The sequence below is a fragment of the Streptococcus pseudopneumoniae IS7493 genome (assembly GCF_000221985.1).
GTDB classification, from domain to species: Bacteria; Bacillota; Bacilli; order Lactobacillales; family Streptococcaceae; genus Streptococcus; species Streptococcus pseudopneumoniae.
Map to the genome: position 1 here is coordinate 857272 of NC_015875.1, position 57472 is coordinate 914743.

General features: G+C 38.8%; 57 protein-coding genes, 1 tRNA gene and 7 pseudogenes (2 of these 65 running past the window's edge). 46 read left to right on the forward strand and 19 right to left on the reverse strand.

From position 1 onward, the window contains the following. Nucleotides 1-1390, forward strand: partial view of a DNA translocase FtsK gene (locus tag SPPN_RS04410; RefSeq protein WP_080564663.1) — the 3' portion only. It extends 914 nt beyond the left edge of the window; the window shows 1390 of its 2304 coding nt (coding positions 915-2304); the start codon falls outside the window, past its left edge; it ends in the stop codon at nt 1388-1390. 43 nt (nt 1391-1433) lie between these two features. On the opposite strand, the gene SPPN_RS04415 is transcribed toward SPPN_RS04410, so the two are convergent. Further along, the gene (locus SPPN_RS04415) at nt 1434-1865 is read right to left on the reverse strand and encodes a DUF6556 family protein (RefSeq protein WP_000073942.1); all 432 of its coding nucleotides are present in this window, start codon (nt 1863-1865) and stop codon (nt 1434-1436) included. Nucleotides 1866-2003: 138 nt separating this feature from the next. Between SPPN_RS04415 and SPPN_RS04420 the strand changes: the two genes are divergently transcribed. The 11 genes and pseudogenes from SPPN_RS04420 to SPPN_RS04470 all read left to right on the forward strand — a co-directional run bounded on the left by SPPN_RS04420 (nt 2004) and on the right by SPPN_RS04470 (nt 14935). Then, a complete protein-coding gene (locus tag SPPN_RS04420) occupies nt 2004-3146 on the forward strand; it encodes a cysteine desulfurase family protein (RefSeq protein WP_000638900.1) in 1143 nt (380 codons plus the stop codon). A gap of 8 nt (nt 3147-3154) precedes the next feature. Continuing rightward, nucleotides 3155-4369, forward strand: a complete 1215-nt coding sequence (gene thiI, locus SPPN_RS04425; protein ID WP_001200060.1) for a tRNA uracil 4-sulfurtransferase ThiI — start codon at nt 3155-3157, stop codon at nt 4367-4369. 135 nt (nt 4370-4504) lie between these two features. Next, nucleotides 4505-5329, forward strand: coding sequence for an alpha/beta hydrolase (locus tag SPPN_RS04430; protein ID WP_001076726.1), 825 nt, complete (start codon nt 4505-4507; stop codon nt 5327-5329). Between the two features lie 18 nt (nt 5330-5347). Beyond that, a complete protein-coding gene (locus SPPN_RS04435; RefSeq protein ID WP_000546814.1) occupies nt 5348-6088 on the forward strand; it encodes an esterase family protein in 741 nt (246 codons plus the stop codon). A gap of 12 nt (nt 6089-6100) precedes the next feature. Continuing rightward, entirely contained in the window at nt 6101-7267 is a 1167-nt protein-coding gene (locus SPPN_RS04440; RefSeq protein ID WP_001108597.1) for an ATP-grasp domain-containing protein, read from the forward strand. A 354-nt stretch (nt 7268-7621) separates the two neighbouring features. Continuing rightward, nucleotides 7622-9115, forward strand: a complete 1494-nt coding sequence (locus SPPN_RS04445; protein WP_000627741.1) for a type I restriction-modification system subunit M — start codon at nt 7622-7624, stop codon at nt 9113-9115. 12 nt (nt 9116-9127) lie between these two features. Then, nucleotides 9128-9637, forward strand: a pseudogene (locus SPPN_RS04450) (restriction endonuclease subunit S); the annotation flags it as partial. 128 nt (nt 9638-9765) lie between these two features. Continuing rightward, nucleotides 9766-10002, forward strand: a complete 237-nt coding sequence (locus SPPN_RS04455; RefSeq protein WP_000260605.1) for an AbrB/MazE/SpoVT family DNA-binding domain-containing protein — start codon at nt 9766-9768, stop codon at nt 10000-10002. Beyond that, a complete protein-coding gene (locus SPPN_RS04460) occupies nt 9999-10412 on the forward strand; it encodes a type II toxin-antitoxin system death-on-curing family toxin (protein WP_000158360.1) in 414 nt (137 codons plus the stop codon). The genes SPPN_RS04455 and SPPN_RS04460 overlap by 4 nt, the downstream gene beginning before the upstream one ends. Nucleotides 10413-10529: 117 nt before the next feature. Next, nucleotides 10530-11495 (forward strand): site-specific tyrosine recombinase/integron integrase, encoded by a 966-nt coding sequence (xerA, locus tag SPPN_RS04465; RefSeq protein ID WP_000444460.1) that lies wholly within the window; start codon nt 10530-10532, stop codon nt 11493-11495. A gap of 89 nt (nt 11496-11584) precedes the next feature. Continuing rightward, nucleotides 11585-14935, forward strand: coding sequence for a DEAD/DEAH box helicase family protein (locus SPPN_RS04470; RefSeq protein ID WP_000526330.1), 3351 nt, complete (start codon nt 11585-11587; stop codon nt 14933-14935). 533 nt (nt 14936-15468) lie between these two features. Here SPPN_RS04470 and SPPN_RS04475 read toward each other — a convergent pair. Further along, the gene (locus tag SPPN_RS04475; RefSeq protein ID WP_001043010.1) at nt 15469-15939 is read right to left on the reverse strand and encodes an arginine repressor; all 471 of its coding nucleotides are present in this window, start codon (nt 15937-15939) and stop codon (nt 15469-15471) included. Nucleotides 15940-15955: 16 nt separating this feature from the next. Continuing rightward, nucleotides 15956-18229: a Xaa-Pro dipeptidyl-peptidase gene (locus tag SPPN_RS04480; RefSeq protein WP_001212060.1), complete on the reverse strand. Its 2274-nt coding sequence runs from the start codon at nt 18227-18229 to the stop codon at nt 15956-15958. Nucleotides 18230-18574: 345 nt separating this feature from the next. Here SPPN_RS04480 and SPPN_RS04485 point away from each other — a divergent pair, with 345 nt between their 5' ends. The 3 genes from SPPN_RS04485 to pyk all read left to right on the forward strand — a co-directional run bounded on the left by SPPN_RS04485 (nt 18575) and on the right by pyk (nt 24330). Beyond that, nucleotides 18575-21676, forward strand: a complete 3102-nt coding sequence (locus SPPN_RS04485) for a DNA polymerase III subunit alpha (protein WP_000561497.1) — start codon at nt 18575-18577, stop codon at nt 21674-21676. Between the two features lie 82 nt (nt 21677-21758). Further along, the gene (gene pfkA / locus SPPN_RS04490; RefSeq protein WP_000820864.1) at nt 21759-22766 is read left to right on the forward strand and encodes a 6-phosphofructokinase; all 1008 of its coding nucleotides are present in this window, start codon (nt 21759-21761) and stop codon (nt 22764-22766) included. Between the two features lie 58 nt (nt 22767-22824). Beyond that, nucleotides 22825-24330, forward strand: coding sequence for a pyruvate kinase (gene pyk, locus SPPN_RS04495; RefSeq protein WP_001042822.1), 1506 nt, complete (start codon nt 22825-22827; stop codon nt 24328-24330). A 90-nt stretch (nt 24331-24420) separates the two neighbouring features. Here pyk and SPPN_RS13585 read toward each other — a convergent pair. From SPPN_RS13585 to SPPN_RS04520, 4 genes and pseudogenes are all read right to left on the reverse strand, one after another. Continuing rightward, a pseudogene (locus tag SPPN_RS13585) lies at nt 24421-25687 on the reverse strand (transposase). A gap of 49 nt (nt 25688-25736) precedes the next feature. Next, nucleotides 25737-25994 carry a hypothetical protein gene (locus tag SPPN_RS13865; RefSeq protein ID WP_080564666.1) on the reverse strand — a complete coding sequence of 86 codons (258 nt, stop codon included), beginning with the start codon at nt 25992-25994 and terminating at the stop codon, nt 25737-25739. A gap of 76 nt (nt 25995-26070) precedes the next feature. Continuing rightward, on the reverse strand, nt 26071-26337 hold the full coding sequence (locus SPPN_RS11955) for a tyrosine-type recombinase/integrase (RefSeq protein ID WP_080564667.1): 267 nt from the start codon (nt 26335-26337) through the stop codon (nt 26071-26073). Between the two features lie 282 nt (nt 26338-26619). Continuing rightward, nucleotides 26620-26814, reverse strand: a complete 195-nt coding sequence (locus SPPN_RS04520; protein ID WP_001150162.1) for a S24 family peptidase — start codon at nt 26812-26814, stop codon at nt 26620-26622. A gap of 672 nt (nt 26815-27486) precedes the next feature. Here SPPN_RS04520 and SPPN_RS04525 point away from each other — a divergent pair. From SPPN_RS04525 to SPPN_RS04540, 4 genes are all read left to right on the forward strand, one after another. Continuing rightward, nucleotides 27487-28359: a DUF4300 family protein gene (locus SPPN_RS04525; protein ID WP_000749590.1), complete on the forward strand. Its 873-nt coding sequence runs from the start codon at nt 27487-27489 to the stop codon at nt 28357-28359. Nucleotides 28360-28371: 12 nt separating this feature from the next. Next, the gene (locus tag SPPN_RS04530) at nt 28372-28551 is read left to right on the forward strand and encodes a hypothetical protein (RefSeq protein ID WP_000216060.1); all 180 of its coding nucleotides are present in this window, start codon (nt 28372-28374) and stop codon (nt 28549-28551) included. A 112-nt stretch (nt 28552-28663) separates the two neighbouring features. Then, entirely contained in the window at nt 28664-28975 is a 312-nt protein-coding gene (locus SPPN_RS04535; RefSeq protein WP_000420552.1) for an HAD family hydrolase, read from the forward strand. A gap of 3 nt (nt 28976-28978) precedes the next feature. Continuing rightward, nucleotides 28979-29695 carry an alpha/beta hydrolase gene (locus tag SPPN_RS04540; protein ID WP_000759788.1) on the forward strand — a complete coding sequence of 239 codons (717 nt, stop codon included), beginning with the start codon at nt 28979-28981 and terminating at the stop codon, nt 29693-29695. A 129-nt stretch (nt 29696-29824) separates the two neighbouring features. On the opposite strand, the gene SPPN_RS04545 is transcribed toward SPPN_RS04540, so the two are convergent. From SPPN_RS04545 to SPPN_RS14200, 3 genes are read right to left on the reverse strand one after another with little or no spacing between them, the layout of a single operon-like run. After that, entirely contained in the window at nt 29825-30640 is an 816-nt protein-coding gene (locus SPPN_RS04545; protein ID WP_000617844.1) for a TIGR03943 family putative permease subunit, read from the reverse strand. Next, a complete protein-coding gene (locus SPPN_RS04550; RefSeq protein WP_000123618.1) occupies nt 30637-31542 on the reverse strand; it encodes a permease in 906 nt (301 codons plus the stop codon). The genes SPPN_RS04545 and SPPN_RS04550 overlap by 4 nt, the downstream gene beginning before the upstream one ends. After that, nucleotides 31543-31674, reverse strand: a complete 132-nt coding sequence (locus tag SPPN_RS14200) for an SPJ_0845 family protein (RefSeq protein WP_000268686.1) — start codon at nt 31672-31674, stop codon at nt 31543-31545. Between the two features lie 162 nt (nt 31675-31836). On the opposite strand from SPPN_RS14200, the gene SPPN_RS04560 reads away from it, so the two are divergent. The 6 genes from SPPN_RS04560 (at nt 31837) to tatA (ending at nt 36945) form a co-directional block, all read left to right on the forward strand. Then, the gene (locus tag SPPN_RS04560; RefSeq protein ID WP_007284914.1) at nt 31837-32196 is read left to right on the forward strand and encodes a PBECR3 domain-containing polyvalent protein; all 360 of its coding nucleotides are present in this window, start codon (nt 31837-31839) and stop codon (nt 32194-32196) included. 107 nt (nt 32197-32303) lie between these two features. Then, nucleotides 32304-33176, forward strand: coding sequence for an iron uptake system protein EfeO (efeO, locus tag SPPN_RS04565; RefSeq protein ID WP_000732983.1), 873 nt, complete (start codon nt 32304-32306; stop codon nt 33174-33176). A gap of 5 nt (nt 33177-33181) precedes the next feature. Further along, nucleotides 33182-34396 (forward strand): iron uptake transporter deferrochelatase/peroxidase subunit, encoded by a 1215-nt coding sequence (gene efeB / locus SPPN_RS04570; RefSeq protein ID WP_000136412.1) that lies wholly within the window; start codon nt 33182-33184, stop codon nt 34394-34396. Continuing rightward, nucleotides 34371-36059, forward strand: coding sequence for an FTR1 family iron permease (locus SPPN_RS04575; RefSeq protein ID WP_000252106.1), 1689 nt, complete (start codon nt 34371-34373; stop codon nt 36057-36059). Before efeB ends, SPPN_RS04575 begins: the two co-directional genes overlap by 26 nt. Further along, nucleotides 36060-36791 (forward strand): twin-arginine translocase subunit TatC, encoded by a 732-nt coding sequence (gene tatC, locus SPPN_RS04580; RefSeq protein WP_000375158.1) that lies wholly within the window; start codon nt 36060-36062, stop codon nt 36789-36791. It begins immediately after the preceding gene. Next, entirely contained in the window at nt 36775-36945 is a 171-nt protein-coding gene (gene tatA, locus SPPN_RS04585) for a twin-arginine translocase TatA/TatE family subunit (protein WP_000512112.1), read from the forward strand. The genes tatC and tatA overlap by 17 nt, the downstream gene beginning before the upstream one ends. Nucleotides 36946-37080: 135 nt before the next feature. Here tatA and SPPN_RS04590 read toward each other — a convergent pair whose 3' ends face one another. From SPPN_RS04590 to SPPN_RS04605, 4 genes are all read right to left on the reverse strand, one after another. Further along, the gene (locus SPPN_RS04590; protein ID WP_000221462.1) at nt 37081-37440 is read right to left on the reverse strand and encodes a type II toxin-antitoxin system RelE/ParE family toxin; all 360 of its coding nucleotides are present in this window, start codon (nt 37438-37440) and stop codon (nt 37081-37083) included. Beyond that, the gene (gene relB, locus SPPN_RS04595) at nt 37430-37714 is read right to left on the reverse strand and encodes a type II toxin-antitoxin system RelB/ParD family antitoxin (protein WP_000213592.1); all 285 of its coding nucleotides are present in this window, start codon (nt 37712-37714) and stop codon (nt 37430-37432) included. The genes SPPN_RS04590 and relB overlap by 11 nt, the downstream gene beginning before the upstream one ends. A 177-nt stretch (nt 37715-37891) precedes the next feature. After that, a complete protein-coding gene (locus SPPN_RS04600; protein ID WP_000710773.1) occupies nt 37892-38134 on the reverse strand; it encodes a type B 50S ribosomal protein L31 in 243 nt (80 codons plus the stop codon). A gap of 95 nt (nt 38135-38229) precedes the next feature. After that, a complete protein-coding gene (locus SPPN_RS04605; RefSeq protein ID WP_000401749.1) occupies nt 38230-39165 on the reverse strand; it encodes a DHH family phosphoesterase in 936 nt (311 codons plus the stop codon). Between the two features lie 103 nt (nt 39166-39268). Here SPPN_RS04605 and SPPN_RS04610 point away from each other — a divergent pair, with 103 nt between their 5' ends. The 12 genes and pseudogenes from SPPN_RS04610 to SPPN_RS14300 form a co-directional block, all read left to right on the forward strand. Continuing rightward, a complete protein-coding gene (locus tag SPPN_RS04610; RefSeq protein WP_000241951.1) occupies nt 39269-39712 on the forward strand; it encodes a flavodoxin in 444 nt (147 codons plus the stop codon). Nucleotides 39713-39827: 115 nt separating this feature from the next. Continuing rightward, a complete protein-coding gene (locus tag SPPN_RS04615) occupies nt 39828-40094 on the forward strand; it encodes a chorismate mutase (RefSeq protein WP_000362492.1) in 267 nt (88 codons plus the stop codon). After that, on the forward strand, nt 40091-40465 hold the full coding sequence (crcB, locus tag SPPN_RS04620; protein ID WP_000712082.1) for a fluoride efflux transporter CrcB: 375 nt from the start codon (nt 40091-40093) through the stop codon (nt 40463-40465). The genes SPPN_RS04615 and crcB (SPPN_RS04620) overlap by 4 nt, the downstream gene beginning before the upstream one ends. Beyond that, on the forward strand, nt 40459-40788 hold the full coding sequence (gene crcB, locus SPPN_RS04625; protein ID WP_000237406.1) for a fluoride efflux transporter CrcB: 330 nt from the start codon (nt 40459-40461) through the stop codon (nt 40786-40788). The genes crcB (SPPN_RS04620) and crcB (SPPN_RS04625) overlap by 7 nt, the downstream gene beginning before the upstream one ends. A gap of 118 nt (nt 40789-40906) precedes the next feature. Next, entirely contained in the window at nt 40907-41254 is a 348-nt protein-coding gene (gene rplS / locus SPPN_RS04630; protein WP_001068669.1) for a 50S ribosomal protein L19, read from the forward strand. A gap of 40 nt (nt 41255-41294) precedes the next feature. After that, a tRNA-Arg gene (locus SPPN_RS04635) sits at nt 41295-41366 on the forward strand. Nucleotides 41367-41638: 272 nt separating this feature from the next. After that, complete coding sequence (locus tag SPPN_RS04640; protein WP_001131503.1) at nt 41639-41827, forward strand: type II toxin-antitoxin system HicA family toxin; 189 nt, start codon at nt 41639-41641, stop codon at nt 41825-41827. Nucleotides 41828-41884: 57 nt separating this feature from the next. Continuing rightward, nucleotides 41885-42262: a type II toxin-antitoxin system HicB family antitoxin gene (locus SPPN_RS04645; protein WP_000921490.1), complete on the forward strand. Its 378-nt coding sequence runs from the start codon at nt 41885-41887 to the stop codon at nt 42260-42262. Nucleotides 42263-42351: 89 nt separating this feature from the next. Beyond that, the gene (locus SPPN_RS04650; RefSeq protein ID WP_000077979.1) at nt 42352-42513 is read left to right on the forward strand and encodes a type II toxin-antitoxin system RelB/DinJ family antitoxin; all 162 of its coding nucleotides are present in this window, start codon (nt 42352-42354) and stop codon (nt 42511-42513) included. Between the two features lie 45 nt (nt 42514-42558). Then, nucleotides 42559-42873: a nucleotidyltransferase family protein gene (locus SPPN_RS04655; protein ID WP_000263130.1), complete on the forward strand. Its 315-nt coding sequence runs from the start codon at nt 42559-42561 to the stop codon at nt 42871-42873. Beyond that, nucleotides 42854-43228, forward strand: coding sequence for a HepT-like ribonuclease domain-containing protein (locus SPPN_RS04660; RefSeq protein WP_001257560.1), 375 nt, complete (start codon nt 42854-42856; stop codon nt 43226-43228). The genes SPPN_RS04655 and SPPN_RS04660 overlap by 20 nt, the downstream gene beginning before the upstream one ends. Before the next feature lies 1 nt (nt 43229). Further along, a pseudogene (locus tag SPPN_RS14300) lies at nt 43230-43564 on the forward strand (site-specific integrase); the annotation flags it as partial. A gap of 14 nt (nt 43565-43578) precedes the next feature. Here SPPN_RS14300 and SPPN_RS12770 read toward each other — a convergent pair. From SPPN_RS12770 to SPPN_RS04685, 4 genes and pseudogenes are all read right to left on the reverse strand, one after another. Further along, nucleotides 43579-43683 (reverse strand): annotated as a pseudogene (locus SPPN_RS12770) (IS5/IS1182 family transposase); the annotation flags it as partial. Between the two features lie 105 nt (nt 43684-43788). Further along, nucleotides 43789-44487, reverse strand: a pseudogene (locus SPPN_RS11965) (transposase); the annotation flags it as partial. Nucleotides 44488-44836: 349 nt separating this feature from the next. Next, the gene (gene yidA, locus SPPN_RS04680; RefSeq protein ID WP_000023513.1) at nt 44837-45643 is read right to left on the reverse strand and encodes a sugar-phosphatase; all 807 of its coding nucleotides are present in this window, start codon (nt 45641-45643) and stop codon (nt 44837-44839) included. A 12-nt stretch (nt 45644-45655) separates the two neighbouring features. Next, nucleotides 45656-46960 carry an HD domain-containing protein gene (locus SPPN_RS04685; RefSeq protein WP_001003511.1) on the reverse strand — a complete coding sequence of 435 codons (1305 nt, stop codon included), beginning with the start codon at nt 46958-46960 and terminating at the stop codon, nt 45656-45658. 71 nt (nt 46961-47031) lie between these two features. Here SPPN_RS04685 and SPPN_RS04690 point away from each other — a divergent pair, with 71 nt between their 5' ends. The 9 genes and pseudogenes from SPPN_RS04690 to SPPN_RS04725 all read left to right on the forward strand — a co-directional run. Continuing rightward, nucleotides 47032-47409 (forward strand): YwiB family protein, encoded by a 378-nt coding sequence (locus SPPN_RS04690; protein WP_014017237.1) that lies wholly within the window; start codon nt 47032-47034, stop codon nt 47407-47409. Nucleotides 47410-47499: 90 nt separating this feature from the next. Further along, a complete protein-coding gene (locus SPPN_RS04695) occupies nt 47500-47832 on the forward strand; it encodes a putative DNA-binding protein (protein WP_000402066.1) in 333 nt (110 codons plus the stop codon). A gap of 11 nt (nt 47833-47843) precedes the next feature. Continuing rightward, nucleotides 47844-49415, forward strand: a complete 1572-nt coding sequence (ffh, locus tag SPPN_RS04700; protein ID WP_000863643.1) for a signal recognition particle protein — start codon at nt 47844-47846, stop codon at nt 49413-49415. A 635-nt stretch (nt 49416-50050) separates the two neighbouring features. Then, complete coding sequence (locus SPPN_RS04705) at nt 50051-51739, forward strand: site-specific DNA-methyltransferase (RefSeq protein WP_000349003.1); 1689 nt, start codon at nt 50051-50053, stop codon at nt 51737-51739. Between the two features lie 3 nt (nt 51740-51742). Beyond that, nucleotides 51743-52228 carry a hypothetical protein gene (locus SPPN_RS04710; RefSeq protein WP_000499891.1) on the forward strand — a complete coding sequence of 162 codons (486 nt, stop codon included), beginning with the start codon at nt 51743-51745 and terminating at the stop codon, nt 52226-52228. A 63-nt stretch (nt 52229-52291) separates the two neighbouring features. After that, nucleotides 52292-55369, forward strand: a complete 3078-nt coding sequence (locus SPPN_RS04715) for a type III restriction-modification system endonuclease (RefSeq protein ID WP_000775735.1) — start codon at nt 52292-52294, stop codon at nt 55367-55369. A 13-nt stretch (nt 55370-55382) separates the two neighbouring features. Then, nucleotides 55383-55835 carry a CFI-box-CTERM domain-containing protein gene (locus SPPN_RS04720; RefSeq protein WP_000394498.1) on the forward strand — a complete coding sequence of 151 codons (453 nt, stop codon included), beginning with the start codon at nt 55383-55385 and terminating at the stop codon, nt 55833-55835. A gap of 296 nt (nt 55836-56131) precedes the next feature. Beyond that, nucleotides 56132-56278, forward strand: a complete 147-nt coding sequence (locus tag SPPN_RS13390) for a hypothetical protein (protein WP_000770988.1) — start codon at nt 56132-56134, stop codon at nt 56276-56278. 32 nt (nt 56279-56310) lie between these two features. Further along, nucleotides 56311-56685 (forward strand): annotated as a pseudogene (locus SPPN_RS04725) (helix-turn-helix domain-containing protein); the annotation flags it as partial. Here SPPN_RS04725 and SPPN_RS11975 read toward each other — a convergent pair. Beyond that, a pseudogene (locus SPPN_RS11975) lies at nt 56686-57472 on the reverse strand (IS630 family transposase); its annotated part runs 111 nt beyond the window's last position; the annotation flags it as partial.

Below are 57472 nucleotides of genomic sequence, written 5' to 3' on the forward strand. Positions count from 1 at the left end.
CTTTGCACCAGATAAACCCAAAGACCAGTCTAAAGAGAAGAAAATCGTTCGGGAAAATATCAAAATTCTAGAAGAAACCTTTGCTAGCTTTGGTATCAAGGTAACGGTTGAACGGGCTGAAATTGGGCCATCAGTGACCAAGTATGAAGTCAAGCCAGCAGTGGGAGTACGGGTCAACCGAATTTCCAATCTAGCAGATGATCTCGCTCTAGCCTTGGCAGCCAAGGATGTCCGAATCGAAGCACCAATTCCTGGGAAATCTTTAGTGGGAATTGAGGTACCAAACTCTGAGATTGCGACAGTTTCTTTCCGAGAACTATGGGAACAATCGCAAACGAAAGCAGAAAATCTCTTGGAAATTCCTCTAGGAAAGGCGGTTAATGGCACTGCAAGAGCTTTTGACCTTTCCAAAATGCCCCACTTGCTAGTTGCAGGTTCAACGGGTTCTGGGAAGTCAGTAGCTGTTAACGGCATTATCGCTAGCATCCTCATGAAGGCGAGACCTGACCAAGTTAAATTTATGATGGTCGATCCCAAGATGGTTGAATTGTCTGTTTACAATGATATTCCCCACCTCTTGATTCCAGTCGTGACCAATCCACGTAAGGCCAGCAAGGCTTTGAAAAAGGTCGTGGATGAGATGGAAAATCGTTATGAACTCTTTGCCAAGGTGGGAGTTCGGAATATTGCAGGCTTTAATGCCAAGGTAGAAGAGTTCAATGCCCAGTCTGAGTACAAGCAGGTTCCGCTACCGCTCATTGTCGTGATTGTGGATGAGTTGGCTGACCTCATGATGGTTGCCAGCAAGGAAGTGGAAGACGCTATCATTCGTCTCGGACAGAAGGCACGTGCTGCCGGTATCCACATGATTCTTGCAACCCAGCGTCCATCCGTTGATGTCATATCTGGTTTGATCAAGGCCAATGTCCCATCTCGTGTCGCATTTGCGGTTTCATCAGGGACAGACTCCCGTACTATCTTGGATGAGAATGGAGCAGAAAAACTGCTTGGTCGAGGAGACATGCTCTTTAAACCGATTGATGAAAATCATCCAGTTCGTCTTCAAGGCTCCTTTATCTCGGATGACGATGTCGAACGTATCGTAAACTTTATCAAGGCTCAGGCAGATGCGGACTACGATGAGAGTTTTGATCCAGGTGAAGTTTCTGAAAATGAAGGTGAATTTTCAGATGGTGAATCTGGTGGAGATCCGCTTTTTGAAGAAGCCAAAGCTTTAGTCATCGAGACGCAGAAAGCCAGCGCATCTATGATTCAGCGTCGTTTATCAGTTGGATTTAACCGTGCGACCCGCCTCATGGAAGAACTTGAGATGGCAGGTGTCATCGGTCCAGCTGAAGGTACCAAACCAAGAAAAGTATTGCAGCAATAAAAAATAGCTTCTTTCCAAATTTGGAAGGAAGCTATTTTAGTGATTATTGATTAGTTTTATTTTCCGAAGTTGGTGTATTATTGGACTGTTTTTCATTTTCAGTGGCAGGTTTACTTGGAGTAGAAGTAGAAGAATCCTGAGTTGCTGCTTTCTGCTCTTCTTTTTTCTCTTCCTTGACGCTGGATTTTGGCGTTTCTTCTTGTTGTGTTTTTTCTTGAGAAGTCTTATTTTCCTTATTGGGACTAGTATTTTCCTGAGGGGATTCCTTTTGAATTTCTTTGACAATTGTTGTCGTCTGGCTTGTTGTAGGTTCCTTTTTAGTATTTTTGTTATTATCCAAGGCGTTCATAATCGTGATACTTGCGGTAATCAAGCCAAGGATACTAGCGATTGTAGCAACGGTTTTTTGAAAGACTGTAAAGCCTTTTTTGATGTGTTCTGTTTTTGGTTTTGAAGTTCTACGATAATTAGACATACATTCTCTCCTTTGATTAAAATTTATTATACCGCATTTCTTTAAAAAAATCTTAAAAAAAGAGGAATTGCCCTTTCTTGTCGCAGGCTCCGTTTCATGATACAATAGAAGGAGTGATTTTAGAAAGCGTGAGAAAACATGATTTACTTTGATAATTCGGCGACGACCAAGCCCTATCCTGAAGCCCTTGAAACCTATATACAGGTGGCTTCAAAAATTTTAGGAAATCCATCTAGTCTCCATCGTTTGGGAGACCAAGCAACACGAATTTTAGATGCTTCCCGTCAGCAAATTGCAGATTTGATTGGCAAGAAAAGTGATGAAATCTTCTTTACTTCTGGTGGGACAGAAGGTGATAACTGGGTTATCAAGGGTGTGGCCTTTGAAAAAGCCCAGTTTGGCAAGCACATCATCGTATCATCCATTGAACATCCGGCAGTCAAAGAGTCAGCCCTCTGGTTGAAAAGTCAAGGTTTTGAAGTGGATTTTGCTCCAGTTGATAACAAAGGATTTGTGGATGTTGAAGCGTTAGCAGATTTGATACGACCGGATACGACCCTTGTTTCCATCATGGCAGTTAACAATGAAATTGGCTCTATTCAGCCTATTGAGGCTATTTCAAAACTATTGGCAGACAAGCCGACTATTTCCTTCCACGTTGATGCGGTTCAGGCGCTTGCCAAGATTCCGACTGAAAAGTATCTGACAGAACGAGTGGATTTCGCGACTTTCTCTGGTCACAAGTTCCACGGAGTTCGTGGTGTTGGTTTTGTCTATATCAAGTCTGGTAAGAAAATTACGCCTCTGTTGACAGGTGGTGGTCAGGAACGTGATTACCGTTCGACAACTGAAAATGTGGCAGGGATTGCTGCGACAGCCAAGGCTCTCCGTTTGTCTATGGAAAAGCTAGATATCTTCACTAGCAAGACTGGCCAGATGAAGGCAGTGATTCGTCAAGCACTTCTGGACTATTCGGATATATTTGTCTTTTCAGATGAGGAAGACTTTGCCCCTCATATCCTGACTTTTGGAATCAAGGGTGTTCGTGGAGAAGTCATTGTTCACGCCTTTGAAGACTATGATATTTTTATCTCAACGACCTCGGCTTGTTCGTCCAAGGCAGGAAAACCTGCAGGCACCTTGATTGCCATGGGAGTGGATAAAGATAAGGCCCATTCAGCTGTGCGTCTTAGTCTAGACCTTGAAAATGATATGAGTCAGGTCGAGCAGTTTTTGACCAAGTTAAAATTGATTTACAATCAAACTAGAAAAGTAAGATAGGAGCATTCATGCAATATTCAGAAATTATGATTCGCTACGGTGAGCTGTCAACCAAGGGCAAAAACCGTATGCGTTTCATCAATAAACTTCGTAATAATATTTCAGACGTTTTGTCTATCTATCCCCAAGTTAAGGTAACAGCAGATCGCGACCGTGCCCATGCATACCTCAATGGAGCAGATTACACAGCAGTAGCAGAATCGCTCAAACAAGTTTTTGGAATTCAAAACTTTTCCCCTGTTTATAAGGTTGAAAAATCTGTAGAAGTTCTGAAGTCTGCTGTCCAAGAGATTATGCAGGACATCTACAAGGATGGTATGACCTTTAAAATTTCTAGCAAGCGTAGCGACCACAACTTTGAGTTGGATAGTCGTCAACTCAATCAAACACTTGGAGGAGCTGTTTTCGAAGCCATTCCAAATGTGCAAGCTCGAATGAAAAGTCCTGACATCAATCTTCAGGTGGAAATCCGTGAAGAAGCAGCCTATCTTTCTTATGAAACTATTCGTGGGGCTGGTGGTTTGCCAGTTGGAACTTCAGGTAAAGGCATGCTCATGCTGTCAGGAGGGATCGACTCACCTGTAGCAGGTTATCTAGCGCTTAAGCGTGGGGTAGATATTGAAGCAGTTCACTTTGCCAGTCCACCTTACACCAGTCCTGGAGCCCTTAAAAAAGCCCAAGATTTGACTCGTAAATTGACCAAGTTTGGGGGAAATATCCAGTTTATCGAGGTGCCTTTCACAGAGATTCAAGAGGAAATCAAGGCCAAGGCGCCAGAAGCCTATCTCATGACCTTGACTCGTCGCTTTATGATGCGGATTACCGACCGTATTCGTGAGGTACGAAATGGTTTGGTTATTATCAATGGGGAAAGTCTTGGTCAAGTAGCTAGCCAGACCTTGGAAAGCATGCAGGCTATTAACGCTGTGACCAACACTCCCATCATTCGTCCTGTGGTTACCATGGACAAGTTGGAAATCATTGACATCGCCCAGGAAATCGATACCTTTGACATTTCTATCCAGCCTTTTGAGGACTGCTGTACGATTTTTGCGCCAGATCGTCCAAAGACTAATCCTAAGATTAAGAATGCAGAGCAGTATGAAGCACGTATGGATGTTGAAGGTTTAGTTGAGCGAGCAGTGGCTGGAATTATGATTACTGAGATCACACCGCAGGCTGAAAAAGATGAAGTCGATGACTTGATTGACAATCTGCTCTAATCAGAAAATCCAAAAGAATTTAGAAAATTAAATGAAAAAGTTAGTTTTTAATCCAAAAATGGAAGAAAAACTGACTTTTTTTCTTAAACTGTGATATAATAAGAATAAATTTTGAATATAGAGAGTTTTCTGACAATGAATCAATCCTACTTTTATCTAAAAATGAAAGAACACAAACTCAAGGTTCCTTATACAGGTAAGGAGCGCCGTGTGCGTGTTCTTCTGCCTAAAGATTATGAGAAAGACACGAATCGTTCCTATCCTGTTGTTTACTTTCATGACGGGCAAAATGTTTTTTATAGCAAGGAGTCTTTCATTGGTCATTCATGGAAGATTATCCCAGCTATTAAGCGTAATCCTGATATCAGTCGCATGATTGTCGTTGCTATTGACAATGATGGTATGGGGCGGATGAATGAGTATGCGGCTTGGAAGTTCCAAGAATCTCCTATCCCAGGGCAGCAGTTTGGCGGTAAGGGTGTGGAGTATGCCGAGTTTGTCATGGAGGTAGTCAAACCTTTTATCGATGAGACCTACCGTACCAAAGCTGATCGCCAACATACGGCTATGATTGGTTCCTCACTAGGAGGAAATATTACCCAATTTATCGGTTTGGAATACCAAGACCAAATTGGTTGTCTAGGAGTCTTTTCATCTGCTAACTGGCTCCACCAAGAAGCCTTTAACCGCTATATCGAGCGCCAGAAACTGTCGCCTGACCAGCGTATCTTCATCTATGTAGGAACGGAAGAAGCGGATGATACAGACAAGACCTTGATGGCTGGCAATATCAAACAAGCCTATATCGACTCATCGCTTCGTTATTACCATGATTTGATAGCAGGGGGAGTACACTTGGGCAATCTTGTTTTGAAAGTTCAGTCTGGTGCCATCCATAGTGAAATCCCTTGGTCGGAGAATTTACCAGACTGTCTGAGATTTTTTGCAGAAAACTGGTAAAGTAAGAAAGGAGAAAATATGCATATTGAAAACCTTAGCCACTGGAGTGGCAATCTTAACCGTGAAATGTACCTTAATCGTTATGGTCATGCTGGGATTCCAGTTGTGGTCTTTGCTTCATCAGGTGGTAGTCACAATGAATACTATGATTTTGGCATGATTGATGCCTGTGCTTCCTTTATCGAGGAAGGTCGTGTTCAGTTCTTTACCCTATCCAGTGTAGACAGTGAGAGCTGGTTGGCCACTTGGAAAAACGGTCACGACCAAGCGGAAATGCACCGTGCCTACGAACGTTATGTGATTGAGGAGGCCATTCCTTTTATCAAGCACAAGACAGGTTGGTTTGATGGCATGATGACGACAGGTTGCTCTATGGGAGCCTACCATGCACTCAATTTCTTCCTTCAGCATCCAGATGTCTTTACCAAAGTGATCGCTCTTAGTGGTGTTTACGACGCACGTTTCTTTGTCGGCGATTACTACAATGACGATGCTATTTACCAAAACTCGCCAGTAGATTATATCTGGAACCAGAACGACGGCTGGTTTATTGATCGTTATCGTCAGGCAGAGATTGTGTTGTGTACGGGTCTCGGTGCCTGGGAACAAGATGGCTTGCCATCCTTCTACAAGCTTAAAGAAGCCTTTGACCAGAAACAAATTCCAGTCTGGTTTGCTGAATGGGGACACGATGTCGCCCACGACTGGGAATGGTGGCGCAAACAAATGCCTTATTTCCTCGGCAATCTCTATTTATAAAAGGAGTGACCTATGAATTACCTTGTTATTTCTCCCTACTATCCACAAAACTTTCAACAGTTTACGATTGAACTAGCTAACAAAGGAATCAACGTCTTGGGGATTGGCCAAGAACCTTATGAGCAATTGGATGAGCCCTTGCGCAATAGCCTGACCGAATATTTCCGTGTTGATAATCTTGAAAATATAGATGAAGTCAAACGTGCAGTTGCTTTCCTTTTCTATAAACATGGCCCGATTGACCGCATCGAATCCCATAATGAATACTGGCTTGAGTTAGATGCAAGTCTTCGTGAGCAATTCAATGTTTTTGGTGCCAAACCAGAGGATCTCAAAAAGACGAAATTTAAGTCTGAAATGAAGAAGCTTTTCAAAAAAGCAGGTGTTCCTGTAGTACCTGGAGCTGTTATCAAAACGGAAGCAGATGTTGATCAAGCAGTGAAAGAAATTGGTCTTCCAATGATTGCCAAACCTGATAATGGAGTGGGAGCAGCCGCAACCTTTAAACTTGAGACAGAAGACGATATCAATCACTTCAAGCAAGAATGGGACCATTCGACCGTTTATTTCTTTGAAAAATTTGTCTCTTCCAGCGAAATTTGCACCTTTGATGGTCTTGTGGACAAGGATGGTAAAATTGTCTTCTCAACAACCTTTGATTACGCCTATACACCGCTTGATCTCATGATTTACAAGATGGACAATTCTTATTACGTTCTCAAGGATATGGATCCTAAATTACGTAAATATGGTGAGGCAATTGTCAAGGAATTTGGCATGAAAGAACGTTTCTTCCATATCGAATTCTTCCGCGAAGGAGACGATTATATCGCCATTGAGTACAATAACCGTCCTGCAGGTGGTTTCACCATTGATGTTTATAACTTTGCTCACTCTTTGGATCTCTATCGTGGATATGCTGCTATTGTAGCAGGAGAAGAGTTCCCAGCGTCAGACTTTGAAGCTCAGTATTGTTTGGCTACTTCTCGCCGTGCAAATGCTCACTATGTCTATTCTGAGGAGGACTTGCTTGCCAAATATAGCCAGCAGTTCAAGGTTAAAAAAATCATGCCAGCTGCCTTTGCGGAACTTCAAGGAGATTACCTTTATATGCTGACAACCCCGAGTCGACAAGAAATGGATCAGATGATTGCAGATTTCGGACAACGTCAGGCTTAAGGGACTATAGGGTTAAGGAAAATGACTTTCTTAATCCTTTTGTTTTGTCTGATAAAAAATAAGAGCATCCTAACAAGGTAGCTATCATAAAACTTGTTCGATAACTATTTGAAGCAGGATTAGGTGGTCAGAAATTGAATTTTAATATTTCAATTGAGTCATAGTATTATGTTTTTGTATCCTTAAATCAGCTAAAAGGATCCATGACGACACCTATATGATATAGTTTTCAAGATACCAAACAAGTCTATTAAAATATTCAGGTGACGCATAGATATAGTTAATTGAAGCTTTGTTTGAAATCTGATAAAATAATGATATTACTAAGTTTTAAAACTAAAGAAAAGGGAAGTTATGATTACAGGCGAATTAAAAAATAAAATCGATCAGTTGTGGGAAATTCTTTGGACAGAAGGAAACGCAAATCCTTTAACAAATATTGAACAGTTGACTTATCTCTTATTTATGAAAGATTTGGATAGTGTCGAGCTTGGACGTGAAAGTGATGCTGAATTTCTAGGGATTCCTTATGAGGGAGTTTTTCCAAAAGATAAACCTGAATACCGTTGGTCAACTTTTAAAAATATAGGAGATGCTCAGGAAGTTTATCGTTTAATGACTCAGGAGATTTTTCCTTTTATTAAAAATCTCAAGGGAGACACAGATGATACAGCCTTTTCACGCTATATGCGAGAGGCTATTTTCCAAATAAATAAACCAGCTACGCTTCAAAAGGCAATCTCTATCTTAGATGCTTTTCCCACTAGGGGATTAGATGTAGAGTTTGATAACGATAAACAAAGTATTACTGATATCGGAGACATCTATGAATATCTGTTATCAAAATTGTCAACCGCAGGTAAAAATGGACAGTTCCGTACGCCTCGTCACATCATCGATATGATGGTTGAGTTGATGCAACCGACTATCAAAGATATTATCTCAGATCCCGCTATGGGGTCTGCGGGCTTCTTAGTATCTGCTAGCCGTTACCTAAAACGTAAGAAAGATGAATGGGAAACCAATACAGATAATATCAATCATTTTCATAATCAGATGTTTCATGGAAATGATACGGATACGACTATGCTGAGACTTGGGGCGATGAACATGATGCTACATGGAGTAGAAAATCCACAAATCAGTTACCTTGACTCGCTGTCTCAAGATAATGAAGAAGCCGATAAATATACTTTGGTTTTAGCAAATCCTCCTTTTAAGGGCTCACTTGACTACAATTCAACCTCTAATGACCTTCTTGCAACCGTAAAAACCAAAAAAACAGAATTACTCTTTCTTTCTCTTTTCTTGCGAACTTTAAAACCAGGTGGACGAGCAGCAGTTATCGTACCTGATGGTGTCCTTTTTGGTTCGTCTAAAGCTCATAAAGGAATTCGTCAGGAAATTGTAGAGAATCATAAGCTTGATGCTGTAATCTCAATGCCTAGTGGTGTGTTCAAGCCTTATGCTGGAGTTTCAACTGCCATTCTCATCTTTACAAAAACTGGTAATGGTGGTACTGACAAAGTCTGGTTTTACGATATGAAAGCGGATGGTTTAAGTTTGGATGATAAGCGACAACCGATTAGCGACAATGATATTCCAGATATTATCGAACGCTTTCATCATCTTGAAAAAGAAGCAGAACGTCAGAGAACGGATCAATCTTTCTTTGTTCCAGTTGATGAGATAAAGGAAAATGATTATGATTTGTCTATCAATAAATATAAAGAGATTGAGTATGAAAAAGTTGAGTATGAACCAACAGAGGTCATCTTAAAGAAAATCAATGATTTAGAAAAAGAAATTCAAGCTGGCTTGGCTGAATTAGAAAAATTACTCAAGTAGGGAGGTGGCTGTATGAAAAAAGTGAAGTTGGGGGAAGTCTTATCTCTAAAAAAAGGCAAGAAAGCCACTGTACTTGCTGAACAAACAACTCTAAGCCAACGTTATATTCAAATAGATGATTTAAGAAATAATAATAATTTAAAATTCACTGAAAGTTTAAATATGACTGAAGCACTCCCAGATGATATTCTGATAGCATGGGATGGTGCTAATGCAGGAACAATTGGTTGTGGGTTATCGGGAGCTGTTGGTAGTACAATTACGGTCTTAAAAAAGAATGAGCGATACAAAGAAAAAATTATATCAGATTACTTGGGAGTCTTTTTGGAAAGTAAATCGCAGTATTTACGAGATCATTCAACAGGGGCAACAATTCCTCATTTAAACAAGAATATATTACTTGATTTACAATTAGAATTGCTAGGTATCGAGGAACAAGAGAACATTATCTGTATTCTTAATACGATTAAAAGGCTTATTACTAAAAGAAAATTGCAGTTAGATGAACTAAACTTGCTCGTGGCAATCCAAAAATCTCTGGAAGAACTTGAAATTTTGAAGAAATCTCTGATGCAGGAGTATTTTGGCTGATATTCTGCCATTGTAATTACGGTAATGATTTGTTATAATACAACAAAGGAGGAAATCAGATGGTAGTAAAAACAAGAAAACAAGGAAATTCAATCACCATTACGATTCCAAGTGAATTTAATATTCCAAGTGGTGTAAAATACGAAGCGAAATTGTTACCAAGTGGTGAGATTATCTTTACTCCTGAAGAATTGGGGCAGCAGGTTTCTTATGTATCTGATGATGCCTTTGACTTAAATTTAGATAAAATATTTGACGAATACGACGATGTTTTCAAAGCTTTGGTGGAAAAATGACAATCTATCTGACAGAAAAGCAAATTGAAAAAATAAATGCTTTAGCAATTCAACGGTATTCTCCAAATGAGAAAATTCAAACAGTTAGTCCTTCTGCCTTAAATATGATTGTGAACTTACCAGAACAATTTGTCTTTGGGAAGCCTCTTTATCCAACAATTTTTGATAAAGCAACGATACTATTTGTCCAATTGATAAAGAAGCATGTTTTTGCCAATGCTAATAAACGAACTGCTTTCTTCGTTTTGGTCAAATTTTTACAATTAAATGGCTATCGTTTTTCTGTAACGGTTGAAGAAGCGGTAAATATGTGTGTAACTATCGCAGTAGAATCCTTAACAGATGAAAAAATGATAAGCTACTCCAAATGGGTTTCTGAACATTCTGTTAGAGAAAAGGTCAAAAAGTAACCTAGTATGCTGGATTTGAATGAGCACAAGAAAATAAATGAACAGACAATATTAGAATTCTGTAATGCAGAAACTGATATTGTCTCTTTTTATTGATGAATAAGAAAGTGAGAAATTATGGAATCAAAAGTTACAATTATCATGCAAGAAATGTTACCTCTTTTAAATAATGAACAATTACTAGTGTTGAGAGAGAGTTTAGAACATCATCTAGTAGACGGAAAAAAGCAGCAGAAGTATTCGAATAATAACCTGTTGCAACTCTTTATCACTGCCAAACAGGTAGAGGGCTGTAGCTCAAAAACAATTCGTTATTACCAGAGGACGATTGAAAACTTGTTTAATGCTATTAAAGAGTCTGTGACACAACTCACAACAGATGATTTAAGGAGTTATTTAGCAAATTACCAGTCTGAAAAGGATTGTAGTAAGGCGAATTTAGACAATATTAGGCGTATATTGTCTTCTTTTTTTGCTTGGCTTGAGCAAGAGGAATATATCATTAAAAATCCCATTCGACGGATAAAGAAAATTAAGACTGAGCAAAATGTGAAGGAAACTTATACTGATGAACATTTGGAAATTATGCGCGATAACTGTGAAAATTTGAGAGATTTGGCAATAATAGACCTACTAGCATCGACAGGTATGCGTGTAGGGGAGCTTGTACAGTTGAATCGTTCAGATATTGATTTTGAAAACAGAGAGTGTGTTGTCTTTGGTAAAGGAAAGAAGGAGAGACCAGTATATTTTGACGCTCGGACGAAAATTCATTTAAGAAACTATCTTAACGACAGAAAAGATAGTCACCCTGCTCTTTTTGTAACGTTAGTTGGAAAAGTCCAGAGGCTTGGAATTGCTGGTGTAGAGATTCGCTTAAGAAAGTTAGGAGACAAACTCGGTATACAAAAGGTTCACCCACATAAGTTCAGAAGAACTTTAGCGACTAAGGCAATTGATAAAGGTATGCCTATCGAGCAAGTCCAAAAACTGCTAGGTCATAGCAAGATTGACACAACCCTGGCCTATGCCATGGTCAATCAAAATAATGTCAAGCATTCACACCAAAAATTCATCTCTTAAAAGGCTTGTGAGATAGCTATAAAAGTGTGGAGAAATAGCTTGAAATTTAGTATAATATAGCTAAACTATTTGTTTAAAGTGAGAAAAAAATGGGAAATTTTAGCTTTCTTTTAAAAAATGACGAATATGAATCTTTTTCAAAACCTTGCATTGAAGCTGAGAATATGATTGCTACATCAACTGTGGCTACTGCCTTTATGGCGCGTCGTGCTTTAGAGCAGGCTGTCCATTGGATATATAGTCACGATTCATATTTAGAAGCTCCCTATCGTGCTACTCTATCTTCTTTAGTATGGGATGATGATTTTAGGGATATCGTAGATTCTGAACTCCACAAGCAGATAGTTCTGTTGATTCGGTGGGGAAACCATGCTGCTCATGGTGGTGAAATTAAGGAACGAGAAGCGATTTTAGCTTTGCATCATTTGTATCAGTTTGTTAATTTTATCGATTATTGTTACAGCAATGAGTTTGTGGAGCGTTATTTTGATGAGAAGTGCTTACCACTTTCAGCAAACATCAAATACCGAGAAACTCCACAATCTATGATAAAGTTACAAGACAGTTTACCAGAACTGCCTGATTTTCATGAACAGATGGCTGCTCAGTCCGTAGAAGTTCAAGAGACTTATACTGAAAAACGTGAGACTGCAGCGCAACGGCAAGATGTACCTTTCCATATTGATCAATTATCTGAGGCAGAGACAAGAAAACTCTTTATTGATATCGATCTCCGTCTAGCAGGATGGATATTTGAAGAAAACTGTCGTGTTGAGATAGCTGTTGATGGTCTGAAGCACGGTTCAGGAATTGGTTACTGTGACTATGTACTTTATGGTAAAAATGGGAAAATTTTAGCGATTGTAGAGGCTAAAAAAGCCTCTGTCAATCCAGAAGTAGGGGAAGTACAGGTCAAAGAATATGCTGAAGCTCTGGAGAAACATATCGGCTATCAGCCAATTTGCTTTATTACAAATGGGTTGAAGCACTATATACTTGATGGTCCGAACCGACGCCAGATTGCAGGCTTTTACTCTCAAGAAGAATTGCAATTAGTGATGGATAGACGTCATCTTCAAAAACCACTTGAGGATATTTCTAGTAAAATTAGAGACGATATTTCCGGGCGTCACTACCAAAAACATGCGATTGCAAGCGTTTGTGAAGCTTTCTCTAATCATCGTAGACAGGCACTTTTGGTTATGGCAACTGGGGCTGGGAAAACTCGTACAGCAGTTTCTCTAGTTGATACCTTATCACGTCATAACTGGGTAAAAAACGTTCTCTTCTTAGCCGATAGAACTTCCTTGGTTAAGCAAGCCTATGATTCGTTTAGAAAATTACTCCCAGATCTTTCCGTTTGTAACTTCTTAGAAGATAAAGAAGGAGCTCAATCAAGTCGTATGGTCTTTTCAACTTATCCGACTATGATTGGAGCGATTAGTGGTCAAGAAGAAGTAAATCAACGCCCTTTCACTGTTGGGCATTTTGACCTTATCATAATTGACGAATCTCACCGTTCTATTTATCAGAAATACAAGTCCATTTTTGATTATTTTGATGCAAGGATTGTAGGCTTAACCGCTACTCCGCGTCAAGATTTAGATAAAAACACCTATGGATTCTTTAATTTGGAGAATGGGGTTCCAACATATGCATATGATTTGGAAGAAGCTGTTAAAGACGGATATTTAGTAGCCTATCATTCTATCGAAACCAAACTGAAACTACCTACGGATGGTCTACATTATGATGATTTGTCCGAAGAAGAAAAGGAACATTTTGATAGCAAATTTGAAGACGATAGCTGTGAAAAAGATATTGATGGGAGTGTGTTTAATTCTTTTATTTTCAATAAAAGTACAGTAGAAATTGTTTTAAATGAACTCATGACAAGAGGAATTCAGACAGCCTCGGGTGATGAAATTGGTAAAACTATTATTTTTGCTAAAAATCATGACCATGCGGAATATATCAGAGGTATTTTTAACAACCGCTATCCTGAAAAAGGGAGCGACTATGCTCAGGTGATTGATTATAGTATTAAGCATTATCAGACCTTGATTGATGATTTTAAAATTAAGGAGAAGTATCCTCAAATTGCGATTTCTGTCGATATGTTAGATACAGGTATTGATGTACCAGAAGTTGTTAATTTAGTCTTCTTCAAGAAAGTACGCTCTAAAACTAAGTTTTGGCAGATGATTGGTCGAGGAACCCGTCTATGTAAAGATTTATTTGGACCTGAGCAGGATAAGGAAAACTTCTTGGTATTTGATTATGGGGACAATTTTGATTATTTTCGTGCAGATCCAAGAGATGGAGAGGGTCGTCACATTGTTTCGTTGACTCAGCGTTTATTTAATATCAAAGTGGACTTGATTCGAGAACTTCAGGGACTCCAATACCAAGAAGATCAGTTTGCGAGAGCATACCGTCAGGAGCTTGTCTCAGAACTTCAAGGTCGTATAGAGAGCTTAAATGAGTTGGACTTCAGGGTTCGTATGGTTTTAGATACAGTTTATAGCTATAGGAAATTGGAAAGTTGGCAGAATCTAACTGCTGTTACAAGTGAAACCATTCAAAACAATCTCTCTCCGCTTCTATTTGATGAAGATAAAGAAGATGAGATGGCGAGGAGATTTGATTTGTGGTTGCTTCATATTCAGTTGGGGCAACTGACAGCTAAATCTTCCACTGTCCATATTTCCCAAGTGATGAAGACGGCTCGAGCTCTTTCTGCCATTGGCAATATCCCGCAGGTTTTTGAGCAGGCTGAAATTATCAGGAAAGTACAGGAGCCTGAATTTTGGAAAGAAGTTAGCTTGTCTGATTTGGAAAAAATTCGTCTTGCTATTCGAGATTTATTACAGTTTTTGGATAAAACAGACCGTAAACCCTACTATGTTAACTTTGAAGACCGTATACTCTCCACTGTTCACGAGACCACAGCATTTTTACAGGTCAACGATCTTCGGTCTTACAATGAAAAAGTTGAGCATTACTTGAAAACTCATCTGGATGAAGAGTCCATTTCTAAGCTATACCATAATGAAAAGTTGACATCTGATGATGTGCTTGCACTTGAAAAATTGCTCTGGGAAAAATTAGGTAGCAAATCAGACTACCAACATCATTATGAAAATAAGGCAATTCCGAGATTGGTGCGTGAGATTATTGGCTTAGATAGAGAGTCTGCCAATCGTATTTTTTCTAAATTTTTGTCGGATGAGAATCTTAATGCTAGGCAGATTTCATTTGTGAAATTGATTGTAGACTACATTGTAGAAAATGGTTGCTTAGAGATGAAAGTGTTAACGCAAGAGCCGTTTAAATCTCATGGATCTGTTCAGCTACTCTTTCAACACCAACTACCAGTACTTCGTAATATTGTTCAAACCATTGAACTTATCAATAATCGAGCTGGAGAAGTGGCTTAAATTCTAAAGTGATTGCCATGCTGAGACTCATTTAAAATTAAAAATAGTAGAAATTTATGTTATATATGAGAAGTTTTATTAGGAAGAATGTCATCGTTTTCCTAGAATACAGTATCAGTTGTTAAGTGGCTGATAAATTTCAAAGTAGATACTTGTACCACGATGTTTGTTGATCGAGTTATTAACAAAAGAGCTACTTTGATTTTAAAGAAATAGAAAACAAAAAGCCGAGCAAGAATTCAATTGCAGGAGAAAATGAAGTAATACTCAGTGAAAATCAAAGAGCAAACTAGCCGCAGGCTGCTCAAAACACTGTTTTGAGGTTGTAGATGAAACTGACGAAGTCAGTAACCATACCTACGGCAAGGCGATGTTAATGCGGATTGAAGAGATTTTTGAAGAGTATAAATCTTCCTAGGATAAAGCAAAACGCATAATATCAAGGGTTTTAAACACTTGATATTATGCGTTTTCTGATGTTAAAGACTTTCTACCAGGTTTTTTGAAGCATAATTGTTAGTTGTAGTCATTTATTATTCTTCAAAGAAAAATGGTGGGGCGAATTTTTTCAGTTCTTCAAAGCACTTTTGAGCAGCTTCTGCATCTTCGCAGATGATGAGACAGACATCATCGCCACAAAGGGTTGCGATAATATATTGGAAATCAAGAGCATCAATAATTGTAGCGAACGATTGTGCTAGACCAGGAAGAGTTTTGAGTAGGACTTGGTGCTGAATAGGTCGCAACATGATGAGGGCATCTTCCATATAGTTTTCCAAACGTTTTTCCCATTTTGAGATGGAACCATTATTAAGAACATAATAAGCGTTATCTTCTTCGCGGACTTTTGATAGGTTCATATTTTTGATGTCGCGTGAGAGGGTTGCCTGGGTCACTTGAATGTCGTTCTCAGCAAGAAGGGACTGCAATTCAGCCTGTGTATGAATCTTGTTTTTTGCGACAAGAGCGCGTATGAGTTGGTGGCGGTGTTCTGATTTATTCATAATAATGTAACTCCTTTTAGCAAGGTATGGTAAGCGTGGACTGAGAGAGGTCGACAGTCAGGTGGTAGTCGGTATTGTCACGGATGGTGATTTCAAAGTCAGTCGTATAGAGGACTAAACGAAGAGTATCTCCTTCTTTTAGCTTATAAATAGTAGGTTGCAGTTCAAATTGCACATCCATCCATTCATCTGCAGTAACATCCTCTACTAACAGTAAATCATTTCTATTTTGTAAATTAAGGTAACCTTTTGTCATGACTCGTTGTGCATTTGGTCTAAATGGTAATTCACAGAGATTTTCCAACATGTGGTAGCGTCCATTATCAATGGTTTTAGCACTGATAATAGCTGGATAAGGTTGTAGGTATTTCTTCTGTCCAAATTCTAGCAGTTGGGCAGATAAGAGCCCCTTATTTGTACTGGATTTGATACGAAGATTAAGTTGGGCACGACCGTTCAAGTGAAGATCCTTAGTCACAGGAAGGTCAATAGTAATTTGATTTGTTTTCCCTTGATAGAGTTCCGTATTGAAGGTCTGGTAGGTCTTACCATAACGTTCAAAATCCTTATCTGAGTACTGGTTTTGAATGACCTGTTCTTCTTGACCGAGTGAGAAGGTTTCAAAGTTTTCTTGCTCACCAAAGTTATCAAGAGATAACCAAGTCTGAGGAGCAGTATTGTCCTGCCAGATAACGGTCGGAAGTTGAAAATCTGTATCTTGTCCCAATAATTTCTTGGTTAATAAGGCATTCATGGATTCACGGAAGTCAATGGACTGCCAGTTGTTCATGTACACATGGGCGCCATTGTGGAAAAAGAGATGCTTGTTTATGTGAGCAGGAAGGGCATGGAACATCTGGTAAACATGAAGTGGTTTGACATTCCAATCCTGTGAACCGTGGGTAAAGACAACCTCTGATTTTACCTTATGGGCATTGAGCAGGTAGTTGCGATCATGCCAAAACTGGTTATAGTCGCCGGTCTTGCGATCCAGTTGCTCTTTTACTTTTTCTAAGTCAGCTTGGTGAGCTTCATTGCCACGGATATAGTCGCCAGCCAAGAGATTACGAGAGTAGGTTAGTTCAGCAAGGGAGTCAAAGTCCTCACCTGGATAACCACCTGGGCTAGTCACCAGACCGTTTTCTCGGTAGTAGTTGTACCATGAAGAAATTCCAGCCTCGGCAATGATGACTTCTAAACCATCGACACCTGTAGTCGCCAGACCATTGGACATGGTACCTAGATAAGAAATTCCAGTTGTGGCTACTTTTCCATTTGACCAGTCAGCCTTGACTTGACGCTGGCGCGTATGGTCGGTAAAGGCACGGCAACGACCATTGAGCCAGTCGATGACATTTTTATAAGCCTCAATTTGCTGGTAGTCTCCATTAGTCATGAAACCAGTAGAGTCTTTGGTACCAACACCTGAAACATAGAGATTGGCAAAACCTCGTGGGAGGAAGTAGTCGTTGAGTGTATAGCTAGAGTTGATGTGACTTAGCTTTTCCTCAGCTTCTGACACAAGTTCAGCTTGGCCTTGAGATTGGACGAGATTGAGTTGAGGTTCCTCTAGTTCAATCTTATGAGCAGGTTTAACCTCAAGCTCGGCCTCCATCTTGTAGAGAGCCTTATCGCTTGCCTTGTCATTTGTTCCCTGATGATAAGGGCTGGCTGTCATGATGGCAGGGATTTTTCCATCAAAACGAGGACGAATAATGCTGACCTTGACTAAGTCTGGTAGACCTTTTTGGTCAGTATCGACACGAGACTCAACGTAAACGACTTCACGAATGACATCATGGCTAGAAAAAGTAGCCAAACTCTTGCCGTTAAAGTAGTGGTAGTCATTATCCTCTGGAATAAGACCATCACTGACAAGTTGGTCGATAAGAGTATTTCCTTTTTTGGTGCGAGTATTGAGTAACTGATAGAGATTTTCAATCAAGTCACCGTATACAATAGGAAATCCAGTCTCTTTACGAAACGCTTCACTGTCTTCGAAGTCAATCAAATAAGAAAAGCCTAAAAGTTGAAAGGCAACAGTATAAAAAATATCTGCTGTCAAGTCTTTGTCAGATTTGAAAAAAGTTAATATGTTAGTTTCTTTATCTATAGCTAAGCAGGAGAGTGGATAGTCGGTGTTCTCATAAGTGAAAAAAAAGCGACGTAAAAAAGTTTCCAGTAATTCCTTGGGATTGGCTGTGTTTTGTAAATCAAAGCCATATTTTTTTAGTTCAGATAAGATATTTTCTTTTGGGAAAGTGATATAACTATATTGATTAAAACGCATAGAACCTCCATATAGAATGATAGTTAAGGTTATTATATCAAAAAAAAAGCAGAAAGGGAATTGTTAACTGTAAAAGGAAATAATCCAATAAAAATGAATAAAGTGCTAAACTTAATATAGAGAACAGTGTAATAATAGACATAATAGGTATAATATAAAAATTCTAGGAGATTTATATTGTATGTTTTCTATTTTATATATAATATAGTATAAATATAAAAAATAATGACAAAAACACAAATGAATAAAAAATAAATTAGTAAGCTGATGAAATTTTTCTCAAGAGAAGCCTTTTATATGTGAAAATGGTATAATATAGTGAGAAGGATAGAGGAGAAGTGTAAATTGATCGCACAACTAGATACAAAAACAGTCTATAGTTTTATGGAGAGCGTCATTTCGATTGACAAGTATGTGAGAGCAGCTAAAGAATACGGCTACACTCATTTGGCTATGATGGATGTTGACAATCTTTATGGTGCTTTTGACTTTCTAGAGGTTACAAAAAAATATGGCATTCATCCTTTGTTAGGGCTTGAAATGAATGTGCTTGTAGATGACAAAGATGTGAATTTGCGCTTTTTAGCTCTATCTAGTGTAGGCTATCAGCAGTTGATGAAGCTTTCAACAGCCAAGATGCAGGGGGAGAAAAGTTGGTCAGTCCTGTCTCAGTACCTGGAGGATATTGCAGTCATTGTGCCTTATTTTGAAGAGCTTGAATCACTAAATCTAGGCTGTGATTATTATATCGGAGTTTATCCAGAAACACTGACAAGCGAATTTCATCATCCAATCTTGCCCCTTTATCGGGTCGATGCCTTTGAAAGCAGGGATAGAGAAGTTCTGCAAGTCTTAACAGCGATTAAAGAAAATCTACCGCTTAGAGAAGTTCCCTTGCGGTCACGACAAGATGTCCTTATATCAGCAAGTTCTTTAGAGAAATTGTTCCAAGAACGTTTTCCTCAAGCCTTGGAAAACTTAGAAAAGCTTATTTCAGGTATTTCTTACGATTTGGATACTAGTTTGAAACTGCCTCGTTTTAACCCAGCTAGACCAGCAGTAGAAGAGTTGAGAGAACGCGCTGAGCTTGGGCTTGCCCAGAAGGGATTGTCTAGTAAAGAATATCAAGATCGACTAGACCAAGAATTGGCTGTTATTCATGATATGGGCTTTGATGATTATTTCTTGGTTGTCTGGGATTTGCTGCGTTTTGGACGTTCGAATGGTTATTATATGGGGATGGGACGGGGTTCTGCAGTAGGTAGCTTGGTTTCCTATGCCTTGGATATTACAGGGATTGACCCGGTAGAGAAAAATCTGATTTTTGAACGCTTTCTCAATCGTGAACGCTATACCATGCCTGATATTGATATTGATATTCCTGATATTTATCGTCCAGATTTTATCAGATATGTTGGTAATAAATATGGTAGTAAACATGCGGCTCAAATCGTTACTTTTTCAACCTTTGGAGCCAAGCAAGCTCTGCGTGATGTCTTGAAACGCTTTGGTGTACCCGAGTATGAATTATCCGCAATTACTAAAAAAATCAGTTTTCGTGATAATCTTAAGTCAGCTTATGAGGGTAATCTCCAGTTTCGTCAGCAAATCAATAGTAAGTTAGAATACCAAAAAGCCTTTGACATTGCTTGCAAGATAGAGGGCTATCCAAGACAAACCTCCGTCCATGCGGCTGGTGTTGTGATTAGTGACCAAGATTTGACCAACTACATCCCTCTGAAACATGGTGATGAAATTCCACTGACTCAGTATGATGCTCATGGTGTTGAGGCTAGCGGACTTTTGAAGATGGACTTTCTGGGACTGCGAAATTTGACCTTTGTCCAGAAAATGCAAGAATTGCTTGCTGAAACAGAAGATATTCACCTTAAAATTGAAGAAATAGATTTGGAAGACAAAGAGACGTTAGCTTTATTTGCCTCTGGCAATACAAAAGGTATCTTTCAATTTGAGCAACCTGGTGCCATTCGCCTGCTAAAACGTGTACAACCAGTTTGTTTTGAAGATGTTGTAGCAACTACTTCCCTAAATCGACCAGGTGCTAGTGACTATATCAATAATTTTGTGGCAAGAAAGCATGGGCAGGAAGAAGTGACTGTTCTGGATCCAGTACTGGAGGATATTTTGGCTCCAACCTACGGCATAATGCTCTATCAGGAGCAGGTTATGCAGGTAGCTCAGCGGTTTGCTGGATTTAGTCTTGGGAAGGCCGATATTTTGCGTCGAGCTATGGGGAAAAAGGATGCTTCTGCCATGCATGAGATGAGAGCTTCCTTTATTCAAGGCTCCTTAGAAGCTGGTCATACTGTGGAAAAAGCAGAGCAGGTCTTTGATGTCATGGAGAAGTTTGCAGGTTATGGTTTTAACAGGTCACATGCCTATGCTTACTCAGCTTTGGCCTTCCAGTTGGCTTATTTCAAAACGCATTATCCAGCCATTTTTTATCAGGTCATGTTGAATTCTGCCAACAGTGATTACTTAATAGATGCACTTGAAGCAGGCTTTGAAGTGGCTCCTCTGTCCATCAACACCATTCCCTATCACGATAAAATTGCCAACAAGTCCATCTATCTAGGATTGAAATCGATTAAGGGAGTCAGTAATGATTTAGCTCTCTGGATTATTGAAAATAGACCCTATTCTAACATTGAAGATTTTATAGCTAAATTACCTGAGAATTATCTGAAACTACCTCTGCTAGAACCTTTGGTAAAAGTTGGTCTTTTTGATTTATTTGAAAAAAATCGTCAAAAAGTATTTAATAACTTAGCCAATCTATTTGAATTTGTGAAAGAGTTGGGAAGTTTATTTGGAGATACTATTTATAGTTGGCAGGAATCGGAGGATTGGACGGAACAAGAAAAATTCTATATGGAACAAGAGCTTTTAGGGATAGGTGTCAGCAAACATCCACTACAAACTATCGCAAGTAAAGCTATTTACCCAATTACCCCAATCGGAAATTTGTCAGAAAATAGCTATGCTATTATTTTGGTTGAAGTTCAGAAAATAAAAGTGATTCGTACCAAAAAGGGTGAAAATATGGCCTTCTTACAGGTAGATGATAGTAAGAAAAAATTGGACGTCACTCTCTTTTCAGACTTATATCGTCAGGTTGGACAGGAAATAAAAGAGGGAGCCTTCTACTATATAAAAGGAAAAATACAATCACGTGATGGCCGTCTGCAAATGATTGCACAAGAAATAAGAGAAGCAGTTGCTGAACGCTTTTGGATACAGGTGAAAAATCATGAATCGGATCAAGAAATTTCACGTATTTTAGAACAATTTAAAGGCTCAATCCCAGTCATCATCCGGTATGAGGAGGAACAGAAAACCATCGTTTCTCCCCATTATTTTGTAGTTAAATCTGATGAATTAGAGGAGAAATTGAATGAAATCGTTATGAAAACGATTTATCGCTAAAAATACGGAAAATAGAAGAATTTTAAAATCAAATGTGGTATAATCAAGAAGACTGTTAAAAGAAAAAGGAGCATAAACCAATATGAAACGTATTGCTGTTTTGACTAGTGGTGGAGACGCCCCTGGTATGAACGCTGCTATCCGTGCAGTTGTTCGTCAAGCAATTTCAGAAGGAATGGAAGTGTTTGGTATCTATGACGGATATGCTGGTATGGTTGCCGGTGAAATTCATCCCCTAGATGCAGCTTCAGTAGGAGACATCATTTCTCGTGGTGGTACTTTCCTTCACTCAGCTCGTTACCCAGAGTTCGCTCAACTTGAAGGGCAACTAAAAGGGATTGAGCAATTGAAAAAACACGGCATTGAAGGTGTAGTTGTTATCGGTGGAGACGGTTCTTACCACGGCGCTATGCGTTTGACTGAGCATGGTTTCCCTGCTATCGGTCTTCCAGGTACAATCGATAACGATATCGTTGGTACTGACTTTACAATCGGTTTTGACACAGCGGTTACAACTGCTATGGATGCTATTGATAAGATTCGTGATACATCATCAAGTCACCGTCGTACTTTTGTTATTGAAGTTATGGGACGTAACGCTGGTGATATCGCTCTTTGGGCTGGTATTGCAACTGGTGCAGATGAAATCATCATTCCTGAGGAAGGATTCAAGATTGAAGACATCGTAGAAAGCATTAAATGTGGTTATGAGTGTGGTAAAAAACACAATATCATCGTCTTAGCTGAAGGTGTGATGTCAGCAGCTGAATTTGGTCAAAAACTTAAAGAAGCTGGAGATACAAGCGACCTTCGTGTGACAGAACTTGGACATATTCAACGTGGTGGTTCTCCAACTGCGCGTGACCGTGTATTGGCGTCACGTATGGGTGCCCATGCTGTTAAACTTCTTAAAGAAGGTATTGGTGGTGTTGCGGTTGGTATCCGTAACGAGAAAATGGTTGAAAACCCAATTCTTGGAACGGCAGAAGAAGGAGCATTGTTTAGCCTTACTGCAGAAGGTAAGATTGTAGTTAACAACCCACACAAAGCCGATATTGAGCTATCTAGCTTGAATAAGAGCTTGTCATAATTTACAATTTAGTTAATAAGACCAAAAAGGTCATATCTATAAAGGAGTCACAAAAATCATGAACAAACGTGTAAAAATCGTTGCAACTTTGGGTCCTGCGGTAGAAATCCGTGGTGGTAAAAAATTCGGTGAGGACGGATACTGGGGTGAAAAACTTGATGTTGAAGCTTCAGCTAAAAACATTGCTCAATTGATTGAAGCTGGTGCTAACACATTCCGTTTCAACTTCTCACACGGTGACCACCAAGAACAAGGTGAGCGTATGGCAACTGTTAAACTTGCTGAAAAACTTGCAGGTAAAAAAGTTGGTTTCCTTCTTGATACAAAAGGACCAGAAATCCGTACAGAATTGTTCGAAGGTGAAGCTAAAGAGTATTCATACAAAACTGGTGAGAAAATCCGTGTTGCAACTAAACAAGGAATCAAATCAACTCGTGAAGTGATTGCATTGAACGTTGCTGGTGCTCTGGATATCTATGATGATGTTGAAGTTGGTCGTCAAGTGTTGGTTGACGACGGTAAACTTGGTCTTCGTGTGGTTGCTAAAGATGACGCAACTCGTGAATTTGAAGTGGAAGTTGAAAACGATGGTATCATCGCTAAACAAAAAGGTGTGAATATTCCTAACACTAAAATTCCTTTCCCAGCCCTTGCTGAACGTGATAACGACGATATCCGCTTTGGTCTTGAACAAGGTATCAACTTTATTGCGATTTCATTCGTACGTACTGCAAAAGACGTGAACGAAGTTCGTGCAATCTGTGAAGAAACTGGAAACGGGCATGTTCAATTGTTCGCTAAAATCGAAAATCAACAAGGTATCGATAACTTGGATGAAATCATCGAAGCAGCTGATGGTATCATGATCGCTCGTGGTGATATGGGTATCGAAGTACCATTCGAAATGGTTCCAGTTTACCAAAAAATGATTATCAAGAAAGTCAATGCTGCAGGTAAAGTTGTTATCACTGCAACAAACATGCTTGAAACAATGACTGAAAAACCACGTGCAACTCGTTCAGAAGTATCAGACGTATTCAACGCTGTTATCGACGGAACTGACGCTACAATGCTGTCAGGCGAGTCTGCAAACGGTAAATACCCACTCGAGTCAGTAACTACAATGGCTACAATAGACAAGAACGCTCAAACTCTTCTTAATGAATACGGACGTTTGGATTCAGATTCATTTGAACGTAACTCTAAGACAGAAGTAATGGCTTCAGCTGTTAAAGATGCTACTAACTCAATGGATATCAAATTGGTTGTAACTCTTACTAAGACAGGTCATACTGCACGTTTGATTTCTAAATACCGTCCAAATGCTGACATCTTAGCATTGACATTTGATGAATTGACAGAACGTGGATTGATGTTGAACTGGGGTGTTATCCCAATGTTGACAGATGCTCCATCTTCAACTGACGATATGTTCGAAATCGCTGAACGTAAAGCGGTAGAAGCAGGTCTCGTTGAGTCAGGCGATGATATCGTTATCGTTGCTGGTGTACCAGTAGGAGAAGCTGTTCGTACAAATACAATGCGTATCCGCACAGTACGTTAAGAAAAATATAAAAACCTATCATATCCAGCTTTAGAGCTTGTGTGATAGGCTTTTTTTGGCTCTTTGTCAACTGTAGTGGGTTGAAGTCAGCTAAGCTCGAGAAAGGACAAATTTTGTCCTTTCTTTTTTGATATTCAGAACGATAAAAATCCGTTTTTTGAAGTTTTCAAAGTTTCGAAAACCAAAGGCATTGCGCTTGATAAGTTTGATGAGATTATTGGTCGCTTCCAGTTTGGCGTTAGAATAGTGTAGTTGAAGGGCGTTGACAATCTTTTCTTTATCCTTGAGGAAGGTTTTAAAAACAGTCTGAAAAAGAGGATGAACCTGCTTTAGATTGTCCTCAATGAGTCCGAAAAATTTGTCAGGCTCTTTATTCTGGAAGTGAAAAAGTAAGAGCCGATAGAGATTATAGTGGTGTTTCAAGTCTTCTGAATAGCTCAAAAGCTTGTCAAGAATCTCTTTATTGGTCAAGTGAATACGAAAAGTAGGGCGATAAAAACGTTTATCACTCAATTTACGACTATCCTGTTGAATGAGCTTCCAGTAGCGCTTGATAGCCTTGTATTCATGAGATTTTCTATCGAATTGGTTCATGATTTGGACACGCACACGACTCATAGCACGGCTAAGATGTTGTACAATATGAAAGCGATCTAGAACGATTTTAGCATTCGGGAGTGAAACAGTCTGGGAGACTGTTTCAGCCTGAGCCTAGAAATTTGAAAGCGAATCTGTTTAGCCAAGGCATAATAAGGGCTAAACATATCCATAGTAATAATTTTGACGCGACATCGGACAGCTCTATCATACTTAAGAAAGTGATTACGAATGATAGCTTGTGTTCTTCCCTCAAGAACAGTGATGATATTGAGATTGTTAAAATCTTGCGTAATGAAGCTCATCTCCATCTCCCGATTGAAACAGTCACTCCCCGGACTGTTTCAACGTCCCAAGACATAATCTCAGGCAGATTTCTAACATTACACTCAAAGTGGAAGTCATTGAGCTTTCGAATGACAGTTGAAGTTGAAATGGCCAGCTGATGGGCAATATCGGTCATAGAAGTCTTTTCAATCAACTTTTGCGCAATTTTTTGATTGATAATACGAGGGATTTGGTCATTTTTCTTGACGATAGAAGTTTCAGCGACCATCATTTTAGAACAATGATAGCACTTGAAACGACGCTTTCTAAGGAGAATTCTAGTAGGCATACCAGTCGTTTCAAGATAAGGAATTTTAGAAGGTTTTTGAAAGTCATATTTCTTCATTTGACTTCCGCACTCAGGACAAGATGGAGCTTCATAGTCCAGTTTGGCGATGAGTTCCTTGTATGTATCCTTATTAATGATATCCATAGGGGATTTACCCACTACAAATATTATAGAGCCCAAAAAGGTGGCTATGTCACCTTTTTGTGTCAGTGTAGGTATTTGTGACGCGGTGGTGGGGCATCAATGGAGCTTCTTGAAGGTAATACTCTTCGAAAATCTCTTCAAACCACGTCAGCGTCGCCTTACCGTAGGTATGGTTACTGACTTCGTCAGTTTCATCTACAACCTCAAAGCAGTGCTTTGAGCTGACTTCGTCAGTTCTATCTACAACCTCAAAGCAGTGCTTTGAGCAACCTGCGGCTAGCTTCCTAGTTTGCTCTTTGATTTTCATTGAGTATGAAATAAGATATGCACAAATTGATTAGAAAAGTCAAATGAATTTCTACAAATGTTTTAGCAATCGCAATCTACTTGTCTAGATTCGATCTGATATATTTTCGATTTAATGATATGGTATTTAAAACCTCCAAAGCAGCTTGCTCCATTATTTTACTTACGTGAGTGTAGATGTTATTTATTGTTTTAGCGTCTTTGTGTCCCACTCTAACCATTATAGCTTTTAATGGGATATTCTTCTCAGCTAGTGTACTAAGGAGTGTGTGCCTGAAAATATGGGAACTAAGGGGCTGGTTTATCGGTTTCGTTAGTTTAGTATTTGCCTTTTGAAAAGTGATCTTAAATGCCTTTCTCTAAATTTACATATCACTATTGTTTAACAAAATATAATCTGCTTTAGGTCACTTATTCTTTTTTTGAAATGTAGAATGAACTTTTTCAAAGTTTTTCGAATCTTTTAAAATCTGTTTGTTTTATATCGCCATTCTCCCCCTTTTTTAATTCTCCCTATACAGCCTGACAACTTTCCCGATGGTACGAATATGGGTGCTTTCGTCTAGGTGGATGTCGGGGTATTCGGGATTGAGTTTTTTGAGGTAGCCTTGGCGAAGTTTCTTGACCTAGTTAGCACCGTCTACTTGGAAGATGACGATGGTATTATAGTCAATCTGTGGGGGATTCTTGATAAATAGGTAGTTGCCGTTTCTTATCTTTGGCTCCATGGACTTGCTGACGATATAAGCGATTGCGTCGTAGTCGTCTGGGATTTCATCCTCATAGAATGGAAACTCCATATCTAAATTGTCGTCCTGCATCGAGCGGCTACCTGCAGAGATAAACTACCTAACACGAGAGCAAGTAGTCTGTCTGTAGTCGTCCAGTCTGATGATTTTTGCGATACTTCGTTTATCATCGTTTTTCTTCTCATACAGTTGCCTCTCGGCATAGGTCGGGAATTTACCTTGTCTGGGTGATGCCCGTTGGTCGTAGATAGATTGGATATCGCTAGGAGAATCCTTTTGAACTGGAGGAAAGATGCATCAATCAAGCTACTGAATACTTTAGCTAAGTCAAATATAGTATTTTTCTTAGTAGACCTAACCCTTTTTTCATAATTTCCAATGGTGTTTTTACTTATACCTATCTTAGTACCCAATTCTTATTGAGTCCAACCATTACTAGTCTGTATTGTTTTATTTTTAGCCTCTAACAATCGCAATCTCTTCTTTATCTACGAATGAAATCGCTTTCTGTTTTTATAAGTAAAGCATAACGCGAAATCCACGAAAATGAAAACTTTGTTGTGTTTTCGTAAAAAAATTGTTGACAGAGCACGAAACGCCTATTATAATTAAATCAAGCTTAAGGAAATAACAAAAAAAAACAAATCGGAGGGAAAGACGATGAGCATATTAAATGAGAAAGTAATCAATATCTGTAAATCAGTAGTTAAAGAAACTTTAATCCAAGACATTTAGGAGAAAAAGATGAAGAAATCAAGAAAATTAGCCATATTAGGAATCTGTTCAGCTTTGTTTTTAGGCTTGGCAGCTTGTCAGCAAGATGCTACAACTTCGAATGGGACGAGTCAAAGGCAAAGTAGTTCAACGAAAGTTCCATGGAAAGCTTCATACACCAACCTAAACAATCAGGTAAGTACAGAAGAGGTCAAATCTCTCTTATCAGCTCACTTGGATCCAAATAGTGTTGATGCCTTTTTTAATCTCGTTAATGATTACAATACCATTGTCGGCTCAACTGGCTTATCAGGAGATTTCACTTCCTTTACTCACACAGAATACGATGTTGAAAAAATCAGTCATCTCTGGAATCAAAAGAAGGGTGATTTTGTTGGAACCAACTGCCGTATCAATAGTTATTGTCTTTTGAAAAATTCAGTCACCATTCCAAAACTTGATAAGAATGATCAATTGCTTTTCCTAGATAACGATGCGATTGATAAGGGGAAGGTCTTTGATTCACAAGATAAGGAAGAGTTTGATATTCTATTTTCGAGAGTTCCAACTGAGGCAACGACGGATGTCAAGGTTCACGCTGAAAAGATGGAAACATTCTTCTCCCAATTTCAATTCAACGACAAAGCTCGAATGCTATCTGTAGTCTTGCACGACAATCTGGATGGTGAGTATCTGTTTGTAGGCCACGTTGGAGTCTTAGTACCGGCTGATGATGGTTTCTTATTTGTAGAGAAATTGACTTTCGAAGAGCCCTACCAAGCGATTAAATTTGCCAGCAAGGAAGATTGTTACAAGTATTTAGGCACCAAGTATGCGGATTATACAGGCGAGGGACTGGCTCAGCCTTTTATCATGGATAATGATAAGTGGGTTAAACTTTAATGGTGGTATGATATGACAGTAATCCTAGGACTTTTATTTCTATTTTTGATGAGTTGGTGGGTTATTTCAATCGTTAATAGCCAGAAACCACGAAAAAATGAAACATTTATTGGCTATATCCAAAGATACGATATTGATGGGAATGGCTATCAATCAGAAGTATGGGAAGTGACTGAGGAGGAAGATTTATAATTAAAGAACAGACTCGTCTTTACAGTATTGCACCTATTTCCAGATAGTCCATTTGTAGTTTTATCCAGATTGCTATATAATTTAACTTAGAGAAAATAGGAGGACTAATCAGATGGAATTAAAAGATTTTACAGAAAAAGAACAGGAAATGATTAAGAAGGGGCTGACTACGTCTAAGATTAGTGACAAGGAAACTGCTGAGAAGATTTTTGCACTAGTACCACAAGACTTGATTAAGCGCATTCCGTTTTTCGTCAGAAAACATGCTACGACACGTACGATTAAACGCATTTCAATCGAACACCCTGAGCTTTACGCTGCAGCTCAAACAAGTGGTGAGATTCCAGAAAAAGAACGAGAAGAATTACGTCAGATTATCACAACTATCTTTGAACAAAAGATGAATAAGCATAGTATTAAGTAGAGAATGAAAAAATATTTTATTGGTGGTTTGGGAAGTAATGTCTATCATAGCAAGGATCTTCTTCAAGAACTAGATTCTCAGGTTTATTTTCTAAATCCATATGAAAAACATCTTCGAGATGAAACAGAATTGAAATCATGGTTTAAAAAATCGATAGAAGAGGAAGAATCTATCTGTCTGATAGGCCATTCTCTTGGAGGAGATTTGGCTCGTTATCTCGCATCGGAACTTCAAGAAGTGAAGAAACTGATTCTTTTGGATGGTGGCTATCTAGATTTAGATAAGATTTTACCTTTAGATACAGAGTTAGAGGAAACTAAAAATTATATCAAATCTCAAATTGTTTCGGACTTAGCTCTTCTTATTTCTAAAGAAAAATCTGAAGCAAAGCATTGGTCAGAAAATATGGAGAAAGCCGTAAGGCAGTCCTATCACTGGAATTCTGAGTATAATAGATATGAGTTGGCTATAAATTATGAAAATATAGAAGCGATACTCCGCTTACGGAGAAAAATACAAGCTTTTAAGAGAGAAGTGGGAGATACCTTGTTTATTAGTCCTCGCTATCCTAATGAAGCTACATGGAGAGAGGAAACACTAAAAGAATTACCAGATTATTTTGATACTATTTTTCTAGAAAACGTTGGCCATGAGCTTTATACTCAAGCACCCAAAAAAATCGCTAGTATGATTAATGAGTGGCTCTCTTATTCTCACTGAGTTGCTTGTATGGCTTGAAATGGTATAAGATGAAAATCTACAAGTCACTAATTCTCATATAACAAAAAAAACGAACAGGCTCTTTTCTGTCATTCAGAAGAGAACTTGTTCGTTTTTATCTTGATTTTCTTAAAAAGCTCGATAAACATAGGGATTTTCTGGTTTATCGACTTTTGTAAAGCTGTCGATTTCCAAGGTTGGGAGATTTTGTTTGAGTTCTTTATGGTAGTGATTGAGCAGTTTTCCTTTGGCCGTAATCCAAGTGTTGTTTTCATACTGCCGGGTATTTCCCTTGGTCAGCAATCCATAGACACCAGAATCTGCGATACAGTGGATAATGCCGAATCGGAACAGAAATTGACTATTGGCATGACTGGGGTCGTTATAGACAAAGCCTGTAAACTGGATTGTCTTGCCCTCAAACTCATCTGGATAGTCGTAGATAGCCTCCATGACCTCCATATAGTTTTCATTAGTGATCTGAATGCTATCCTGGGACAAGTATTTATCCGCCGCCGTTCGCATTTCCTTTTCATAGGCTGATTTTGAAAAATAAGAACTGGTGTCTGGTTTCAAATATTGGCTTGTCGTCCCTTCACTTGTCTGAATGGCTAGATCCGTTCCTTCCGATAGGGGGAAATGATAACCTTTAGCAGAAACGGTCTGAGAATCCAAGCTAACAGTTGGGAAAGTTAAGCCGATGACAAGTGGAATAGCCAGAAGAGAAATACTCGTCATCTTGGCCAATCGGCTGTTCAGATGACTGTGGGTTTTGACTTGCTTCATCCAGATATACAATTGAACAATTGCCAAGATAAAGGAAAGCACCATGGAGATATAGGCCAGATAGGAATAGTGCATGTTGATGTACTGGTTTAGTTTGCCCGACAGATGGAGGTAAATAGTCAGTTCAAAATAGCCAGCTAAAACTAAAAATCGAATCATAGGATGACTCCAATCAAGAGAGAATAGGCTAAAACGACCAGAGTCACAATCGTAATGAAGTGACTAATAAATCGTGCTTTCAAGTAATTTTTCATCATGAGAATATTTTTGATATCCAGCATTGGGCCAATGACGAGAAAGGCCAGAACTGGAGCCAAACCGAAACTCGAGAGAAGAGAAGCACCTATAAAGGCATCCGCCTCACTACAGAGCGAAAGAAGAAAGGATAAAATCATCAAGAGCAGGATGGCAAAAAGAGGGGTCGCACTGATAGAGGTCAGAATCCGAGTCGGAACGTAGACCTGTATTATAGAAGCAAAGAGGCAGCCAAATACCAAATAACGCCCCGTATCAAAAAATTCATCAATGGCCTGCACAAAGACCTGAAAAACTTTTTTTGCAGAACTCAAGTAAGAAAAATCATGCTCATGACAAGTCAGACGATTTTCTTTCTGAATCGGTTCTTGCCAGAAAAATCCTAGAAAAATTCCTAGTATTACAGCCACAAGAATGGAACCCAGAGCTCGTAATAGGGCGACATGGAAGGAGTTGCCAAAGGCAGAATAGGTCGCAAAAAGAACAATGGGATTGATAACAGGTGCTGTCACAAGAAAGGGAACGGCCGTGTAACTGGGAACCTTCTTTTCCAGAAAACGATTGATAATCGGGACGATTCCACATTCACAAGAGGGGAAAAGTATTCCAACGAAGGTGCCAAAAAAGATTCTTCCCCAACGATTTCGAGGGAGAAAATGATAAACCTTGTCAGGTGTGATATAGACCTCAATCAGCCCTGAGACAATACTTCCTATCAGAACGAAGGGGAGGGCTTCAATGATAATGGAGAGAAAAATGGCTCCAGTTTGAAGTACACTAGATGGGAGTTGTTGGAAAGCAGTCATCTAGCTTTTCTTTTCTGCTTTGGCTTTTTTCTCTTTGTCATCAGGGAAAGTGACTTGTTTCAAATCTGGGAGTTTAGCAAACTCTTCAAACATCTTGTCCAAGTCGTCTCGTTTTGTAAATTTTACAGCCATAGGTGTACCTCGATTCTAAATTCTACCTCTATTATACTATTATTTTGAGGAAAAGGGAAAAGTTAAAATTGAGTATCTAACGAATAATAGAGTTTGATATATCCTGATATACACTATGATTGTGATATAATAGTTGTGGAATAACGGAGGAAATTATGGATCATGAAAAAAATCGGTCAGATTACCGATGAAGTAAAAGAAATTTTTGATATTGTTCTTGAAGCGAGCGACATAAAGGTCAACAAAGACGGTTTGAGAAGCCATATGATAAAAGGCCATCACAATGATGTGATTCATCATATTGAAGACCTGGAACTCATACTAAGGAACCCAGATTTCGTCGGCATCAATCCACGAGAGAAAGACGCCAGTTTTGAATATGTAAAAAGATTTGATAATAATGTTCTTGTTGCGATTAAGTTGCGATTAAGTTACATAAAAGTGGTGATTTCTTTTATGTTCCGACCATGTATCGTTTACAAGATTACAAGTTACAAAGTCGTATTAAGTCTGGTAGATTGAGAAAACATAACATTAAATTGTCTGAAAATTTATTGACAGATTAGAAAAAACATAGTATAATGAAACGTAAAATGAATTCAGGTTTCCTGAACCGATAGGAGTATACAATGAAAAAACTAGGTTTTGTCCTTTTATCTTCAGCCTTGCTATTGACAGCTTGTGCTAATAACCAATCTAAGCCAAGCAATACGAGTGATTCGTCCAAGGTGACAGCCTTGTCTGAAGACAAGCAGAAAATGCTTGATAAGGCCACTGCTGACTATAAGACTTTTGTGCAAGAGCAAATCGATAAACTGTTGACAGATACAGAAGGCTTTGTCAAACTTTTGAAAGAAGGCAAGTTAGAAGAAGCTAAGAAGGTTTATCCACTGATTCGTATGTCCTATGAGCGTTCAGAACCGATTGCCGAGAGTTTTGGTGAGTCAGATGTCAAGATTGACTTCCGTTTGGCAGACTACATGGACGAAAACAAGACAGAAGAGGGATGGTCAGGTTTCCACCGTATTGAGCGTATCCTTTGGGAAGACAATACAACTAAAGGAACTGAAAGCTATGGTGATCAGTTGGTCAATGATATCAAGGAATTGAAAGCCAAGATTGCAACTGTTGATGTGGACTACAAGGTTATGCTGACTGGGGCAGTCGACTTGCTTAACGAAGTTGCAACAAGTAAGATTACAGGGGAAGAGGAAATTTATTCTCATACAGACTTGTATGACTTCCGTGCCAATATCGAGGGAGCTGAGAAGATTTTCCAACTCTTTAAACCTTTGCTTGAAAAATCAGACGCTAACCTAGTTAAAGAATTGGAAGCGGACTTCAAGTCTGTCAATGATTTGTTGGACAAACACATGACCGACAAGGAACACTACAAGCTCTATACAGATTTGACAACAGAAGATACCAAAGAATTGTCAGAAGCTGTGACAAAACTTGGTGAACCTCTATCACAAATGGGTAAATTTCTTAGTGGAGAATAAGAGTCATGACTGAAAAAGACGAAAAGTTTTTTGAGAAGAAAATGGACCGTCGAGAATTTCTAAAAAAAGCAGGGATTGGAGGGGCTGGTTTAGCGCTAGGACTCTCTGGTGCTTCTGCTTTTTTCGCACCTAAGCTAGGAAGTCAGGAAAAAATCTCGTACGGAAATGAAAAAATTGCTTTTTATGGCAAGCATCAAGCTGGGATTAGTACGCCCATGCAAAAGAATATCTATTTTGTTGTCTTGGACCTGCATACGACGGATAGCGATAAGATTATCCAGCTATTCAAGGATTGGACGGATTATAGTGCCAAGTTGGTTGAGGGGGAATTGGTCAAAAAAGATGGCCAGAATGCTCTCTTGCCTCCGAGTGATACTGGTGAGACAGTCGGGCTCAACCCTCATCGTTTGACGCTGACTTTTGGTGTGTCTGCGAGTTTCTTGAAAAAGATGAACTTGGAAAACAAGCGTCCTCAAGTTTTCAGGGATTTACCGCCTTTTCCTAAAGAGCAATTGCGTGAAAAATATACTGGTGGAGATATTGTCATCCAGGCCTGTGCAGATGATGAGCAGGTTGCCTTTCACGCTATTCGCAATCTCATCCGTAAGGGGAGAAATGCCGTGACCCTTCGTTGGAGTCAGTCTGGTTTTGCAGCTATCGGGGATCGAATGGAGACTCCGCGTAACCTCTTTGGTTTTAAGGATGGAACAGCAAATCCAACCAAGGAGAAAGACTTTGACCGCGTCATTTGGGCTGATAGTAAGGACTGGATGGAAAATGGTTCTTATATGGCAGTTCGTCGGATTCAGATGTTTTTAGAAACTTGGGATCGTACTAGTCTTGAAGAACAAGAAAATACCTTTGGTCGTTACAAGGAAAGTGGTGCCCCTTTCGGTAAGAAAAATGAGTTTGATGAAGTGGATTTGAGTCTTTTGCCTGATGATTCGCATGTTCGTTTGGCTAAGGAAGTGGACAAGCCGCTTTTGCGTCGTTCTTATTCTTACTCTGATGGAATTGATGAAAAAACTGGCCAGTTTGATACGGGCTTGCTCTTTATTTCTTTCCAGAAGGATCCTGATAACTTTGTCAAGGTTCAAACCAATCTAGGCGCTACTGATAAGATGAATGAATACATCACTCATATCGGTAGTGGACTCTTTGCTTGCTTTGGTGGTGTGGAGAAAGGGGGCTACATTGGTCAGAAATTATTGGAAGGCTAAAAGCTGGTTACTAGTTTTAGCTTTGTCACTTTTAATTCTTTCCCCAGTAGGTGCCCAAGAAAGTCTGAATTTTTACTTTGTGAAAATCACAGATGCTTCTAAAGCGGTCAAAAATGGGAGTCAGTCTGAGGCTCAGAAACTCGTTCAGGAGATGGCATCAGACTTCGAAAGAGTAGAAGACAGCAATTCTGAGGCTGGTAAAGTTGTTAAGGAAAAGTTAGCTCAATCAGGCGAGATTACTGAAGACAAACTCACCGAAATTTCTGCAGCCCTATTAGCTTTTGAAAAAGAACAAAATCCTATTGACCTAGATGCGGAAAAGGAAAAATTGGTCAACCGTCTGAGTCTACGTTTTGAAGCCTTGGAACAGGCTATTACTTCCAAAGATTTGGAAAAGGTCCGAGAGGCCTTTAAGAAAATGAATTCCACTTGGACCATCAATGAAAGTGTGGTTCGTGACAATAGTACGGCCCATTATGGACGTGTTGAAACAGCTATTTCTTTCTTGCGTAGTAGTATGGAAACCGAGCCTACAGATTTTAATTCAATCCAGATTTCCTTTGAGGACTTAAAAAAGGCTATTGATGATTTTGTAGCTGGAAAAGCAGTCGTAGCAACATCTTCTGATTTGAGTCTTAAAGACGGTATTGCCCTTTTGACAAAGGCTTTGGAACAATTCCAAGCTGGTGATCAAGCATCAGGAGCAGCTAGCATGAAGGAATTCATCACTATCTGGCCAACGATTGAAGGCTCTGTTAGCACGACCAATCCTTCCCTCTATACTCGAGTGGAAAGTGAAAGCCCTGTGATTATGGTCAAGGGAAGTGAGAAGGAATACCAAGAAAAATTAGAAAAACTGATTGCAGATTTATCACAAATTGATACTAGCGCACGTTACAATGCCTTTGATGCCATGCTGATTCTCCTGAGAGAAGGGGTAGAGGCTCTCTTAATCGTCATGGCCTTGGTGACGACCTTGAAAGCAGCCAAGATGCGAAAGGGACTCAAGTGGGTTTATGGTGGTGCTATCACTGGAATCATGGCTAGTCTCCTTATTGCTTTTATCCTGCAAATTGCCTTTCCAGCAGTAACATCAGGCTCCAATCGTGAAATCATCGAAGGAGCAGTGGGAATTTTTGCAGTAGCTATGATGATTTTGATTGGAATCTGGCTCCACAGCAAATCCTCGGTCAAAAAATGGAATACCTTTATGGAGTCACAAATGGAAACAGTGACCAAAACAGGCTCCTTTATTTCCATGTTTGCCCTCAGTTTTCTAGCTGTTTTCCGTGAGGGAGCAGAAACCATTCTCTTTTATGTTGGGATTTTACCAAGAATTTCCAGTTTTGAATTTGTCTTGGGAATTTCACTTGCCTTGCTGGTTCTGGTAATTATTGCCGTTGTGATGAACAAGGCCAGTCAATTCTTCCTGCCACATAAGGTCTTCTTTATCCTGACTTGGATGATTTATGCCCTAGCCTTCAAGATGCTGGGGGTTAGTATCCATGCTCTTCAGTTGACCAATATGGCACCAAATCACTTAGTGACAGGCTTTCCAACGATCGACTTGCTTGGAATTTATCCAAGTTGGGAAGGCTTGGTTAGCCAGCTAGTCTTTGTTATTATTGTCTTGATTGTCACTTTTAGACAGGGTGAAAAATAAATGGATAGAAAAGAATTGACAATCGTTGAACATCTGGTAGAATTTAGAAAGAGACTATTGGCAGTAGTCATTTGTTTCTTTTTGGTATTCTCTGCTTCTCTGCTGTTTGCAGACCAGATTTACCAGTATGTGACCCAATCTTTTCAGCAAAAGTTGATTGTTTTAGGACCCAATGATATTTTATGGATATACATACGTTTGGCTAGTCTGATGGCCTTTACCATCACCTTGCCTTACACGGTGTATCATATTTGGTCTTTCATCAAACCCGGTTTAAAGAAGGAAGAAGCTAGAGCGATTTTTGCCTATATTCCAGCTAGTTTCCTTTGTTTTCTAGTTGGACTGGCTTTTGGTTTTTACTTTGTAACACCAGCCTTACTTCAGGTTTTATTAGGGCTAGGAGAAGGACTATTTGAAACGCAGTTAACAGCCCAAAATTATCTGTCCTTTGTTTTTCAAACGACCTTACCCATGGCTCTGGTTTTTGAATTACCAGTTATCATTGCCTTTTTGACGTCGATTGGCCTCATTGGACCAGAATTATTGATTGCTTATCGCCGATATGCCTATTTTATCTTATTGGTACTTGCAGTCATCTTGACACCAGCTGACTTTGTCAGCGATTTGGCAATGACTGCCCCCTTGATATTACTCTATGAATTAAGTATTGCTATTAGCAAACACATTATGAAACGCAAGCAGAAAGGAGAGAGGAATGGGAATCTTACGTGATATTGGAGCACCAGGATTGATTATCATCGTTTTAGGAGCTCTCTTGATTTTTGGACCAAAACGATTACCTGAACTAGGCGAGTCAATCGGTAAAATGCTATCTGAATTTAAAAAAGCAGTTAAAGGAACTGAAAATCAAGATAAGGAAGATTAAATCTGGTCTAATTAAAAAACTTTGTACTCTGGAAACCATTGTGTGGCTAGCTAGAGTGCAAAGTTTTTTTATTTTTTAGTTAAAATGAAGACTGTGTTCCTTATAAGTACAAGGTTATTAAGAGAGTGGTGGACATTAAAATGATGATTTTGAGTTTTTGTTATTTTTGCTTTGGAGCAAGGTAACATAGTCACTTTTGGTGTGAAATAAGTGGGAAAGAAAAACAGTTCTTTGAGTCTGGTCGATAAAGTAAAGCAAGATATACTGACCGATAATTTTTCCTCGCGTAGGGTACTTACTGTTGATTTTTAGTCCGATTTTTTCATCTGCATCAAAGCCAGCTTCAGGAAAAGTTTCTAAACTTTTTAAGCCGTCTAAAATTCTGGCTACAGTATTCTTAGCAGACTGAGGTGATAAAAGAACAGTAGTAATGTAGTCATGGATACTGTCAATTGCTTGACTCACTTCGGTAGATAGAATCACTTTATAAGTCATATCGTAGCCTCATATCATCTAGGGAAGTTCCTTGTCCGGATTCATATTCTCTTAAGGAGCGTTCAGATTGGGCTTGTAGTTCCTGAATCAATCGCTCACGATGTATATCTTCTGCAGTTTTTATTGGCAAATCCTGTTCGAGTACAATCTGCTCGATAAAAAGACTAATAGCATCCGTCATAGTCATTCCTTTTTCCTTGATGATAGCTCTAGCTTGTTCCATTGATGACTCATTGATTTTAAAATTGTACTGTTTAGTAAGTGATGTCGTCATGGTATATCTCCAATCTATACTATATATAGCTAGTATATATCTTTTATATTTTTTAGGCAAGAGAAAACTTTGTACTCTAGAAACTATCGAGAGTGTAAAGTTTTTTTAGTTTGGAACATGAAAACAGCAGTTGATTTCAAGAAACAAAAAAGAACAGCCGAAGCTGTCTTTTTCTCATTATTTGAGACCGTATTTTTTGTTGAAACGATCCACGCGTCCATCTGCTTGAGTGAACTTTTGACGTCCGGTGTAGAATGGGTGTGAGTCTGATGAAATTTCCACACGGATCAATGGGTAAGTTTCGCCTTCGAACTCAACTGTTTCGTTAGAGCGTTTTGTTGAACCGCTAAGGAATTGGTAACCAGTAGTTGTGTCCATGAAGACAACTGGGCGATATTCTGTATGGATATCTTTTTTCATTTTACAATATTTCCTTTCTGCCATGGTCTCTTTGCGAGCCATAGATTGTTACCATACTAGTCTATCAGATTCTGAAAAGTTTGGCAAGTATTTTATCAGTTTTTAAGCAAGTTTTTTAACTTTTGGTAGATGATTTCGTTTTCTTCTAGGCTATAGGAATTAGCACCACTTGCTAGAGGGTGGCCTCCACCATCATGTTCCTTGGCGATTTCATTGATAGGATGGATTTTACTACGTAAGCGAACGCGGTAGTGGCCATCAGCCTGCTCCACAAAAATTCCCCAGAGACTGACGCTGTCAATGCGTCCAGGTGCACCGACAATGGCTGCAGTTTCAGCATCGGTGACATTGAATCGTTTTAAGATTTCCTGACTCAGGATAACACGAGCAGCACCATTTTCATCCACTTCCAGATGGTCGTAGATGTAGCCTTGAAGTTTAGCAATTTTGTAACTCATAGTGTCCATTTTGCGAGTGAGAGCCGCAAAGTCAAAGTTATGTTCTCTCAAATAAGCAGCCAGGCGAAGAGTCCGTGCAGTGGTAGAAGGGTAGAGGAAACGACCTGTATCGCCAACAATTCCTGCAAAGAGCAACTCAGCAGCTCGATCTGACAAGGCCAGTTGGGTTGTTTGGGCAAATAGGGTAATCATCTCGCTAGCGCTACTTGAACTAGTATCTACCCAAGATAGGTTACCGTATACATCATCATTTGGATGGTGGTCAATCTTAATGAGAAAATCACCTTGACTATAGCGCTTATCATCGATACGAGCAGTATTCGCCGTATCACAGACGATGACAAGTGCGCTCTGGTAGGCACTATCTTCAACAAGATCCATCTCAGCCATCCAAGTAAGAGTCGGTTCATCATAACCTACGGCTTTGATGTTTTTTTCAGGGAAATGATATTCCAGCAAGGCTTTCAAGCCTACTTGACTTCCCAAGGCATCAGGGTCTGGTTTCATATGACGATGAATGATAATCGTGTCGTATTCTTTGATTTTTTCTAAAATTTGATGGCAAATTTCCATAAATAACCTCAATTCTTTCTCATTTCATTGTAGCACAAGAATTTTTATTTTTAAAATGAAAAAGATGTGATATAATGGAGAAAGATAAATTGAGGAGGACGATATGGTATTAGCAAAAATTGTATTTGCCAGTATGACCGGTAATACCGAAGAAATTGCAGATATTGTAGCAGACAAATTACGTGACTTGGGCTTGGATGTTGATGTTGATGAATGTACAACTGTTGACGCTTCAGACTTCTTGGAAGCTGACATCGCTATCGTTGCGACCTATACTTATGGTGATGGTGAATTGCCAGATGAGATGATGGACTTCTACGAAGACCTAGCAGATCTCAACTTGAATGGCAAAATCTACGGAGTGGTTGGTTCAGGAGATACCTTCTACGATGAATTCTGTAGGGCTGTTGATGACTTTGATCGTGTTTTTGTTTCGACAGGAGCAGAAAAAGGTTCAGAATGTGTTAAAGTTGATCTCTCTGCTGAGGAAGAAGACATTGAGCGCTTGGAACAATTCGCAGAAGAATTGGCTGCTAAAGTAGGATAAGTATAAAAGTGCGCTGATGTAATCAATCAGTGCATTTTTCTTATCGTGAGTTAGGATTTTACTAGCCTATTTGGTGGCTTTTTGATACAATAATTCAAATAAAGGAGGAGACTGTATGGATTTAGATAGTATTCGTCAAGAAATTGATCAAATCGACGACCAAATCGTCAAGCTCTTAGAAGAACGAATGCATTTGGTTGAGGGTGTAGTTGCCTATAAGAAAGCTTCAGGTAAACCGATTTTAGATACTAAGAGAGAAGCGGTTATTTTTGAAAAGGTTAGAAGTCGTGTAGGAGATAAGCGCTATCAGGAAACTATTGTCGCGACTTTTTCGGACATACTCAAACGTTCGCGTGATTATCAGAATCAGAATATCAAATGAAAAAAGAACAATTTTATCCGCTAGGCATTTTTATAGCTGCTATGTTGGGCGGACTTGTGCGCTACCTTGTTTCTACTTGGTTATCAGCCAGTCCAGACTTTCCTTGGGGCACTCTCTTTGTCAACTATCTGGGAATTTTCTGCTTGATTTATCTTGTCAAGGGATATCTGGTCTATAAGGGGACTAGTAAGGGCTTGATTTTAGCACTAGGGACGGGCTTTTGTGGAGGTTTAACAACTTTTTCCAGCCTAATGCTTGATACTGTGAAGCTGCTTGATACAGGGCGTTATCTTAGTTTAGTCCTGTATTTGCTTTTGAGCATCGGTGGAGGCCTACTCTTAGCTTATTTTCTAGGGAGGAAGAAATGGTAATCGTCTATCTTGCAATTGCTTGTGGTTTCGGAGCTTTAGTGCGCTATTTCTTTTCCCGCTACAATCAAACTTCTAAATTGCCCCTCGGAACGCTCATAGTCAATCTTCTAGGTTGTTTTTTAATTGGATTATTCTACAATCATGTGGAGTCTAAGGAAGTCTATGCTATTTTAGCAACAGGATTTTGTGGAGGTTTGACAACTTTTTCGACCTTGAATGACGAACTCCAAAGATTGTTAAGTGATAGGAAGGGATTTTATTCTTATTTAGCTTTGACCTACCTCGGTGGTTTGATTGCGATTTTTTTAGGAATTCTGCTATAAATTTCTTTACTTTTTTGTGGAAATTTGGTAAACTGTATCTTGTGTGTAATGGACGCACAAAAATACAGTTTATCCGCTGAGGAAGATTCCTCAAGATTGACAAAGATAGGAGAATAAAATGAATCCATTAATCCAAAGCTTGACTGAAGGTCAACTTCGTACAGATATCCCATCATTCCGTCCTGGTGACACTGTTCGTGTACACGCGAAAGTTGTCGAAGGTAACCGTGAACGTATCCAGATTTTTGAAGGTGTTGTTATCGCACGTAAAGGTGCTGGTATCTCAGAAAACTACACAGTTCGTAAAATCTCTAACGGTGTAGGTGTTGAGCGTATCTTCCCCATCCACACTCCACGTGTTGAAAAAATCGAAGTTGTTCGTTACGGTAAAGTACGTCGTGCGAAATTGTACTACTTGCGTGCTCTTCAAGGTAAGGCAGCTCGTATCAAAGAAATCCGTCGTTAATTCGACTAAAACTCTGCTTTTTCAGCAGAGTTTTTATCTAGCTCCCTTAGTTCAATGGATATAACAACTCCCTCCTAAGGAGTAGTTGCAGGTTCGATTCCTGCAGGGGGCATAATAAGAAGCGTAAAGAAACATAAAGAATATTTAAAGTGTTTATTTGTAGGCAATCATCACAATTTAGTTTTTTAAAATAGGTTAGTATTTTTGGAATCTTTGACCAAAGTGTGACCAAAATTTGACCAAAAGTCAATGAATATAGAATAAAGTAGATCAGGAAGCTGGTCTATTTTATTTTGTAGTTATTGAGAAAAAGTGGTTTGTTTTAATTTGACTATTATACACATAATGCGTATAATAGTAAGTGTAAGGAGGTAACGAATATATATGCCACTTACAGGTAAAGAAATGGTGAAACTAGCTCTTGAGAATGGATGGGTTGAAGTTCGTCAAAGAGGAAGTCATCATCATTTTAAGAAAGAGGGTTTTTCTTATCTTGTCACGATTCCAGTTCATGGAAATGAAGATTTGGGAAAGGGATTGGAGAGAAAGATTCTCAAAGATTTAGGATTGTAATTTTTACTTTCCTAAGTCTTTTTACATCAGAGGTAGTAGAATGTTGGGGGTAGTAGAATGTTAAAAACGTATCCAGCTATTTTTCATAAAGAAGGAACAGGATATTGGGTAGAATTTCCAGAATTTGGTGGTGGTACAGAAGGAAAAAATATCGAAGAAGCGATGAAAAATGCTCGAGAAATGCTTGAAAATGTTTTAGCTTCTTATATCGATGAAGGGATGGCGTTGCCTACTCCAAGTGATATTTTAAAGATTGAAGTTTCAGATGGTTTTGTATCAATGATTCAAGTTGATCCTGCGCCTTTTGTGAGAAGTAACAAGGCGATTAGAAAGAACGTGACCGTTCCTGAATGGCTAGTTCGTCTTGCTGATCGAGAAAAGATTAACTATTCAGAAGTTTTGGCACAAGCATTAGAGAAGAAGTTGCAAGTTTAAATTTAAAGACTGTATTTATTAGGGAATAAGTTTGATATGTATTGGTAAAAGTGATACAATAGATATACAAGAAGAAAAGGAGAAATGCTATGTCACAAATTGCTGTAAGAGTAGATGATGAATTGAAAAAAGAAGCGACTGCGATTTTTAATGAGTTGGGGTTGGATATGTCAACTGCTGTGAAGTTATTTTTGAAGCAAAGTGTGTTGACAAGAAGTATTCCTTTTGAAGTTAAACTTGATTCTGAGTAAGGTGAAATAAAAGTGTGGATAGATATAATCTAAAGGGGTTCGGTTATGGTTTATACAATAGATCAGATAAAGGAAAAAATTGTTCCTGTTGCTAAACAATATGATTTATCTAAAATTTATCTATTTGGCTCTTATGCTAGGGGCGAAGCTGATGGGAAAAGTGATGTTGATATTGCTTTGGAGTTAGAGGATGATTCTATATATTTTGATGTATATGGTAGACTTTTGACTATTTTTGATGGTAATATAGATATTCTATTGGTTAGTGATTTACTTTCTCCAAAAACAAACATTGGGAAGTTAGTCAAGAAAAATTTTTTGAATGATAGAGAGGTTATTTATGAGAAGTCAATCTCTTGAAACTGATATAGCATATTTGAAGGATATGGTTTTATATCTTGATAAGGCCGATGCTGTTTTGTATAAAGCAAGAAGATATAATTTACCTTTAGATGATGATATGGTAGTTGATTCTATCGCTATGAATTTAGGACAGGTAGGAGAACAGTTATCGTTAGGCAAATTATCAGAGGAAGTAAAACAGAAGTATTCAGATAGGATAAACTGGACTCAGATAAAAGGTTTTAGAAATTTTATTTATCATAATTATTCTAACTTAAATTTTAAAATTATAGAGGGTATATTGAAGGAATCTGTTCCCAAAACGAAAGAATCTTTACACTCGATTATAAGAGAATTAGAAGGTGAATTATAAAATAGAAAATGAAAGAGAAACTCTAAAAACGTATGGAAGATTTGCTAGAAATCGACAAATTTTATTCCTCAAAAAACGAATACTTCCATAAGAGAAATTATTATTGATGAAGATTTAATATCTGTATTGGATGCATTGAAAGAGGAACAAGATAAGGTTCTTTATAATCGTGAAGAATTAAAGAAATATGATTTGGTCTCTTGTGATAGAAGGTATAAACTTTCTACAAATTATGGATTGAATAAATACTTGAAAGTATTTTTATCCGAACTTGGGATAGGTAGCCAAACCATGATAGCAAAAGCAGGCAGGCATATTTACGGTTTATATTTATTAGACTTCCTGCAAAACTAGAATCCTAGTTCATGATTGATAATACCAACAATCAAATTCATTCGTAATCCGAAGCGTTTACGATGATTTCGATAGGTTGTTGAAAATATTTTAAACGTTTTCATAGTGAAATGAAATAAGAACAGGACAAATCAATCAAGACAGTCAAATCGATTTCTAACAATGTTTTAGAAGTAGAGGTGTACTATTCTAGTTTCAATCTACTATACTTTGTCAAAAATACTCTCAACCTTGATTCTCTCCTTAGATAGCGCATGGTTACAGGCTTTATCTTCAGCTATTAGCGGCTTGAGTTTGCTGGATTTACGTGGAGTTTGTGCTTGAGGATATATCTTCATGAGCCCTTGATAACCACTGTCAGCCAAGATTTTACCAGCTTGTCCGATATTTCTGCGACTCATTTTGAACAACTTCATATCATGATAATAGTTCACAGTGATCTCCAAAGAAACAATTCTCCCTTGACTTGTGACAATCGCTTGAGTCTTCATAGCGTGAAATTTCTTTTTACCAGAATCATTCGCTAATTGTTTTTTTAGGTCGATTGATTTTTACTTCCGTCGCATCAATCATTACCGTATCCTCAGAACTGAGAGGAGTTCTTGAAATCGCAACACCACCTTTGAACAAGAGTTACTTCAACCCATTGGCTCCGACGGATTAAGTTGCTTTCGTGAATACCAAGATCAGCCGCAATTTCTTCATAAGTTCGATATTCTCGCACATATTGAAGTCGCCATAAGAAGGTATTCTAGGCTTAGTTTAGGTTTTCGTCCCCCTTTTGCGTGTTTATCTTGATAATCTCTTTTTAATACAGCTAACATCTCTTCAAAAGTCGTGCACTGAACACCAACCAGGAGCTTAAATCGTGCATCAGTTAGTTGTTCACTTGCTTCATAATTCATAGAACTATTCTACCATATATTGTTTCGCAGGAAGTCTATTATCAAAAGGTGTTGATATATGGGCTGTTTCAAGATTACTAAGGCATAAAGATATACAACAAATTATTCAAACTTACGGACATACTCTAAAAGAGGGTTATTGATAAATAGTATAGGAAGAGCCTTAAAATAAGGTTTTTTCTATTTATCGATTCCAGCAGGGGGTATGTAATTAGATACTATAGTAGATTGAAACTAGAATAGTGTATCTGGACTTCTAAAACATTACTAGAAATTGATTTGTCCTATTCCTATTTCATTTTACTATAAAAACCGCTCAACTGAGCGGTTTTCGTCTATTCATACCCTCTTACAGTACCCATGTTCGGATGGCATGGGCAACACCGGATTCGTCATTTGTTTTAGTGATGTATTTGGCGATTTTTTTGATTTCTGGATTTCCATTTTCCATGACAACGGGGTTCCCAACGACTTCCAGCATGGCACGGTCATTTTCTTCGTCACCGATAGCCATGGTTTGATTTTTGGTCAATCCGAGTTTTTCAGCTAGGTGAGTGATGGCTGACCCCTTGTCTACATTCTTTTTAAGGAGTTCGAGGTAGAAAGGAGCAGACTTGTTGATAGAGTAGCGTTCGTAAAATTCTGCTGGTATCTTTTCAATTGCAGCATCGAGAACCTCAGGCTCATCGATGAACATACACTTGACGATTTCCTTGTCAGCCATTTCTTCAGGTGTGCGGTAGAAGATAGGCATGTTGACGAGGGTTGATTCGTGCACAGTGTATGTTCCGATATTGCGATTGGCAGTATAGATACCGTCCTTAGTAATAGCATGCATGTGGACACCGAGCTTACGACTGAGAAATTCCATATCCAGATAATCCTCATAAGTCAAGGATTCGCTGATAATCTCATGCCCTGTAGCAGTTTCTTGGACAAGGGCACCATTGAAGGTCACAACATAGTCACCCTCGTCTCTCAACTGCAAGTCGTCCAGAAGTTTGGCAACACCTGCGATAGGGCGGCCAGTTGCAATGACGACTTTGACACCAGCTTCTTTGGCATCTTGGATGGCAGAAAAAACTTCAGGAGTGATTTCCTTTTGGCTGTTGACAAGGGTTCCGTCGATATCAACGGCAATTAGTTTAATACTCATAAATTTCCTCTTCTAGTTTTTATTTGGGGTAAAATGATCGTTCTCAATCAAGTATAAAAATTGCTGGGTAATGCTAGCAAAGATACTGTTTTGATCTAACATTTCTTTCGGAAAATAGAAACGATTATCTCCGTGGCGACTGCCAGCAAGGGATTGGACGATAGGAGACAGGCTAGAGAGTTCGGCCAGTTGACCATTTTTTTGTAAAATCTCAATCTGTGTCCGTGGATTTTCAGATTCGGGACGATAGATATCATAAGGGAGGTCAAAATTCTTATGAATGGCAGTGTAGTAGTCGGGATCAAAGCCGATATCCTCAACCAATTTTCTCATGCTAGCGAGTTGGTCTTGGTCTTCTTGTGAAAAAGTAATGGATTTAAAGACCTTGCGGTTGACAAAGCGTTGCGACAGGTCTGCAAGAATCTTGTCAGGACTGGTCATCCAGAGTTGGAAGTAGGTATTCATCACACCATCATCCAGAGCTAGATAGTCAGACAAGGTCACATTTTTTTCGAAGAAAGGCAGGAGGTGTGGAGAAGTTCGGGCAAAGAAATCCTTGTCCTCAGGATAGAGTTCCTTGGCGCGTTTGAGAAGATTCTGTAGGAGAACTTCCATGGCGCGTGTTGCGGGGTGGAAATAAACCTGCATGTACATCTGGTAGCGACTGAGGACGTAGTCTTCGATGGCGTGCATGCCATTGCGCTGAAAGGCGATACCATTTTCGACAGGACGAATGACTCGGAGGATGCGAGTCAGGTCAAATTCCCCATAGGATGCTCCTGTAAAATAGGAGTCGCGCAAGAGATAGTCCATACGGTCCGCATCAATCTGACTGGAAATGAGTTGCACCACCTGCTTGTTAGGATAGGTATGGTCTATGACACTGGCAACTTTTTCTGGAAAGTCTGGCGCCACTTGTAGCAGGACTTGGTGAATCTCCGTCTCAGGACTTTGGATGATTTCCTGGGTGATGCCCTCATGGTCTGTATCAAAGAGATGTTCAAAAGTATGGGAGTAGGCACCATGACCCAGGTCATGGAGGAGAGCAGCGGTCATGGTGAGGAGGGATTCGGCAAGATTCCATCCCTCAGGATATTTTTCTTCAAAAATCTCCGTGATACGTCGTGCAATTTCATAGACTCCTAGACAGTGGGAGAAGCGGCTGTGTTCTCCACCGTGGAAGGTATAACTGGAAGTTCCCAGTTGCTTGATACGGCGCAAACGTTGAAATTCTTTTGTATTGATCAAGTCATAGATGATTTGATTATTGACATGGATGTAGTTGTGAACAGGGTCACGGAATACTTTTTCGTTCATATGACCATTATAGCAAAAAGCTAGAGTTTTTGGTAAAATAGTAGGACAAGAGACAAGAAAGAGGACTTGATGTGAAGATTCGGATGCGAAATACGATTCAGTTTGATGAGCAGTTGGAAGTGATTGACCAACTTTATGACGTGGAAGTGCATGAAAAGGGAGATTATAGCTACCTGCTTTTCTATAATGAGGAAAAGGAAAAAGTAGTGATTAAATTCCATGGTCAAGAACTGGTGATGAGCCGTTTTTCAAATCCCAAGACCATTATGCGCTTTCTAAAGGATAGTGATAGTTTAGCCGACATTCCTACACCAATGGGCATGCAGGAATTTGTTATCCAAACCAGTCGCTATGAAGTTGATGGGCAAAAGATTGAACTAGATTATCAACTACAAAATCAAGAGGGACATCCCTTTGCCAGCTATCAATTGGAAATTACTTGGGGCTAGTCTCATGTCTTTTTCAAATTTACCTGGCTATCTTCTCGGATTGGCTTCCTAATGTGGTAGATTAGGCTAATTTTTGGTATAATAAAAGTTATGGAAATCGAAAAAACCAATCGTATGAATGCGCTCTTTGAATTTTATGCAGCGCTTTTGACAGATAAGCAAATGAATTATATCGAGCTCTACTACGCTGATGATTACAGCCTTGCTGAGATTGCCGAGGAGTTCGGTGTCAGTCGTCAGGCTGTCTATGACAATATCAAGCGAACAGAAAAGATTCTGGAAGATTATGAGATGAAATTGCACATGTACTCGGACTACATTGTCCGCAGTCAGATTTTTGATCAGATTTTGGAGCGCTATCCCAAGGATGACTTTCTGCAGGAGCAGATAGAAATTTTAACAAGCATTGATAATAGAGAATAAGAGGAAGAAAAATGGCATTTGAAAGTTTAACAGAACGTTTGCAGAACGTCTTTAAAAATCTACGTAAAAAAGGAAAAATCTCTGAATCTGATGTCCAAGAGGCAACCAAAGAAATTCGCTTGGCCTTGCTCGAGGCCGACGTTGCCTTGCCTGTTGTAAAGGATTTTATCAAGAAAGTTCGTGAGCGTGCAGTCGGCCATGAGGTCATTGATACACTTAATCCTGCGCAACAGATTATTAAAATCGTTGATGAGGAATTGACAACCGTTTTAGGTTCTGATACGGCAGAAATTATCAAATCACCTAAGATTCCTACAATCATCATGATGGTTGGTTTGCAGGGGGCTGGTAAAACAACTTTTGCTGGTAAATTGGCCAACAAACTCAAGAAGGAAGAAAATGCTCGTCCTTTGATGATTGCGGCGGATATTTATCGTCCAGCTGCTATTGACCAGCTGAAGACACTGGGTCAACAGATTGATGTGCCTGTCTTTGCACTTGGAACAGAAGTACCAGCTGTTGAGATTGTACGTCAAGGTTTGGAGCAAGCCCAAACTAATCATAACGACTATGTCTTGATTGATACGGCAGGTCGTTTGCAGATTGATGAGCTTTTGATGAACGAGCTTCGTGACGTAAAAGCACTGGCTCAACCAAATGAAATTCTGCTCGTCGTTGATGCTATGATTGGTCAAGAAGCAGCCAATGTTGCGCGTGAGTTTAATGATCAGTTGGAAGTGACTGGGGTTATCCTTACCAAGATTGACGGCGATACTCGTGGTGGTGCGGCTCTATCTGTTCGTCACATTACCGGAAAACCAATCAAGTTCACTGGTACAGGTGAAAAGATTACGGACATTGAGACCTTCCACCCAGACCGCATGTCTAGCCGTATCCTTGGCATGGGGGATATGCTTACGTTGATTGAGAAAGCTTCTCAGGAATACGATGAGCAAAAGGCTCTTGAAATGGCTGAGAAGATGCGTGAAAACACCTTTGATTTCAATGATTTCATTGATCAGTTGGATCAGGTGCAAAACATGGGGCCGATGGAAGACTTGCTCAAGATGATTCCAGGTATGGCCAACAACCCAGCCCTTCAAAACATGAAGGTGGATGAACGCCAGATTGCTCGCAAACGTGCCATTGTGTCTTCTATGACACCTGAAGAACGTGAAAATCCAGATTTGCTAAATCCAAGCCGTCGACGTCGTATCGCAGCTGGTTCTGGGAATACATTTGTCGAAGTTAATAAATTCATTAAAGACTTTAACCAGGCTAAACAACTCATGCAGGGTGTTATGTCTGGAGATATGAACAAAATGATGAAGCAAATGGGAATCAATCCAAACAACCTTCCTAAAAATATGCCAAATATGGGAGGAATGGATATGTCTGCCCTTGAAGGAATGATGGGACAAGGCGGTATGCCTGACCTGTCAGCTCTCGGAGGAGCAGGAATGCCAGATATGAGTCAGATGTTTGGTGGTGGACTCAAAGGTAAAATCGGTGAATTTGCCATGAAACAGTCCATGAAACGCATGGCTAACAAAATGAAGAAAGCGAAGAAGAAACGCAAGTAAGACGAAGGAAGGCCGCAGAGCTTTCCTTTTTTAGAAAAATAATAAAGGTCTATTTTGAATCTGTAAAGAATAAAAAATAATAATACTCAATGAAAATCAAATAGCAAACTAGGAAGCTAGCCGCAAGCTGCTCAAAACACTGTTTTGAGGTTGTAGATAAGACTGACGAAGTCAGTCACATATATACGGTAAGGCGACGTTGATGTGGTTTGAAGAGATTTTTGAAGAGTATAAATATAAAGAAAAATCAGAAATTGAGATTAGAGAACTCTTTTGATTTCAATCCTTATTTTTGATAAAATGAAGCTGTAATGTATTAAAAATGAAGCATTACAAAGATAGGATAAGCCAACTTAATTTGTTAGAAAATTAAAATTACAAAAGCTTGACAAAGCTAAGAAAGGATACTACCATGAGCACAGCACAGCACAGCACAGCACAGCACAGCACAGCACGCAGGTGAAAACTCTGGACTTGAGAAATTAACTCTCACTTCAAAAGATGTTTTTACAGATAATATTTCAAAAATTGGTCAACTTTTTCCTGAAGTTCTGACGGAAAAGAGGGATGAATACGGCAGATTACGTCCTGCGATTGACTTTGAGAAGCTTAAACAGTTTTTATCAGAGGAAATTGTGGATGGTCGAGAATCCTATGAGTTTACTTGGGTTGGAAAGCGTGAAGCTATTGCAGAAGCTGGGCGACCAACTACTAAAACCCTAAGACCAGATCTTGATGAAAGTGTTGACTTTGAAAACAGTGAAAATGTCTTTATTACTGGAGATAATTTAGAAGTCTTGAAAATCTTACAAGAATCCTATCTAGGAAAAATAGATATGATTTATATCGATCCACCCTATAATACAGGGAAAGACTTTGTATATTCTGATAAGTTCCAAAAAACAGATGAAGAGTTGAAGGAAGAGATGGAACTTTTGGATGAAGAAGGACGCCAGGTAGTTGGGCTTACAAAAAATGAAAAAACTTCGGCCCGTTATCACTCAGACTGGCTTAATATGATGTATCCACGCCTCCGCCTAGCTCGTAACCTCCTCAAGGATTCAGGTGTTATCTTTATTTCTATCGATGATAATGAACAAGCTAACCTCAAAGCTATCTGTGATGAGATATTTGGGGAAGAGAATCTCGTTCAAACGATTGCTTGGAGAAGAAGTGATAATCAGCCTAATATAGGTAAAGCTGCTAGAGTAAAAGAATATATATATGTGTATTCAAAGGATTATTCTAGAGTTACATATGGACGGTTACCACTTTCAGATACAGCTAAGAAAGAATATGCTTATGAAGATTCAAAAGGAAAATATGGGAGAGGCATCCTACGTGATGAAGTTCGAGGAAGGTTTAATTATGAAATTCTAAGTCCTGCTGGAAAAGTACTTATGGGACCATGGATGGTTTCGGAAAAAGATTTTCACCAACTTTTAAAAGATGACAAAATTCATTGGCCAGAAAATGGAGGAGTTCCAAGAACAAAGATATATTTAAGTGATGCAATGAAGAATGGTCAACTATCTAATGATTTTTGGAATGTAGAGTTTGGAACAAATCAACGTGCCAATACTGAAATTAAGAAGTTATTTGATTTTAGAGTATTCGATTTTTCTAAGCCGACAAAACTATTATTAAATTTGTTAGGATTAGGTGCAAGTATAGAAACCGCCCTTATTCTTGATTTCTTCGGTGGTTCTGGTACTACGGCAGACGCAGTTATGCAACTGAATGCTGAAGATGGTGGAAATCGTAAGTTTATCTTATGTACTTTGGATGAAGAAGTAGCTGATAAGTCTGCTGCTAAAGAAGCAGGTTATGAAACTATTGATCAGATTTCACGTGAGCGGATTCGTCGTGCTGCTGCCAAGATTCAGGAGGAGCATCCTGAGTTGGTTGGCAAGCAGGACTTTGGATTTAAGGCTTATAAGTTAGACTCTTCTAATTTCAAAGATGTTTCAGCTCGGCCAGATCAATTTATCCAAGGAGAACTTTTTGATAGTGTATCCAATATCAAGGAAGGACGTACTGGGCTTGACCTACTTTTCCAAGTTATGCTGACATGGGGCATGGAATTGTCATTAGCTATTGATTGGGAGAAAGTAGCAGGAGCAGAAGTTTATGATGTAGATCAAGGATCACTCATGGCTTGTTTTGAAGATGAAATCTCTGAAGAAGTTATCCGTCACATCGCTCAAGCACAACCACTCCGTACTGTTTTCCGTGATAGTTCATTTGCCAATTCAGCAGATAAAATTAACGTAAGTGAAATATTTAAAGAATTATCACCTCATACGAAAGTGAAGGTGGTGTAGGCGATGTTCTATCAGCTGACAACTGATAATTGGATAAGTATCGGAGGGATTATAGTAGATTCGATTGCGATTATTGTTTCTATCAGCATTGCAATCTGGGTTACTAGACATGCTTTTAAAGATAACTTAAAACAACATTTATTTGAAAAAAGGATGATATTGTATAGTGATTTTGTTCTACTTTTGGAATACTTGCTTGCAAATCATACAGTTTCTAATCTAAAAAAGCAACATAAGGCAATTGATGAAAATATAACTAAATTATATTTTTTATCTAATAAGGAAATGTATAGTTTAGCCATAGAATTCATTCAAGAACTTGAAGATACTATCAAGAAAGTTGAAGACGGAAAGATACAAGAAGATAATCAAAAACTTATTTCTATTTGTCTTGTACTTAGTGATGCAATGAAGTGGGAAAAAGAGTATTTTAACGATATTACATCATCAAAAGTGAAAGAAATTAAAAAGAAATATAATATGGCGTAACTATTAAATATAGTTATAGATGTGAAATAGTTTATGTGAATTTAATAAAAAGAATATAGAATTATGAAACTACAATTTAAAAAACAACAATTTCAGTTGGATGCGGTTAGTGCCATTGCAGATTTATTTCAAGGGCAAGCCAAACATACTGGAGTTCAGTATATGGCGGATCCAGGTCGTCTCAAGTCAGATGAGGTAGATTTGGTTTTAGATGCTTATCGAAATGCACCGATTCAATTGAGTCAAACAAGTATACGAGAAAATGTTCATACTATGCAAACTCGTTATGGTTTGCGTCCTTCTGATAAACTATCGATTGATATGATTGCTGGACGAGAAGCTTATAATTTTTCCATAGAGATGGAGACGGGAACAGGGAAGACCTACACGTATATCCGTACAATTATGGAGTTGAATAAACGCTATGGCTGGCTTAAATTTGTCATTGTCGTTCCAAGTGTAGCCATTCGTGAAGGGGTTCTCAAGTCTCTACAGATCATGTCAAGTCACTTTCAGATGGAGTATGGGAAGCAACCACGCTATTTTGTCTACGATTCTTCACGTTTAGGTGATTTGGATAGTTTTGCCAATTCGTCAGACCTTCAAATCATGGTCATCAACTCTCAAGCCTTTAATACAAAAGGCAAAGATGCGCGACGGATTCATTCTGAACAGGAAAGTTTCCGTTGGCGCCGTCCAATTGATGTCTTGGCAGCTATGAATCCGATTATGATTATTGATGAACCTCAGTCTGTTGAAGGGAAACAGACAAAGGAAAGACTAAAAGATTTTAAGCCATTATTTACACTACGTTATTCGGCTACCCATAAAGAAAAACATGATATGGTTTATAGATTGGATGCCATGGATGCTTACAATCAAAAATTAGTGAAGAAGATTGCGGTTAAGGCTATTGAGCAAACTGGGACGACCGGGACACAAGGATATCTATATCTACAAGAAATCATTCCACAAAAAACAGGAGCCCCCAAAGCAAAAATTGAGTTTGAAGTAAAAACGCAGTCAGGTGTCAAAAGGAAATTGAAGGTAGTGGAAGAACCCTTTGATTTATACGCTGAATCAGGGAATTTATCTGCTTATAAAGGAATGACCCTTAGTCACTTTGATGCAAGGGAGAACAAACTTCAAGTTGGCGTGACGCAAGAACTTCATGTTGGTGAAGTGATAGGGGAAGTGGATGAGTCGAGCATCAGAAGAATTCAAATCCGAGAAACTATAAAAAGTCATCTCGAAAAAGAAAGTAAACTGTACAATCGAAGAATTAAAGTATTATCCCTATTTTTCATCGATGAAGTGGCCAAGTATAAACAATATGATGAACATAATGATGCCTATAATGGTGAATACGCTCAGATTTTTGAAGAAGAATATCGAAATCAAGTAAACCAGTTTATCCGAACACAGGAACCAACTCCTTATCGTAGATATTTGGAGGCTAATCTTGAGGGAAATTCAGTTCATGCTGGTTACTTTTCGGTAGATAAAGTGAAGAAGTCAGATAAGACCATTTTCGTAGATTATAAATCTGCCAGTGAAAAGAAAAGTAATCTTTCAAATGACACCGATGCCTATGACTTGATTATGAAGGACAAGGAGCGTTTGTTGAGCTTTGAAGAGCCAGTTCGTTTCCTATTTTCTCACTCAGCTCTAAAAGAGGGATGGGATAATCCTAATGTCTTTCAAATCTGTACGCTGAAGCAATCTTCAGCAGAAACCCGTAAACGTCAAGAAATCGGTCGTGGTATGCGTTTGGCAGTTGACCAAAACGGAATTCGTCAGGATTTTGAACTCTTAGGAAATGATGTTCATGAAATCAATAAACTGACAGTAATTGCAAATGAAAGTTATGATCAATTTGCTCGAAGTCTACAAGAAGAAATCAAAGAACTCTTAGCAGATCGTCCTGCAAAAGTGGATGTTAGTCTTTTTGCGAATAAAGTTCTAACCAATCAAGAAGGACAAACAATACGAATTACCAAGGAACAAGCAGATTCGATTCACTTTGATTTGATCCGACAAGGCTATATAGACCGTGAAGGGCAATTAACTACAGAATATTTTACTGCAAAAGAAAATCATCAGTTACAACTGTCTGAAACACTAGCAGGTTATGAGGATAAGCTGGTAGAGATATTGGAGAGCGTTTATCATGTTGGACAGTATGAAATTGAAAATGCCAATCATTCAGTCATTCAGTTCTCAAATGAGGTCAATCAAGAAAATATTGCTCGAAAAGAATTCTTAAATCTCTGGAAGCAAATCAATCGAAAGACCAGCTATCAAGTAGAATTTGATGATGCGGAATTGGTAAAACATTCGGTTGACTATATCAATGAGAAATTAGTCGTTAGCAAACCAAGTTTCCAAATAACTCAAGCAAGTGCAGCAGATATGAGTAAAGAAGAGGGACTGAACTTTACGGTAGCTGAAAATGATCGCCAACAAGAATATCTAACGGATTCGCAGATTATGACCAAATATGATTTGCTAGGGGAGATTGCTGAGCAGACTGGTTTAACTCGTAAATTGGTTGCGGAAATATTAAGTAAAATCTATGTCTACCAATTTGACAAGTTTAAACAAAATCCAGAAGAGTTTATTCTTAAGGTTTCAAAGCTTATTAATGAACAAAAAGCAAGTCAAATTATCAAGCATATTCAGTATAATGTGTTAAATGAAGAGTATGATATGGACTTGTTTTATGACAATCCTGAAACTGCTAACAGATCAGATGATCACTTACTTGAATCCAAAAAAGGGATTTACAATTTTGTAAAAGTTGATTCAAATACGGAGAAGACGTTTAAAGAATCTTTGGAACAATACGAGGATGTTCGTGTTTATGTGAAGTTACCAGGGAAGTTCAGTATTGCGACTCCACTTGGAAACTATAACCCTGACTGGGCAATCGCCTTCCGTGAAGGTAGTGTCAAGCATATCTATTTTGTTGCAGAAACAAAAGGCTCTATGTCTAGTCTTCAATTAAAACAAGCTGAGCAAGCAAAAATTTCCTGTGCGCGTGCTCATTTTAAAGCGTTAGCTCAAGCTGGATTGATTAATGATCAGCACATCTATGATGTGGTTTCAAGTTATGAGGAATTATTAAATATTGTAAGATAGGGAGGTAAAAGAAATGGAATTTATTGTATATCGTAAGGGAAGAGAAGTAGCTGTTTTACAACGTAGGAGTGATGCAGAGAGATATGTGCGCTCTAAAACTGGATTTTTTGGTGAACCAGATGCTTACTATCAGATTGAACAAAGAGGTTGTTATTTGACAGAAGCAGCTGTAACTTACAAGGGATTGGCAGATGACTGTGCTGAATTGATGACTTTGCGAAAATTCAGGGATTCTTATCTAGCTTTTAAAGATGGTGGTCAGGAGGAAATTGAATCCTACTATAAGATGGCTCCTCAGATTGTTGCCAAGTTAGAAGAACATTCAAATCGTGAGGAAATACTAGAGTCTATCTGGTCAGGACTTGTCTTACCTTGTGTTTCCTTGATTAAAATAGGAGAGAATCAAACTTGCCATCAATTGTATAAAACATATACACTAGAATTGTCTCAAAAAGTGGTCCAATAAAACGAGTAGAGTATAGGAAAAGAGTTCGGGTCCTCGCTAACTTGTATAGTGAAGAGACCCCCTATTCTATTTAGATCCCCAATACCAAAACAAACGTGTCAAACTAATCACTAATAGAACATACTTGGAAGATTTTGAATGGAATGAGGAAGATACAAAGGAAGACAATTTCTCTAGCTGGCTTGATGAAATGGTAGGATTGTAAGGGGGGATTTTTACCCCTTGGGTTTTAAGAGTATATATAATTAAGATAAACTAAAAAGACTAACACAAAAAAAGAAAGTAGAGAAAAGAAAATGAAGTTATTAAAGGGTTTGGGCTTTGCCTTGGTATTGTTTTACATGGTTATATTTATTGGAGTAAACTTTGTGACTGTTGGGGTTGATAATGATAAAAAAGAAGAAACAACAAAAGAGATACAAAGGTATGAATTGTTATACTAAACTAAAATCAAAAAGTATTATATAATAGTAATATGAAATCAACTAAAGAAGAAATCCAAACAATCAAAACACTTTTAAAAGACTCTAGTACAGCTAAATATCATAAACGCCTTCAAATCGTTCTATTTCGTCTGATGGGTAAATCTTATAAAGAGATTATAGAGCTTTTAGACTGTAATCAAACAACGATTTGGCCAACTGTAAAAAAATATGAGGAGTTCGGACTCGACTCTCTCCTTCAAGAAATACGTGGTGGTCGTAACCATGCATATATGACAATTGAGGAAGAGAAAGCCTTTCTTGCCCGTCATTTGAAGGCTGCAGAGGCAGGAGAATTTGTTACAATTGATGCCTTATTTCAGGCTTATACAAAGGAGTTAGGTTCTTCCTACACACGTGATGCCTTTCTCTTTCCACACTTGTTCAATGGGGTTCATCTCTGGTGTGTATGGAGGAATAAAGGTAAAGCCAATATTAGTCGGAATCTTTAAGGTACTTGATTTATGCCATATGGCATTGTCCATAACGAGTAAAAGATAATCATCTGGATAAGCTTGTGAAAGCTCTTCTAAAAAGGCGTTCATCCACTCAGTATGACATCCACCAGCGATTAAGAAAAATGATTCGCCTGTATGGGCATCAACAGCTCCATAACAATAGCAAAATTCTCGTATATAGTGACTATGGACATGTGAACCTACTCCCATTGGAGCCCAACAAGATCCCAGTTTACTGATTCTACCGAAACCAGCCTCATCTTGGTACATCAAGCGAACCTTACGAAAATGCCTACTGGTTTTAAAGCGCTTTCTTGTCTTCTTGAATTGAGATTTTATTTTTAGACGCGACAATGGTTTGAACGTCTGCTTTCTTGGGATGTTCTGGACGTGGCCTAATATTTCGCCAACCATGGCGCTTCAAGAGTTGATAAAAGTCATCACGTGTGTAGGAAGAACCTAACTCCTTTTTATAAGCCTGAAATAAGGCATCAATTGTAACAAATTCTCCTGCCTCTGCAGCCTTCAAATGACGGGCAAGAAAGGCTTTCTCTTCCTCAATTGTCATATATGCATGGTTACGACCACCACGTATTTCTTGAAGGAGAGAGTCGAGTCCGAACTCCTCATATTTTTTTACAGTTGGCCAAATCGTTGTTTGATTACAGTCTAAAAGCTCTATAATCTCTTTATAAGA

Bases quoted from the DNA above. Each gene is read 5' to 3' on its own strand.
- SPPN_RS04530 (WP_000216060.1), top strand. From the start codon at position 28,372: ATGACAGTAATCCTAGGACTTTTATTTCTATTTTTGATGAGTTGGTGG.
- SPPN_RS04470 (WP_000526330.1), top strand. From the start codon at position 11,585: ATGGGAAATTTTAGCTTTCTTTTAAAAAATGACGAATATGAATCTTTT.
- tatA (WP_000512112.1), top strand. From the start codon at position 36,775: ATGGGAATCTTACGTGATATTGGAGCACCAGGATTGATTATCATCGTT.
- crcB (WP_000712082.1), top strand. From the start codon at position 40,091: ATGAAAAAAGAACAATTTTATCCGCTAGGCATTTTTATAGCTGCTATG.
- SPPN_RS04480 (WP_001212060.1), bottom strand. From the start codon at position 18,229: ATGCGTTTTAATCAATATAGTTATATCACTTTCCCAAAAGAAAATATC.
- SPPN_RS04550 (WP_000123618.1), bottom strand. From the start codon at position 31,542: ATGACTGCTTTCCAACAACTCCCATCTAGTGTACTTCAAACTGGAGCC.
- efeB (WP_000136412.1), top strand. From the start codon at position 33,182: ATGACTGAAAAAGACGAAAAGTTTTTTGAGAAGAAAATGGACCGTCGA.
- rplS (WP_001068669.1), top strand. From the start codon at position 40,907: ATGAATCCATTAATCCAAAGCTTGACTGAAGGTCAACTTCGTACAGAT.
- SPPN_RS04460 (WP_000158360.1), top strand. From the start codon at position 9,999: ATGACAATCTATCTGACAGAAAAGCAAATTGAAAAAATAAATGCTTTA.
- SPPN_RS04715 (WP_000775735.1), top strand. From the start codon at position 52,292: ATGAAACTACAATTTAAAAAACAACAATTTCAGTTGGATGCGGTTAGT.
- SPPN_RS04640 (WP_001131503.1), top strand. From the start codon at position 41,639: ATGCCACTTACAGGTAAAGAAATGGTGAAACTAGCTCTTGAGAATGGA.
- SPPN_RS04545 (WP_000617844.1), bottom strand. From the start codon at position 30,640: ATGATTCGATTTTTAGTTTTAGCTGGCTATTTTGAACTGACTATTTAC.
- SPPN_RS04695 (WP_000402066.1), top strand. From the start codon at position 47,500: ATGGAAATCGAAAAAACCAATCGTATGAATGCGCTCTTTGAATTTTAT.
- SPPN_RS04445 (WP_000627741.1), top strand. From the start codon at position 7,622: ATGATTACAGGCGAATTAAAAAATAAAATCGATCAGTTGTGGGAAATT.
- pfkA (WP_000820864.1), top strand. From the start codon at position 21,759: ATGAAACGTATTGCTGTTTTGACTAGTGGTGGAGACGCCCCTGGTATG.
- SPPN_RS04415 (WP_000073942.1), bottom strand. From the start codon at position 1,865: ATGTCTAATTATCGTAGAACTTCAAAACCAAAAACAGAACACATCAAA.
- efeO (WP_000732983.1), top strand. From the start codon at position 32,304: ATGAAAAAACTAGGTTTTGTCCTTTTATCTTCAGCCTTGCTATTGACA.
- SPPN_RS04720 (WP_000394498.1), top strand. From the start codon at position 55,383: ATGGAATTTATTGTATATCGTAAGGGAAGAGAAGTAGCTGTTTTACAA.
- SPPN_RS04535 (WP_000420552.1), top strand. From the start codon at position 28,664: ATGGAATTAAAAGATTTTACAGAAAAAGAACAGGAAATGATTAAGAAG.
- ffh (WP_000863643.1), top strand. From the start codon at position 47,844: ATGGCATTTGAAAGTTTAACAGAACGTTTGCAGAACGTCTTTAAAAAT.
- thiI (WP_001200060.1), top strand. From the start codon at position 3,155: ATGCAATATTCAGAAATTATGATTCGCTACGGTGAGCTGTCAACCAAG.
- SPPN_RS13390 (WP_000770988.1), top strand. From the start codon at position 56,132: ATGAAGTTATTAAAGGGTTTGGGCTTTGCCTTGGTATTGTTTTACATG.
- SPPN_RS04420 (WP_000638900.1), top strand. From the start codon at position 2,004: ATGATTTACTTTGATAATTCGGCGACGACCAAGCCCTATCCTGAAGCC.
- pyk (WP_001042822.1), top strand. From the start codon at position 22,825: ATGAACAAACGTGTAAAAATCGTTGCAACTTTGGGTCCTGCGGTAGAA.
- SPPN_RS04435 (WP_000546814.1), top strand. From the start codon at position 5,348: ATGCATATTGAAAACCTTAGCCACTGGAGTGGCAATCTTAACCGTGAA.
- SPPN_RS04650 (WP_000077979.1), top strand. From the start codon at position 42,352: ATGTCACAAATTGCTGTAAGAGTAGATGATGAATTGAAAAAAGAAGCG.
- SPPN_RS14200 (WP_000268686.1), bottom strand. From the start codon at position 31,674: ATGGCTGTAAAATTTACAAAACGAGACGACTTGGACAAGATGTTTGAA.
- SPPN_RS04655 (WP_000263130.1), top strand. From the start codon at position 42,559: ATGGTTTATACAATAGATCAGATAAAGGAAAAAATTGTTCCTGTTGCT.
- yidA (WP_000023513.1), bottom strand. From the start codon at position 45,643: ATGAGTATTAAACTAATTGCCGTTGATATCGACGGAACCCTTGTCAAC.
- SPPN_RS04660 (WP_001257560.1), top strand. From the start codon at position 42,854: ATGAGAAGTCAATCTCTTGAAACTGATATAGCATATTTGAAGGATATG.
- SPPN_RS04600 (WP_000710773.1), bottom strand. From the start codon at position 38,134: ATGAAAAAAGATATCCATACAGAATATCGCCCAGTTGTCTTCATGGAC.
- SPPN_RS04475 (WP_001043010.1), bottom strand. From the start codon at position 15,939: ATGAATAAATCAGAACACCGCCACCAACTCATACGCGCTCTTGTCGCA.
- relB (WP_000213592.1), bottom strand. From the start codon at position 37,714: ATGACGACATCACTTACTAAACAGTACAATTTTAAAATCAATGAGTCA.
- SPPN_RS04430 (WP_001076726.1), top strand. From the start codon at position 4,505: ATGAATCAATCCTACTTTTATCTAAAAATGAAAGAACACAAACTCAAG.
- SPPN_RS04685 (WP_001003511.1), bottom strand. From the start codon at position 46,960: ATGAACGAAAAAGTATTCCGTGACCCTGTTCACAACTACATCCATGTC.
- SPPN_RS04615 (WP_000362492.1), top strand. From the start codon at position 39,828: ATGGATTTAGATAGTATTCGTCAAGAAATTGATCAAATCGACGACCAA.
- SPPN_RS04710 (WP_000499891.1), top strand. From the start codon at position 51,743: ATGTTCTATCAGCTGACAACTGATAATTGGATAAGTATCGGAGGGATT.
- crcB (WP_000237406.1), top strand. From the start codon at position 40,459: ATGGTAATCGTCTATCTTGCAATTGCTTGTGGTTTCGGAGCTTTAGTG.
- SPPN_RS04520 (WP_001150162.1), bottom strand. From the start codon at position 26,814: ATGCAGGACGACAATTTAGATATGGAGTTTCCATTCTATGAGGATGAA.
- SPPN_RS04610 (WP_000241951.1), top strand. From the start codon at position 39,269: ATGGTATTAGCAAAAATTGTATTTGCCAGTATGACCGGTAATACCGAA.
- SPPN_RS04560 (WP_007284914.1), top strand. From the start codon at position 31,837: ATGAAAAAAATCGGTCAGATTACCGATGAAGTAAAAGAAATTTTTGAT.
- SPPN_RS04525 (WP_000749590.1), top strand. From the start codon at position 27,487: ATGAAGAAATCAAGAAAATTAGCCATATTAGGAATCTGTTCAGCTTTG.
- tatC (WP_000375158.1), top strand. From the start codon at position 36,060: ATGGATAGAAAAGAATTGACAATCGTTGAACATCTGGTAGAATTTAGA.
- SPPN_RS04440 (WP_001108597.1), top strand. From the start codon at position 6,101: ATGAATTACCTTGTTATTTCTCCCTACTATCCACAAAACTTTCAACAG.
- SPPN_RS04590 (WP_000221462.1), bottom strand. From the start codon at position 37,440: ATGACTTATAAAGTGATTCTATCTACCGAAGTGAGTCAAGCAATTGAC.
- SPPN_RS13865 (WP_080564666.1), bottom strand. From the start codon at position 25,994: ATGAAAATCAAAGAGCAAACTAGGAAGCTAGCCGCAGGTTGCTCAAAG.
- SPPN_RS04455 (WP_000260605.1), top strand. From the start codon at position 9,766: ATGGTAGTAAAAACAAGAAAACAAGGAAATTCAATCACCATTACGATT.
- xerA (WP_000444460.1), top strand. From the start codon at position 10,530: ATGGAATCAAAAGTTACAATTATCATGCAAGAAATGTTACCTCTTTTA.
- SPPN_RS04540 (WP_000759788.1), top strand. From the start codon at position 28,979: ATGAAAAAATATTTTATTGGTGGTTTGGGAAGTAATGTCTATCATAGC.
- SPPN_RS04605 (WP_000401749.1), bottom strand. From the start codon at position 39,165: ATGGAAATTTGCCATCAAATTTTAGAAAAAATCAAAGAATACGACACG.
- SPPN_RS04645 (WP_000921490.1), top strand. From the start codon at position 41,885: ATGTTAAAAACGTATCCAGCTATTTTTCATAAAGAAGGAACAGGATAT.